The sequence below is a fragment of the Williamsia sp. Y844 genome (assembly GCF_056786475.1).
Genome location: NZ_JBXCJB010000005.1, coordinates 170742 through 228412, shown reverse-complemented (window position 1 = coordinate 228412; position 57671 = coordinate 170742). Strand labels below are relative to the sequence as shown.

The window sequence follows — 57671 nt, the reverse complement described above, 5'->3', positions numbered from 1 at the left end:
TCACTTTTATGACTCAAATTTGGCGGCCAAGTGGACGTCCATTTCCTCAAACTCCCTGACGGCTGGTAAGTAGTCTGTTTGTTCTTGATCCAGGGAGTGCCCACCCCGGCGTGATGACGCCGCCCCTTGCTTGCTCGCCATCGTCATCCGCAAGCCCGAAATACCACGGGTGGGCGACAGAGCGACCGAACAGAACCATGGATCGGCGCATACTCCGGAATATAGGCGGCGCAGAAGCCGCTCAGCTGCTGCCGTGAGCGACAACCCATGCTGTCCGTACGAGTTTGGCAAACACCCAGCTGGCGCTCGGGCCAAATCGGGTTTGTGCGGTATAGGCGTTTACCCATACACAGCTTCTGTAACGAGCAGAACTTTGATCGCTATATCTGAGTAACGCTGCTGGCGGTCCAGGTGAATCCGTTTGAACCGAACCAATCTCGTTAGCACCCGAAAGGTTTCTCGTGTCTGACCAACCCAATATGCCCACCGACTGGAGTCGGCCAGGATCGTCTCCGTACCCGCAGCCGCCGCGAGCGAAGCGGTGGCCGTGGATCGCGGTTAGCGCGGCCTCGCTAGTGGCTCTGATCGGCATCTTCGCTGTCGCTGGCGCGACTGAGGAAGACGACTCAAAGACTGCGGCGGTGACGTCGACGTCGTCTGTCGCGCCGACAACTTCAACGACACAGTCGACGACGTCAGAGGCTCCGGCGCCAGCGGCGAAGCCTGTCGTCCAGGTCTCAACGGCCGAGGCCGCGAACGCTGCGCTTGCGAAGCTGAACACTCTCGCGGTGAAGGGCCGGGCGCCAAAGACCGGCTACGACCGGGCCATGTTCGGTACAGCGTGGACGGACGCTGTCACTGTTGAGAATGGACGCAACGGCTGCGACACGCGCAACGACATCCTCCGGCGGGACCTGGTGAACATCGTCGTGAAGCCGGGATCGAACGGTTGTCGGGTTGAATCGGGCACGTTGAACGATCCGTACACCGGCAAGACCATTGCGTTCGCCCGCGGGGAAGACACTTCGACCGCGGTCCAGATCGACCATGTCGTCGCGTTGTCGAACGCGTGGCAGACCGGTGCCCAGCAATTGACGCCGGACAAGCGCACGGACTTTGCGAACGATCCGCGCAACCTGCAAGCGACTGACGGCCCGACAAATCAACAAAAAGGAGACGGTGATGCAGCAACTTGGCTGCCGCCCAACAAGTCTTACCGCTGCACCTACGTCTCGCGCCAGGTGGATGTGAAGTCGCTTTACGGATTGTGGGTGACGCAACCGGAGAAGGACGCCATCACCCGCATCCTGGGCGAATGCGGCGCCACGGTCGCACCGGTGACCACTCCAGCCGCCGCTGAGACCCGCACCCAGACACCGGTACCCGCACCAACCACGACGACAACCCCGTACGTGCCACCAGCGCCGGCCTACACGCCGCCGCCCGAGCCGGTCTACACGCCGCCGCCGGTCGTGGATGCGCCTTCCGGAGGTGCATACGCAAACTGCAGTGCTGCAAAAGCCGCCGGCGCGGCTCCCGTCTATCGCGGCGACCCGGGTTACGGCAGTCACCTCGACCGCGACGGCGACGGGGTTGGGTGCGAATCCTAGGAACCAGGCCACGACAACACCCTCGGATCTCGATGCGAGGGTGTTGTCGTACGGAATGAGTTCTTTGGTGCTCGGGGATGGCGGTGAACGTGACGCGAGGCATAGTTTTTCCTATGGGCGGGGGGTCGATCAGTGCCGCGGGCTGCTCACGCCGAGGATCGGCCACGTCCTGGGCCGGGCACACGGGTACCAGGTCGCGTTGACGGCTGCGCGTCGAGCGCCTCTCGACAAGGGCGTCAACCCTTTCCAAGCCGCCAAGAAGCTGATCGACCTGCGCAACGCGCTCGTCCACTTCAAGCCGGAATGGCAAATGGATGACGAAGAACACGCGATGCGCAAGAGCTTAAAAGGACAGTTCACGGAGTCACGGATTTACTCGGAGCCAGTTGCGCCTTGGTACCCGCGCATGTGCCTGTCAGCTGGATGCGCAGAATGGGCGCACAACTCGGCCGTGGCCTTCGTTGACGACTGGTGGAGTCGGATGGGACTGACGCGGAACTTCCACGAGGATCTGAAGGGAATGCCGCAGCCCTGAGACGAAGACCCCGACCACCGTTGGACGAGGTGTTCGTCGTTGCGGGGCAGGTGATCAGCGGATCAATCTCATCACCTGGCGCATGACGCCGCCAGGGTCCGGCGCCGCGCTGTGGACGGTGATTTCGTGGTAGCTGGGGTGATTTATCGGCAGCTTTCGCAGTGGGGCCTCCCGCAACCGCACGACGCTGATTCCGTCGGCGAGCAGGTCGAGAGACTTCTCGGCATCCAGTTCAACCTTGTCGGCGTGCCAGTACGATCCGTCGTACTCGATGGCGATCCGTCTTCCATCGTCGAGCGTGACCAGGATGTCGACGGTCCAGGACGCACGCCGGGCGAAGGCGTCGCCGCGGACCCGCACGCCGGAGGCCGCGTCGCCGAAGACGGCCCGAGCAGCTTCCAGGTGCTCCAGCTCGATGCGCGACTTGCCGGCCGTCCGACACTCGGGACAGCCCGCACCGTTGACCAGCGAGGCGGGCACAGCGGTCCAGCGATGGTTCGGGTCGGCGTCGCAGACCCAGTCGATGAGGCGATCGGTGTCGGTAGGCCTGACATGCCACGGTGTTAGCGGGTTTTCGGGCGCCCATCCGGCGGCGATCTCTGGATAGTGCCAGGCGAGGCTGTCTAGCACCGTGTCGCATTCCGGGCAACGGCGGCGCGTGTACTTGTCACGCTCGCGGGGAGTCTGCTGCCATTGGTGACCGCAGACCGGGTCCTGCCACCACGCCATTCGGCGTGAGTCGGGGCTGGCTTGCAGTGCGGTCCACGTCCCGTTGCGGTCGGGATGCCATTGTGAGGCGATCTCGGGGCTGAGCCGCGACTGCCCGTTGGTGGCGTTGGCCGAACGGGTCTCGTTAGCCCGGCAGGACGGGCAACCATTCTCAAGCCATGTCAGCGGTGACAGCCTTGGGTGATGGCCCTGCTTGCACCGGAATCGGTAAATCGGGATCGAGCCGCTGGGAACGACCTGAGCAAACCTGGGGTGCATCTCGTCAGCCCAGGCTTCGCGCAATTCCGGCACCTCCGCGACTGACTTTCCTCGGAGCGACACCAGTCGATCGTTGTACTCGCGCTGACGGCGCTCAGTGCACGGTGGACAAGAGGGCTGTCGGGTCATGTCACGGATAACAGCGGTGAAGCGGTGCTCGCATTGCGGGCATCGCCAGCCCGCCGACTTCGGCGAACGGAGTTTGGCCGTCTCCCAAAGGATTTCATCGTTGGCGTTGTGATCCCACCAAGACAGCGCCTCATTGTCGGAGGTGCGTAGGAGGTTGGCGGCGGGTGCCTTGGCCGGCGCACTCTGTCGTTTTGGGTTTCGCCGACAAGTGCAGCCCCAGCCCATGTCGCCAACCCGTTCGGCACTGACCTTGCCGCAGTCTCGGCAGCGGGTCCGGTGGGGGTCGTCTGGGAGCGACGGCATGGTGAGCGGCCCGAGATATTCGAGGTGGTTGGCCTCGGCTTTGGCCCGTACTTTGTCGAGGTCGACAGGAACCACGCCCTCACCTGACATCGAGCGGGCCCACTGTGCCCACTGGCGCCAGTGACAGGCCTGACAGACTGGCTCATCGGACTTCGCAGGGAGCTTGTCGAGCACATATTGCAGGCGCAGGTGCTGTTCGCAGCCGCAGCTCAGGCAGCGCATCAGCGTCCACGAGTCCCGCTTCACCACGGCTTCGAGCGGTTCGAGGCCGGCGGTGCGCAGGATCTCGGCGATGTGCGTTTGACACCAAGCCGGTCGGCTCCTGGACCGAAACGCTGCCGGGGTCGCACAACCGTCGACGGCGCAGAGGGTCGGCGTAGTCATGCTGACTCCGCGGTAGCGGTAGTGCCGTAACCGGCCATCAGATACCGATAGGCGAGCTCCCTGCTGATCGCGTTGTGCTGGGCGATCTCAACGACACCGGCGTCGCCGGCGTTCACGATGCTAAGCGCATAGCCCTGTACGAGAGTCACTTTCGGTTGACATCCGCACCTGGCTTGGTTGGCAGGTGAGGTCATTGGCCGTCTCCTGCACCGACTGCAACAAGCACCCGGTGGACGGTGCCCACGGATACCCCGACGCCCGCTGCGATCTCGCGGATCGACTCGTCACGCTCACGCCGGGCGAGGATGGCCGCACGCTTGTCGTCGTCGATCACGGACGGCCGACCGCCGACCTTGCCGCGTCTGCGGGCGGCTTCGAGGCCATTGCGGGTCTTGCGCACGATATCGCGTCGACGATCCTCAGCCAGGGCGAGAGCCAGGTCCAGGATCAGCGATCGTTCGGTGTGCTCGCCGGCTGCGATGCCGTCAAGCACCTTGACTCCGATACCGCGCTCAAACAAGTCATTGAGAACCACCAAACCTTCGAGGAGGTTGCGACCGAGCCGGTCGACCTCTTGGACTGCAAGCAGGTCGTCGGGGCGAAGATAATCCAGGGCGGCCTTGAGCCCGGGCCTCTCGGCAACGGCGAGCTTGCCCGAGACCTTCTCCTCAAAAACTCTGACGCAGATCTTGTCGAGAGCATCGTGCTGACGCTGAGTTTCCTGCTTGTCCGAGCTGACGCGGACCAGTCCAACGAGCGCCACCGGATTCTCCGTTCAGTAAACGTGTTCACATTCTGTGATGGAGCGTACCTATAAACGAACGGCTTATTGAACATCTGGGGGCGAATCTCGGGGTCGTGTCGGGCGGCGTTCAGTCTGTTCGACCAACGACCGTTTGTTGAACGGTGCGTTCGAACCTGCCGGGCCAACGCGGCTGAGAGGGAAGACCCCGCCGGCGCACACAAGACGTGTGTACTGGACGGTGCACCTCGCGGGGTGTGATGGGATGAGCCCGACATCGGATGGGGATGCACATGTACACGTTTCACGGTTGCTCGGGCGGATTCGCGGTGCGCTCGACATGGCTGGCAGGCCTGGTATCTGGGAGTGACTATTGGGATCTGGCCACAAAAATCCAGCGGTGTTGCGAACTACCGGCCGCAGGATTCCCAGATGAAGAGCCATACACAGCCGCGGTGTTGGGGCTGCTGCGTAGCATCGGCATCCAGCACCTGCGGGGACCGGGCGGGATCGGCACGGGATACAAGGTTGCGTTCTACCCAAGGGTGACTTCGAAGACCTCCGAGGAACCGCAGACCGGCGCGGATGTCGCGATCGTCATCGAGATCCGCACCCCCCATCTGTCAACTAAGACGGGTCACCTCGTGCAGGTCAAGTTGATCAAGGATGGCAGGTTCACAGTCAAGCGCTCTCAAATCGACAATCTGCGAGAACGCGACGCGACAAGCACTCACTGGCTCATCCACGACAGTGCCGCAGACCCGCTGGATCGGACGATATCGGTACTGCCTACTGATTTCGCGCATGCGCGGCTTGGTGCAGGAAACGCGACGGTGGGGCTTTCTAAGCAGGAGATTTGCACGCAAGCGCAACCATTTGGTGCCTACCTCGTGGCTGATTTGCTTGGCCTCTGGTTGGGTGCGCCGAGTGTTCTGGGCGAGGCGCTCGTTCCTGGTTTACAGCCGGCCTTCGTTTTGGGAGTTGTCGCCACAACGGGAAGCGTGGACCCGACGGAGCCGGAGTGGCTGCTCGAATCAGGTCGGCCATTGACCTTCCCGCCACAGTGAGGAGCCTCAGCGCCCAAGAGTTCCTGGCGTACGTGGATAACGAATCGAAACCCTCCCCTGGCCAAGCGGTTTCTATGGCCGTCGGCGGGTTGCTCGACAGTACAAACGTTGATCGCTCCCCAGAGAAGCGGAGGACGCGGTGAGCGCACCGTACGTTTCGATCAAGCGACTAGTCGACAACTCGCTCGCCGCCATGCTTGCGGCAGTCGAGGTCTACAACAAGCCGCAGATGACCTATCGCGATGAGGTCACCGTCACGCTCATAGTCAACGCTTGGGAGCTAGCCCTCAAAGCGACTCTGCGGCAGCAAAGACAGTCGATTTTCTACCCCAAAAAGCCAGGCCAGCGATACCTGTCGGTCTCGATCGACGACGCGCTCAGGCGCGTAAACGCGGGGAGCCTATGGCCGGACGGCGTCGATGGCGTTGCGACTACCGTGAACATCAAGGCCATTACGGAATACCGGGATCGGGCAATCCACCTATACAACGCTCAGGGGCTCGGAGCGGTGATCCACCCGTTCTTGCAGCAGAACGTGCTTAACTACCGTGACTTCGTGCTGGCTAAGTTCAAGAAAGATCTCGCCGATTCGATGACGTGGCAGTTGCTGCCGCTCGGCGCAACCGCTCCCGCCGATTCAGTGCAGTTCATGAGGGCCGACAAAAGTTCGACGATGGTCGCCGAAGTCGAGGACTTCATCAACGAGTTACGCGGGCTGATGGACGACGCCGAGGCCGAGGGTGCCGACATGGGTCGGTTGGCGGTCGTCTATGACATTCACCTGCACTCACAGAAGAAGATGACAAGCGCTGATCTCGTGGTCGCGGTCTCGACGACGGCAGACGGGCAGATCGCCATCCAGAAGACCGATCCGAACCTGACTCATCCTTTCAGCGCCACGGAACTGATAGAGCGCGTGAACAAGAAGCGCTCGGGGCGGAAGTTGAATAGCTACGACCTTCAGACGGTCTGTTGGAAAGAGTCGCTGCGCGACAACAAGAAACATGCGTGGAAACACAGCAACGCGACCACACATGTCTGGTCTGGAGCCGCGGTCGCCTACCTCGGCTCAATTACTGACGAGCGTTACCAGGAGCTTCGAGACGAGTACCGTACCCACCAGCGAAATATGCGGGCGCAGGCCAATTAGTCGCGGTCGCCTAGTGCACCAACGGCGGCTCAATTGAGCTGAGCGACAGAAGCACCCGTAGCGGACGTCCGTTCGGGCGGGTCTTAATTGACAGTCCGACCTGTACTACGGCTTGATTTGCGGCGTCACCATCCATGTATCAGTGATAGACCGGCTTGCAGACGCGAGATATGGTCTACGTCGACCACCGACCCATCAGCGTTCGACCTCGACCTTGAGCGCTTACGATGCCGGACTGGCCGGGGCTTTCAGCAGTTCACTCGGAGCCCCACACAACCTCTGTCGCGAGGTATTCGCGAATCACCGCCCGAACGACGGTTGCCGAATCGAAGTGGCTGACCAGGTACCGGTAGACGCCGCGTTGCACTTCCACCCATCCATCGACAAGATCGGCAGACGTCACTGCGCGAAACATCCCCCGACTGCCCACCTCTGGCAGCAATCGCCCGCCAGCGGGGTCGCTCGCACCAGCACTGTCGAAGGGTCGCTGCTCGGCTTCGGTCATCGCGGAAACAGCGTCGAACCGCACCGAATCGGGAGCCCGGAAAATGGGTAGACCACTCTCGAACAAGACGTGGCCTCTGGCATTTTTGACAATAACCCTCTTGACCCTGTCGCTTTCTGGCTTCCACCACACCGTCTGCTGGCCGCCCTCGAACTTCAGAATCCGCTGATCAGCAATGCGACGAGCGAGCTTCGGACTATTGCGCAGCAGCTCGGCGACCCGCGGGTCTGACTGATCGGATGGGCGCGCGCTGCCGCTGAGCACGCATCCGATCAAGCCGACCACATACCGTTCGTCCTTGCTGAAGCCTTCGTTGCATTCCCCGCAGATCGGCACCGCCGGCAAATGAGGAGGGTATGGAGGTGCGAGGAGCCCGCGGGTCGGCACGTGGTCCCGGGTGCGGGAGCGCTCGAAGAGTTCGGAGCAGTGCAGGCACAAGGTTTTATGCCTGGCATCGGAATAGTCGACAATGTCTTCCATACGACAGACATTATGTCGCCGGTCTGGCCTGCGACGTGTGGGCAGAACTGGTGCGACTCATCCAGAGCTGGCAGTGCTCCGCGACGCTGGTCCGGCCATCGTCGGGATGCAACGCTGACGCTGGGCAGCTGCGGTGCCGACGACTTGCTGCGTCAGCCCCAACGGTCGGTCTCGACGAAGCACCAGCCGAGCTGGCCGAGGTCGTAGTTGCCGTTCGATTCGGGGCGCAGCTTCTCGCCAGTGATGACCGCAGTTGTCTCGATGAAGTGGGGGTCTCCCCCCTCAGCGGCGCCAATCACCGACTTTGAGCACGTCGCGAGTGACGACCGGGGTGGCCCATCCGTTCCACGGTCGGCCGTAGCGGACGACCGCCCACACGTGCTCGGGATCGAAGCCGTCGATGGTGAATGTACTTGGCATGGTGGAAGATTACCTTTCGGCTATGACACTCCGGCGGGTCTAGCACTGTCGTGAACCCGCCGACTCGATTCGCGCGAGGCGGGCCACCTACCTACCCCACCGACGAGTCGGGATGGTCCTCAAACTGCAGCATGAATTGTCGTTGACGCCACTTGTTCTCGGCTGGGTCCCCAACATGCGCCCAGGCATCCATAAGACCTTCTTGTTCAAACGTCGCGGAAAACTCGCCATTAAAATCGAAGTCAGCGGACCGCGTGCGGCTGTGACCGGAGTCCTCGTCGTCCTCGTCGATATAGGCGGAAAAATAGCCCTCTAGCTCCCCTTCGAATGTCACAGCGCCGTCGTCATAGCGAAGCTCGTGCACGTAAAGGCCGAGAGGATTCGAGCTCGGCGGTTCGTCGATACTGGAATACGAAAACGGACGACGCGATCGCCGCAGCCGTTCACTCACCTGCTCATCGATCGTGTCAGCAACGTATCTGCGCAAGTCGTCAAGCGCGAACCTGATCGACAAGTCAAGAACATCTTCGAGGATCACCCGTGCCCGCCGCGATTGAGCGTCGAACTCGACAATCGAGACCTCCTCGGGAAGGTGGACCTTGTGGCCCCGGATCTCGACAGGCTCTCGGCGGACTGTGAAATCTTCCGAGTAGGGAGCGCCGAGGATATTCGGGAACTTGTCCCTGAAGACAGGGAGGATCAGTGACCCGAATGCCCCCACCGAATCTGCGACATCATCGCTGTTCAGATCGGCGGCTGTGACGGCAAGTAGCGCCCTCACCACAGTCACGTCTTTGCGGAACCTACCGACGCTCCGCGCGACCTTGGGCGCGTGGTCAGCCGCCGCTTTGAGCATCGCATCGATGCGAGGGGCGCCGTTGAACTCACCGTTGCCCTTCTCCTGATTGCAGGGGCCACAGATCGGCGCGAGGTTGGTGACGGCATCAACGTCGAAGTCTGGATCCGGTCCCCCCATCGGGTTGCGCGGCCTAAGGTGGTCGATCTGGAGGTCGCGGAAGGTCTTCGGCTTTCGACACCAGTAGCACTTGTTGCCCCATGCTTCCGTGAGCCCAAGCAATAGGAGCCGATTGTCGTCGCGGGAAGTTTGCGAGTACCTCAGGTCCACGGTGGTCATAAATCATTGAGATTAGTCGTTGGCGGCACACGTCGAACGACCGCATTCATCACCGCACGCTCAAACCTCTACTGTCAAAGCGTGACTCTGAAGAAGGACGTGGCGGATATCGTGGCAGACATCGCCGCGCTCAACAAGTCCATCGACGCGCTGAAAGATCGCACTCTCCGACCCGAACTGCGAGACACCCTTCGGGAGGCGAGCTTAGGTCACCTACGACCACGGTGATCAGTAATCGCACACAGAGGGCCCCTACGTCGAAATACGAATTGCGGGTCACTGGCTGACCCGTTGTCAACGCCAGGCCCACTCGACCCGGCCGAAATCGCGTGACACCTTCTCGTTCCGCGGCTGTTTGCCCTTGCCCACACGTTGAATCGCTGGCGTCACAACGGCACGGATGATGCGGCGACGACCCGGCAGGTCGAGCCCGGTCCAAGCCTCGCGGATCACACCACCGGTCACCGCCTCCTTGACGATGGGGGTCTGCTCAGGGTGCGGGAGGATCTCGTCAAGCATCGGCCCACGTGGGCCCTGCTTATACGTCCGGGTATAGCCATAGAGGTTCTTGCCATGCGGCTTGCCGGCTGCGGCAGAGGCACGGACAACGCGCTGGATCCTCTCGGCCGTCTTGGCGGCCTCGTACTCCGCATCGACAGCGTCTTCGAGCATCGAACGGCGATCACGCGCGTTCATCGGGTCATAGAGACGACCGTGAGTTGTGACCCAGATGCGTACGCGACGCTCAGCGCAAAGATCCACGAGATCCACCCACTCCCCGACCCGCCGAGAGCCACGGGACGACTCCCATAGAGCGAGCACGTCGGCGCCGAACGCGTCGGCATCGAGGTCAGCTATTAGGCGGACGAAGTCCTCACGTTCGCGCTTCGCATACCGCGAAGCACTGCGATCCGTGTCCCGGTACGGCGGCGCAGAATGAAGCACCCAACCTTGCTCCTCGATTGCACGAACGTTCTCATCATGCTGCTGATCAGGACTTTTTCCCTTGCCAGAGCTGTCTTTGGAGACGCGGAGGTATTCACGGACGACGTACACGAGAGCACCCATCGCATCCACGGTCGACTTCGCGGCGAAGGTATCGCCGAGCTTGTCCACGACCTCGGGACGGAAGGTTGTCGTTGTCGTCGATGCCGACAGGAACAAAAGCCATGGTCAGGCTCGAATCAGAAATGTGCCGGGACGGCTCGGGTTTTCGGTCAGGATTCCGCCGCTGATGATGACGTGCCAGGGCGGGAAGGATCCTCAATGAGAGAGCCGCTGCTACCGGCTTCGATCTCGACGTTGGCTGTGGCCGGATCGACCGGGACGCCGTTCACAGACCGCACATAAGAAGTCTTACCTGCCGCTCTCCAGAACTACATCGCTCAGCTGGCTACGCGCGACTCTTCCTACTGAAGCACCTTGTGCTTCGTACGCTCGCTCTTCGGATTCCAGCGAGTGAGGGAGAACGGAACCTGGTAGCCGTACATCGCATGGCTGTGAGCCGTCAGGCACCTTCGGAAAGTCTGGTGCACGATCGTCCGGCGTGTCAGCCGTAATGTCGGGAGTGGACTGTGCAAGTTCGGCCTGCTCCCGACAAACTTCAAGTTGTGACAAAGCCCGCTGCGCATCACCCTCAGCTGCCGATGCCTCGGCAACGGCCGTGACTGCAGCTAGTAGCTGGCGCATAAGCACCGTGTACGCGACAACCGGTTTCATGTGATTACTGGCAGTCATCAGCAGAAGTGCCACCCCGGGCCCCACTCTCCCCGCGCGTTTCGGCACCGTTCGGTGCGACTGGATGCCAGCCCCACGAGCAAGTAAATCGGCAGCGTACGCAAGTGGACCAGGCACCGGCTCGACCCTGGCCGACCACACGGCGAACACGCCAGCACCCTGGCCAGCGGCACGGGCCCACTCTGCGCGGTCGTCGAGCGGAATCGACTTGAGGTAGGTCGTCCACCGGCAAAGGTCTCGTTCCGCCTCCGCCAACAATTCTGGCGAAGCAGTACGGCTGACTGGTCCGCGCATCGGCTGCCGCTCGCGCTTTGCACGACGCCACTCCGCAACTGCGGTGAGAGCGTCCACCGGGCTGTCTGGCCACTCTGATCGCAGTCGCGGCAAGGTCAAGTCCTTCGACAGCTGGCCACCACCGAACCAAACCGGGCGGGCAGCAAAATCGCGCTTACCGTCGGATGTTCGGGGCGCGAGCGCAACTGAGTACCCGGTCACCACGTCCTCCGCACCCGCGGCGAACCGGGGCCGGATCAGCATTCCTTCGGTGCGCACGCGTCGAACGAAGTCAGCCTCGTGGACCGCAGCCGACGCGCACGCACGCACGTTGCGCGCGAGGGTCATACGGGCCGGTTCGCCGCCTTTGCCTGCGGCCTTGTGGCGTTCGGCACGCGAGTAGCCACGACTTGTGATGCCGGCGGCTCGGCCTTCAGTCACCACAAGGCCGTACTTGCGCTCCAACGTCTGGGCTACCCGTTGGCTCTTCTTCCAGTCATCCCACAGCGCAACCTTGGTTCCGTCTTCACGCACACATGTCGCCGCGATGTGGATGTGGTCATTGCCGTTAGCGCTCAGTCCATGTCGCACTGCCACCCACCGCGCCGGCGACAGACCATCTTCTGCGAAACCCATCTCGCGCATGAAGTCGCCGGCAATGTCGGACCACTTATCGTCAGTGATCTGACCTTCTTCGGCTTTCAGCGCCAACGAACAGTGCCAAACGTTGCCGTCCCGCAGACCCTCCGCGCGCCACTTGCCGTCGTCGCCCATCGTCCGCTTCGGAACCATCACCTTCGTGCCGTAAACCCGACGCGATTGATCAAGTTGACGTGCCACGTCCCGCACAGCGTCCATCGACAACGTGGCGTCGTCATGCCACGCCATGATTGCCGGATCGCCGCCCACAAGGTGAGGATCGGTGTGCTCGTTGGCCTTCCCCGGGCCGACAAGGTACTTCATCAGTCCAGTCATCTTCGCGCCCCGCGTAACGTTCGGCATCACCGCGCTTCGAACCCGTCCAATGTCCGTTCCAAACGGTAAGCAGCCCGACGCACCGCAGCCAGCGCAGCGTCGGTGTCCGGTTGGATCTCGCGAGTTGAGTTGGTCGCCTTCGCGATCTGATTTATGTTGTTCGCCAACGATGCCAGCATTCGATACGACGCGAACATTGAGGCTGCGAGATCGGCACGCTGCGTGGATGTCTCACCGCGAGGAGCCAATGCCGCCTCGACCAGCAACCGCGGAATCGTCACCCGTGCCGCAGACGCACGCGCCGCCAGCATGGACTCCTCGCCTGGCGACACCATCACCTTGTGTGGGATCGAACGACCGCCGGCCACATTTTTACGCCGAAACCTCCTACGCGAAGGCAGCTTCGACGGGGCTTGGACTCCCTCTGACATCGCTACCTCCCTTCGGCCCAGCGCAGCGACTCCAGTAACTGGAGACTAGCACCGCGGTGCGACAGATTCCGGAGCGAAGCGCTCGGGATCTCGACTTAGGGAACCTAAGTCTATAGCTTGCTCCGCCCGAGGCAGGAATTCGACGAAGCACGCTGTGAGCAAGGCGAACTCACCTTTCTCGAACAGACTCATCGAATCGGAGTTCACCCGGGCGTAGGCGCCAGACGGCAACCACGATTCGAAACCGGCTGTACCGCAGATCAAATCATTTCCGAGTGGACCAAATGGACGAATAAGACATCAACCGACACCCTCATCCAAGACTCGAAACCGACTGCAGGAAAACACAACAACACGCCGTGAGCGAACGTCCACGAATCTACTCAGCTCGATACCGTGGGTCCATGAATCTATCCGTTCCCGCATCTGAGATTGAAACACGCATCCGCGACGAGGCAGAGCGCAAGATCGCCGCAGTTCATACCTTGAAGAAAATCCACAACGAGATCATCGAAGAACGCGAGGCCTTTCTGACTCGTGACTCTGAACGTCGCCGACAGCTGGGCGAGGCACTCGTCCAGGCCAAGAAGGCCGACTTCTCCGACTCTGAACTCAACGACTGGCGAGTGGACCCGGTCGGATCCAGCAGGAAACCGAGGGCGCGCCGCGCACAATCCAAGTCGCGGGGCAAGGGTCCCGTCAACGACAGGCCAGCAGAAACATCCGACACAACGCCAGCAACGGCACCCGAAAGATCAGCACCGAACAGACCAGCGAGTGTGACCGCATAGGTTCGGCGGCGCGCATCTAGGGTTCTGGTCCTCGACGAACACCGCCCGCAGTCTGGGACCACCAACTCGCAAGCCTGGTCTATTCAGAAACCCATCGGCGTCTGCCGCCACGCGACGCCCGTCTCGCGAACCTCAATTACGGCGTCAATGAGCGCACCTACTTCCACCTGACCGCTGGCGTCTGTTCCAGCAGCAGCGAGCAATAGCGGGATGTCGTCGACGCTGATGATCACAAACGGGCACGAACTCGGGAACTCGCGGGTGAGCACCGTCAGCGCGACAAGTGCTGCGTCAGCGGCGGAACGATGGGCGTCGCCGTACGTGGGGTTAGCTCCGGCATCAAGGATGCCTTCATCGGGATGCGTGACGACGTGGGCGGTGACGCTCCAGCAGATCATGACGTACTCCTTGTCGGGTAGCGAGTGTTTCGCACCGACAACGATGCCGCGCGGCCCCCAGGCTGCGCGGCAATCACCTATCCCCAGACCCGTTCCTGTGGACAACGTCCGGGTCTGAGGATAACCGGGTCAGTCGCGCTGCTTCTCGGAGGTCGGTCCGCGCATCAGCCAACCGGTGCCGGTGATCCGGTAGCTGTGCTGCGCTCGCGGCCGCCAGCTCGGTACGGCCGAGTTGCGTGAGAACTCTTCGCCGTCGTCGAAGGTCGCAACGGCCAACTTATGCGCCTTCTTCATCGCCGCAACCATGGTCTCGATGGCTGTCGTATCCATCAGTGCGAACGTGAGCGGCGCGATTGTCAGGCGCACGTAGGGCGATACCCTTTGCGTGGCTGGGTGTGTGAACTGATCGCGTGCTGCCGCGCCCATCGGTACCCGTGTCCACATCATTGTGGTCTGGACCTCGACGTTGGACTCTGCCATGACTCCGGGCAACCTGTGCAGCTTGCTCATGCCCATCCGAGCCTGTCGGGCGATCGCGAACAATCCGAGTACGAGCTGCACCTGTTCGCAGCTGGTGAATTGCATCGTCACACCGGGGAACTCCACTTGCAGCATGGCCACGCGGGTCTCGGGCGCCACCACTTTGATGCGGTTGCTCTGCTCACCGCACGCGGTGATGTTGACGTTTGTGACGACACCATTTGTCCGCAGTGGGAGCGGTGTCGCGGTGTGATCGGGACGGCTCCCCGCAATCCGGCGTTGTTCCTTCGAAAACTCGCGCGCTTTGCCTGTGCTCATCGTGACCCTCCCGGCATCAGTGCGGCAGACCCGCTGTCCGCCAATTTTTTCGCCCTTCTGGCGAGGGAGATTTGGGCCGGCTAGGAGGACAGAGCACAAGATTCGAGCGGAAAGTTTTTCTGGGAGGCGCAGCCGAGTGTGGGCTGAAAAAGTATCCGAGCCCAGCGGGCCGGAGCGCAGCGGAGTCGGGTCTTGTGCGGCGGACGACGCCGGCCAGGATCGGAAGGCCAGAAGGGCAAAGAAGACCGGCGCCGGCCGAAGGCCGGTCACAGTGCGCCGGAGGCGCTCCGACTAGGAGACCACAACACGGACAATCGTTGTCGGCCGCGCACTATTCGCGCAGCCTACGAGGGGCGCAAGCCCCGTCGAACGCTCCTGCAAGACCACGAACCAGACCTCCAATACAGTCGACGCCGCGACTACGGTGCGTTAGAACGCAAGGACAATCTCGAGCCGTCTTCGATTTGATCAGGTCGCGCTGGAAGCAGCTGGTGTGAGGACGAGATCTCTGGTTACCGCTCCCATATCTGACTGTCAGCAGCGACTGGGCATCGCTCGCTACCGCTAGGCTTCACTGATGCGTAGCCCGAACGAACGGGACTGGGGTGGCCTTGGCCGGACCCAAGCCGAAAAACAACGTCAAGACGATGCAAAGTCCTGGTTCTACGGCACACTCATCGTCCTGACGCCCATCGGGTTGATCGGCACCGTTCTAGTTGAGTTGCTCGGCCTGCGCACAGCGCTAGTTGGGTGCGGTGTGGTCCTGTCGTTACTTGTCTTGCTGTGGGCTCTTGCGCCCAAATGGTTGTCCGCACGCGACGGGTCTAGGGCTCGAGCCGCCGACGCTGCTGAACAGCAACGGATCCAAGCGATCGATGTATCGGATACAAAGCGGAGGCGTCTGGCTGCTCGCCGGGAGATCGCAACGCTCGAACAAGAGCTAATAGAGCAGGACCGGGCTCTCCGCTTCTACCTCAATCTCGGAACCGCTAGCCTTTCCGACTCGGCGCGCGCAGAGTCCGCTGAACTCGTGAATAGAATTCTGGCATGCAAAGCCAGAGTTCGTGGCTATGACCAAGACATCGCGCTTAGAGAAGGTCTTGGGTAGAACGCTCGCCTCGTGAAGTGCGTCGACACTTCCAGTATCGCCCTTAGCAATTAGGGCGAATCACCTGGTACGAAAACGCTCCAATACGCCAGGGCATATGACGGACCTGGCCATGTCCAACAGGCTCAGTTTCGCACTAGCGAACGCCTGGGCGTTGCGCGACACATCGCCGAACAATGAGTCTGTCGTTTCCCGCGGAATCACCGGACAGCTGGGCAGCGCTGAGTTCCGAACCCATTTCCAGGTAATGCACGGAGGCATCGATCGGATACTTCCCTAACCTCTGCCGCTTCGCCGCGGAAGCGGATTTCCCTCAGAATGCCGGTCGCTGACGACCTTCCACAGTGATTCAGATTCAGGGCCAAGCGTCGCTCACCCGTCATGCATCTGTCTCGGAGCAGGTAATCTGTCTACCGTGATCGGAGCAGTTGTATTCGACGTAGGCGAGTGCCTTGTCGACGAAACACGCGAGTACGGAACATGGGCCGACTGGCTCGGGGTCCCCCGGCATACCTTCGTGTCCGTGTTTGGAGCGACCATCGCGTCAGGCAGGGACTACCGCGAGACGTTTCAGGTCTTTCAGCCCGGATTCGACCTCGCCACCGCCCGCCAAGAGCGTGCGGACGCCGGCAAGCCAGAGTGGTTCGGTGAAGACGACCTCTACAGCGATGTACGTCCCGCACTGAGCAAGCTTCGCGAGATCGGCGTGTGGGTCGGTATCGCCGGCAACCAAACCGTCCGCGCCGGCGCGATCCTTCGCGACCTCAACCTGCCCACCGATTTCATTGCGACATCGGATGATTGGGGCGTTCAGAAGCCCGACGTGGCCTTTTTTGAGCGCCTCATCGAAGAAGCACCAGTTCCAGCCGATCAGATCCTCTATGTCGGCGACCGCATCGACAACGACATCACACCCGCCAAGAAAGCCGGCCTCAAGACCGCCTACATCCAGCGCGGCCCCTGGGGCTGGATCCTCCGCGACAAACCTGAAGTCGCCAAACTCTCAGACTGGCGGATCGACAGCCTCAATGAGCTGCCCGGCATCGTCGCAGCCGAGAACGCTGAATCGAACTAGCCCACAAGGGAGTTGACGGTGGTGTGCCAGTCGTAGAGACGCTCATCGAGTTTGCGGACTGCCGGCAACGACTCCCACTCACGCAGCGATTGCCGAACTGCTTTGACCCGTTCCATCGCTGTCGCGTACCAGTTCTGCCCAAGCTGATCCAGCGCCAACGACAGGTACTCGCATGCCTTCTCGGGTGACTTCTCGATGACCGAGGCAGCGGCGAGGTCGGCCAAGATGATCGAGCGCTGTTTGACTGCTTCATCAGGCAGGTCCTGGAGCACGCCCTCGAGGGTTTCGCGGGCGTCACGGCCCTGGCCGGCGACCATCAGTGTGTTCCCCTTGAAGCCGGCGAGCCGAGCTTCGGAAAACCAGTCGAACCACACCGGCGACGGGCGATCGTCGGTTTCGGCTAACTGCTGCTCAGCATGACGGATGAGTGCGAGGGCGCGGCGGGTGTCCCCGAACCTGGTCTCAACCTCAGCTTCGACCGCGTCGAGCCAAGCGATCATCATCGAGTTCGCGGCACCCCGCCGCGCGAACGCGCGCGCAGCACGAATACGGTCGCGCGCCTCTTCGGCCCGCGCACTGTCACCCGAGAACGCTGGCGCGAACGACATGTGCGCCAGCGCCGCGGCGCCTAACAACGAATCGTCCGACTCGTGCGCCGCCTGCAGCGCGAGCACAAAACTACGTTGTGCCGCCACTGGCTTCTGGAGGTCGAAGAACTCCAGGCGACCCGCGAGCAAACTTGATTCCGAAACCGCAGACGCGAGAATCAGTTTCGCGGATGCGGCGACTTGGTCGACCAGGTCCGCGCCCAAGAGTGCGTGCTCGGCGACTGCCCGATGGATGCGCACGGCGGGCAAGGACCAATAAAGCCGCCGATGAGCGACGGTCACCGCCATGTAGTCGGCAGCCACTGAGGCCGGCAATAAAGGTCCGGACTGGCCAATCCTCGGATGTCCTGCTCCCCCGCTCGACTCAGTCCGTCGTTGTGGCGTGTAGCCAGCATCAGATTCGCCCGACCAAGGCGGAGTGAAGCCAAGTTCGGTGATCGGGCGCTGAAATACAGCTTCCAAGGCCGCAGCATGGTCGGGATGTGGCCACGGCGGCGTCGCCGACTCCCAGCGCCGAACAGTGCGCGCAGTGACCGAGATACGCAGACCGGCATCGCGAGCTGCGTTCGTCACCGCTTCAGCGAGAGCGGCCTGCGACCGCAGGCCAAGACTCTGGCGGGCCGCGCGGAGGCGTGCATTACCGGGCGTTGTCATGCCTCGATGCTAGGCGCTTAGCGGACGTGTGTCACGGGAGCGTTGGATCATTATGTCCTCCTAATGTCCCCTCTTACGTCCTTTTATGTGCGATGAAATTGCCTGATGATTCGTACGAGAGCGACAAGTAGACCGAGTAGCCCAACGCGTGCCCGACGGATGACTCCCACCACCCGAAGTCACATATCGACGGACAACAAGTACCTGAACCACGTGCAGGACGGGACAAGACATGAGGAAGCAGCAGGCCACCAACGGCATAACACCAGGCGAATGGGGCCTTCCGATTGCCAACAATGATGCCAACGACCTAGATCAGCACTTCGAACAGACTGCTCGCGACGGTGCCGCCGGAACCTTCGGCCCCTCACCAGCCAGCCCACTCCCCTTGCTCGACGCGCTCGCGCAGGAAGCGCGGCTCCACTCCAAACTGCACCAACGGCTCGCCGACTGGGCCGGCCAGCTGACATCAGATCCCACACTGCGCGATACCCACTACCGCGATGTCGACGACGCGCTGAATCATGCGTGCGCTGTCGAGCGTGCTGAGGCGGCAGCGACGGCCTTCAGCGTTGTCGCCCATCACGCCGAAGCTCTGTCCGACACCCTCCAGCTGGCGCAGGACTACATCGCCAGCCTCTATCACGATGGCACCGAGCGCCGCCCTGGTCGCCAGAACCGAAGCGCATGAACACCACTGGTGCAGGTCCGCCCTTGCGGGCGGCAACCTACTGCGCCATCGGCACCACCGTCGCCATCGCCAGCGGCGCATTCGTCCTCTCGTCTGCTGCGCTCGAGGACCTCGCAGTTCAGGCCGGCCAACTTCACGACCTCGCGTGGATCTGGCCAGTCATCATCGACGGCGCCATCCTCCAATCCACGATCAGTGTCGTGGCGCTCGCGCCACGCACTGGCGCACAGTCCGCCCGTCGATTCTTCTGGTCGGTGTTGACGGTCGCTGCGTCGGTGTCCGTGGCTGGAAACGCCTTGCACGCAGCGGTATCCACCGCCCGAACCCTGGCGCCATTGATCGGCGCCGCGGTCGCCACCGTCGCGCCAGTGAGTCTTCTCGCAGCGACACACGGATTGTCGCTCCTGGTCGGCACCCCCAGCCCTGCACCACACGACGGCGCCATCGAAACCACCGCGCCAGTGAAACTGGCGCGCGCCGACGACGATCCGGAGACCGGCGACAAACCCAGCATCCCGCAAACCTCACCAGCACCAACTGCGGAGGCCGAAGACAACGGTGTCCCGACAGGCCCCGGTGCACCGACCCTCGCAGTCACGCTCAAAGACGCCGGCTGGTCCAACCGGCGCATCGGCCTCCGCCTCGGCGTGCACCACAAAACCGTCGGCCGCATGCTCGCCAAAGCAGCCACACCGACCACCACCGACCTCGCGACCACCCAACTTCGCGAACTCCCCACCGACCAGCCCACCACCGAAGGACACAGCCATGCGCAACACCGATAGCGACCGAGACATGCTCACCGCCAACGAAGTCCGCGACCTCACCGGCATCCCGGTCTCGACCCTGCACGACTGGGCAGCCAAACGCGAACGCGGTATTGACGCACCCGGACCACATCACCTGCGCCTGAGCGACCGCCACCGCAGATGGACCCGCATCGACGTACTCGAGTGGCTCGAATCCACTCGCGTGTGATCGACCGCCATGAGCTGGAAAGCCGTCGACTGGGCCACCGACGCCCACGTGGGTTCCCCAGTCCTCAAACTGATCCTGATCCTTCTGGCCAACAAAGCCGACGAACACTTCTCCTGCTACCCCTCAATCCGAACCTTGATGGCCGAATCAGGCGCCGGCAGAAGCACAGTCCTGCGCGCGCTCAACACCCTCGAAACCGACGGCTACCTCACCCGCCGCGCCCAGTTCCACACCTCCGGAGCCCAACGATCAAGCCGCTACTACCTCAACCACCCCGACGCCCCACAGGTCGATTCCGACCCCGGTCCCGAATTGGCACTCCCCCGTCCCGAAGTGAGACAGGGCCCGTCCCGCAGGCAGACCGGGGGCGTATCGGAACGACACCCCACGAGAGACCCAGAGCAGGACCCCTTGAACCCACCAACAGAACCCCCATCCGAACCGCACGCACTCGAAGACGCCGACCGAGTCTTCGATGCCCTCCCAGCACCGTGGACGGTCGGACGTGCGGACCGCCGAAGGCTCTCACCCGCAGTCTTCGCCGCTCTCGCCAACGGATGGAGCACCAGGGTGCTGGTCGAGCACCTGTCACGAAATCCGAACGGTGTGCGCTACCCCGTCCAGGTGCTCGCCGCACGTCTCGCCGATCTTGCTGGGCCACCGAGTGATCGGCGCATTGCCGGTCAGCTGCTTCTGCCCTGGTGTGGGGAATGTGAAGACGATCGGTCACGCACCATTACGGTTCAGCAGCAAGATGGCTCGGAAGCGGCGGCCTTCTGCCCGAAATGCAGTCCGCAAGCCCGACGATCCCAGAACCACCGGCCTGAACGCAGCGATTCCTCCGAATCCGGTCTCGATGGTGCATTGGCGATCGGCACCGAGCCGACGTGCGGTACCGCGGACCGAAAAGAAGGGTAGCCAATGACTTCCGAAAATAGGACAGTCAGCGAAGACTGCCGAACCGCAGCAGTCGACCGTGTCCGTTTCCTCCTCAGGACCGAGAGAATCTCCCGCTGGACAGCCATCATCACCGCTGCGCGACACCTCGGCATCCAACCCAACTCGCTACGGATCTGGTGCAATCAGAGCGGTTTGCCTGCTCCCGATCGTGCAGTGGCAGCGCGAATGGCTCACGGCCATTTGCACGAAGGACCCAGATAGGAGCGGCGCGATGAATCCAACCCACCAGCGATGCAATAGTTTAGCCGACACCGACAGCTACTACTACGCGAATGTCTACGATCGTCGTAGCCAACGGTAATACCATCCACGGATGCATCGGCGAATGGGACGTAGAGCCTTTGGAGTTTCGGCCAGCCTGTTTGTGCAGCCCCTTGCTTCACCTCGGCGTTATCAGCGCTCGATACAACGTCGATGCCATTGTCGCACCAAGACTAGTTTCTTTCGCATCCAGAAAAGCCCAGCTCAGGATCCTTTAGGGCGGCGTTTGCTCCCCTGCCTCAGGCGTCGTTATGTCCAGAGCCCGACTTACCTCTCTCTAGACCATCAGATCAGAGAAGGCCAGCGCTGCGGTATGACGCTGGCAGCTAGTTCGGGGACTCTTCGAGGTTCGGTGCAGACTCTTGATCGTCTACTTCCATCTCCCACCGCACCATGTCCAGCGCCGCAGCGATGGCCCGAAGCGCGACCTCAGGAAGCTCCTTCATGAAGAAGTAGACGTACGGAGCGCATGATCGGTTCCCTCAACTTTCGAGGATTTGCCAAGTGAAGACCACGCCGACCAGTAGTGCCGCGTACGCCGCGACGAACAGCCAGCCTTCTTTGCTGATCGTCCTGCCACTTGACCTGCGCCTAGTCATTTGGACGCAAAATCTTGGCAGCCCCGTCACCGCTTGAACCTCATATCGGCGGACACCCTCACGTGACGGTCGTCGGTGAAGAGCCCGATCCCCACCTGGTCTGCGTAGTCCACGGCTTGCTTGCTGTACCCACTAGCACTGGAGAAGAGTAGATTCTTCCTTCTGTCGGTACCTCGACTCTCGTCCAACTGTCGAACCGCAAGCCGGCCTTCGACTCCCCCCGCGCCACTTGCCCCTGAGCAAGGGCGTGCCGAGACGTCACGTCGCTCCCACCGCCAGCGCTACCTGTTGTCGCAACCGCATCGGGGAAGCCCTGCAATTTCATCTTCGCAGCGGCATTCAGTTCGGCAACTTGGGGGACGGTAACAATAAAATCTATCCAAATCTCGTCAAGCACGTCGCCGCAGCTCAGCCACGAGTTTTGATACCGTCCCGGTCATGAGTGCGCTCTCCGACTTCCTGACCACAGACGCAGCGCCTTGGTGGTCATCCGGCGTTATTGGCATCGCGGGTGCGCTGCTAGGTGCTGGCCTGAACAACAAGAGTGCCGCCAAGCGCGAAGCGGCTCAGGCGAAGAGCAGGACGGACGAGGCGATTGCGCAGAACGACCTTGAAGATAGACGACGGTGGGAGCATGAGGTCCGGTCGCAGATTGTAGAGATCGACCGCGCGGTGACGCGAATCGCTAACGGTATCGAATACATACCGAGTCATCCTGACACTCCGACCCCGGAGTCTTCCACTCTATTGAACGAAGCGGTGTCAGTCATATCGCTCGCAGGCAGCCAGTTACGGATTATTGCTCCTGCGGCCATCGTTCAAGCGGCAGAAGACGTGTTTAAGGACAGTATTCGCGTGCGGTTCGAGCCATCACGTATCAAGAGAAACGAGCGGATCGAGAGGGTCCAAGAACTGAACGAAGACCTCGTCAAGATAGTTCGAAGGGAGCTAAGAATCCCTGACAACGCTCCCGGTCCAACACCGCCAGATCAGGCCTAGGCTCCCCGCTTGTTGACCGCAGCCTTGCCGATGTCCATAGCCTTCTCGAGTAGCGGGATCAGCTCGGTGGGAACGACGCTGACGTTGCCGGTGTCCTTCACTTCAAGATCGACATTTGAGAACAACCGTCTACCGAGTATTGACCGAATTTCCGATTTCTGCTCGTCATCCATCTTCTCGATGTAGGCGTCAATTGTAGCTACCTGGATCGCGAGAAGTTTCATATGGCGGGCCAGCTCTCTGTGCTGGGCAGCTATCCGTCCGCAGTATGCAGCCAGCGCGAAAACTGGTAAGGAAATCGCAACCTTGAGCAGGACTCCAACCCAGCTGGACACATTCGATATATTAATATCGTACGTAAAAATCAGGATCGGCGCTAAGATACCAGCCGCCACGAATCCAAACACCCCACCCGTCCATGACTTAGCGAGGGTCGATTCATCCTCGGAAAATCGAGTTAGGGTCTGCCTTTGACGCTCATCAGCAGTCTCCCCACTTGCCTTCCGAAGATTCGCCAAGCTCTCTTTAGCAGCGCTCTCGTAGTCTTCAATTCTCTCCGCTAGGCGTTCACTAATAAGGTCATTAAGAACCGGACTTGGGATCAATTCAGGGGAAGACTTATCCTGGCGAAGAGTAGCGATCTCATCAACTATAGAGGGATAGAAAGCGGACCTGAACTCCGCCAAATATTTATCTAGCTCAAATAGGTCGTTAGACAGCTCACTAAGCAGCGGCCTTCCCGTGACTTTACTTCGCGCGCTTGAAACCTGTGTCAACAAGTCGGTACGAGCGTGTTCAGGTAGCAGGACGCCGAGTTCGACATTTCGGAAATATTGCTTTCCGTCTTCAACTTTGACGATGTCGATCGGAGCCGTGAATTCGTCCTCAAAAGTACGAATACTTTTGGCGATCATTCGCACCTGACCGGTGACAATGCCGTCCGCCCCAGCAGCAGTTTTTAACCTAGCCTCTACATCGTCCGCAAGCTGGTCAAGGGCCTCTTTACATCCCTCAAACGACAACTGTGCGTCTCGCAAGTCCTGAAGATCCTCCGATCTAACGGCACGGCGGAGGGGAGTTGAATCTGGATCGTCGGGCACGTAGACGTATCTACGTTCGCCCGCCCCGGAAGATGTCATGGCGTGATCTTACGCAGGTGCGATCGTAGTCACCGTGCCACTCGAACCCTTGAACTTCAGTGCGCCGGCTGGAACGAAGTGGTAGCCCCCGGCAGTCGGTTTGTCAGTTGGCGCAGAGACATTGTCGACCTTGATGAACTCGGCACCAGTTTCGTTACCAGAAATGCATGCGTACTTGTTCACGATCGAAGGGCTAGTACTGAGCCCGACATCTTCGAAGTAGACGTTGCTCCCAGATTGTTGGCGGCATAGTGATCCTGGCAGGTCCCCGATAGTCGGACCACGTGGATCTAGAGCCACGGGTCAATGATCTAGTCGATCTCGCACTCCACCGGATGGTGGGTGTGGGTGCATTGGGCAGCGTACTCCGCCGGCGTCATGTAGCCCAGCGATGAGTGCCGGTGTCGGTGGTTATGGTCGTCTTTGAAGTCCTCGATCACCACCCGGGCCTCGAGCAGGTTGGTCCAGTGATTGCGGTTCAGGCATTCCTTCCGTAACCGGTTGTTGAATGATTGATGTGCCCGTTGTTCCAGGGCGTGCCGGGCGGGATGTAGGAGATGCCTACTTTCTTGTCGCAGAACTGTTGCAGTGCATGGGAAATGAACTCCGGGCCGTTGTCCATCCGCAGCACCTGCGGCGGCCCGCCCCACATGGCGAACGCTTTGCCGAGCTCGGTCACCAGCCGATCGCTGGTGATCGAGCGCTCCACAATGTTCAGCACCGATAGCCGGGTGTGCTCGTCGATCATCGAGGCGATCTTGATCGCCTTACCGTCGATGGTGGAATCGAACTGAAAGTCCATTGCCCACACCACCTTCGGCGCGTCAGCATCAACGAACGGGACCGAAGACTGTCCGGCCCGTTTACGTGGATGGTGAATCCGGACCTGCAGTCCCTCTTCCTTCCACAGCCGGTGAACCTTCTTCTTATTCACATCGCGGTGCTCGTCGTACCGCAACGCCGCCCAGGCCCGCCGGAACCCGTGAACTGGGTGTTTGGTGGCGTAGGTGCGCAACCAATCCCGTAGCTCAGCATCGGGGTCAGCTGGTGTTTGAGCAATCGGAGTGCGCTGGTAGGTGGAACGTGCCAGCCCAACAGCCCTGCACGCCAGACGTATTGACATGTCCATCGTGGTGACGAGCATGTCCACGGCGCGGCGTTTGGCGGCCGGGCTCAGAATTTTCCCCGAGCCACCTCTCGCAGGGCATCTTTTTCGAGCTCGGCATCGGCGAGCAGCCGTTTGAGTTTGCTGTTCTGCTCCCGCAGCTCTTTGAGTTCCTTGGCGGCGTCGGTGTCCATGCCGCCGTACTGGCGGCGCCAGTTGAACAATGTCGCCACCGACACTTCGTGTTCGGCAGCGACCTCCTCAGAGGTCTTGCCGGCCGCAGCCAACTCGTCTCCCTGACGCAGCTTGCGCACGATCTGCTCCGCCGAGTGTCGTTTCCGTCCAGCCATGATGTCTATCGTCCTTCCAGCCCCAGCTCGGGGCAACAAAGACTCTAAAACAACGCGGCCTCATCTACTGGGGACATGCCAGTGGCCTGTCGACGGTTGGGTCGACAGGTCCTTCGACAGGTACGTATAGGCCAGGAAATTCGGGCCAGGGCCTCAAGCCAGCAGGTTGATTCTATTGTTACTGGAAAACTATGAGCCATAACCAGGGATGTGCGCAGCCCCAATGCACAACCTTCAACTCAAAGCTGGCGGGGCAGTCCTAGCGGCCACTCCTACCGTGGAGAAGCCATCGACTCAGATCCCTGTTGCTCTGCAGCATCTTGCGCTGTCGATCGTGGTTTTACAATCTTTCTCAGGTGCGCAAGGCTCTTCAAACTGGCATTATGAACACGTTTTCGACCCGAGATTTTGAAGTAATACGAATGCGGATAACAAAAAACCATGTTCCACATCCATTTCCAGCTGAGGCCACTCGACTCGACCTCCCCATTGTCCGGGTCGAGGTCATGCGACTTCACCCACCCATTGCACGAATAGTTCTTTATCGCGAGCCCAAACCCTCTTCCCCCATCCCACTGAAGACCGGTGGGCATTGGACCACCGACGATATCGTGGGTGATCCACACATTGTGCCAATCTGTGAATAAAAAGAGCGCCCGGTGATTGATGCTCGGACTCGCACCAAACTCATCGACTTCCAAAAGATTCACAAACGACCCGACATCCGAGGGATTGATCGCCGACGACGAGATCAGCTCACCAGATTCAAACTGCTTTTCGAGATCCAGGTGCGAGGAAGCTAACAGGACCTCCGCATGCGCAAGCGGGCACGCCAGCGTCACCAAATCGGAGACGATCCAACGTTTGCCAATACCCTTGGTGCCGCCGGGCCTTTCAGATACATGGAAGGCCGTCTGCAGCTGCGTAAATCGATCGGCCGGTTGCCCTTCTAACGGTGATTCAGGATAGGGAATCTCGTTGTGGCACGCCCTCCAAGCCGAATGGACAGCGTCATAGGCGATCGCACTTCCCAGGCTGTGCCCGACAACTGTGATCCGGGAGTAACGATAACCAGGATTATCCTCGCCAGTGTCAACCTTCAACGTATGCAGCTCATCAATAAGGCGACGTGCCTGCATTCGGATACTGTCATTCTCGCGGACGTCGCTCGGATTCTTTGAAAAGTACCTTGCCGCATCACCGAGACTCAGCGCCAGCCTTCTAGTCACCCATCCGAATGTAACTACGATAATCGTGAGCGCGAACCCCGGGATGACCGACCACCAGTTCCAACCGAATGAAGCAGAAATCCAAATGATATCGATAACAAGCACCAGAGTCGCTAAGACGAAACATCGAGCCATTGCACGCAAACCACACCAACCCGAGATAGCCAGTACCAAGATCGCTAGAGCCCCAATCGCGCCAGCGACAATCCACAACGCAACAGGTCCCCAGTTCGCTCGTGGGCCAGCCCCGAGGATCTGCCACAGTCCCAAGGACGAAACAACACCTAGAAGCACAGTTAGTACGATCTGACTCATCAAGGGTGCGGCGACATTTGGACCGATCAACCTCTTAGTTGTCATGGTCTTCCTAGGCCGAAACAATATCGGCCTTGCCCAAGAAACGATCGATTCGAAGGTGGTATCTCGGTAGTGAGGAGCCCAGTAGACCTCGTACACATCAGTTTTCGGACGATTACTACCCCCACCCCATTCGATCGTGTAAGTTTGCTGGTCCGTATCGCGGATTGGCGCAGGATGCGCGTCCACAAAGTCATACTTAGTTGCAAGACCGGAACTATCCTCGAGATAGCCTGCCCGCTCATCCGCCGACCGCGGATCCTTGGCCTGCCGGTTCTGCGAATCAGAGGCGGCCCCGCTATCACCCGTGCTGGTTCGACCCTTTCCATCCATTACTGAGCCGAAGGTCGACCGTCCGGGCATTCCTACTCCAACGAAATCACGGAGGGTCTGGTTCCGGTGTTGCTCGCCGATGCCGTGAATCACAATGACCGCCTCGCGTACACCTCGTGCTGGAGGCTCAAGTTTCCTAGCGTCTTCCGACGAACTCTGCGGAGGACAATGCTGGTCGACATCTGTTGTCGATTGCTGTGTCATTGCTAGATTGTGCATGTCACACCGCGCCGCCAGAGGCGAAAACAGCGAATCCCGAATCTTAGCAGCGGTGATGGCAGGTCCCCGATAGATGAGGCCACTCGATTTCGGAATCTTTGTTGCCCTGAACTGGGCCCGGAAGAACGAAGACATCATGGCTGGACGAGAGCAGCCCGCGGTCGATGATGTCAACGCTTCCCGTAGCCATTCCGGCACCGACCCTTCGATATATTGTCTAAAATAGCGACCGCTCAAGACCTCGCCGGATAGTCAGAAGACCCAGCCGGTACGCAGTGGGTACGCAGTAGCACCGAAACCGTCCATACTGGTTCAACGGCACAAACACGAATACCGCTCCCCCACTGGATGACCGTAAACCCTCAACACCGCCAACAATCAGCAAACAACCACGACAGCAAGTTCAAAACCCGTATAGTGTCAGTTCGAGTCTGACCGGGGGCACTCATTTACGCAGGTCAGAGGCTATTTCTAGCCCAGTTTCAGGCCATCTAACTGGACGGGTTTTGTAGCGGGTATGCAGAGGGTATGCAGCAATTTCCGCTGCCGCGTCCATCACCTTGGCAACCTGGTCCAGATCATCGGGCATCAGATGCCCGTAACGGTCTAGAGTCATCGCCGCTGTCTTGTGACCCAGCAAGGTTTGCACGACCTTGACGTTGGCACCCGCGCTGATCGCGAGCGTCGCACACGTATGACGAAGCTGGTGCGGGGTGAGCCTGGGAAACCCCGCACAGGTCTGGACGCACCGCTTCACCGCAGCGTCAAAGGCCCACCGCAGCGCTCCGCTCGTCAACCAACCTGTCGCCGCGGTCGGCGGCCACACCAACGCACCCACCTCACGATCACCAATCGCAGCACCCAACGGTCCAAGTACTACCCGCGGCACGGGAACGGTACGCGCCGCATGACTCTTCGTCGTTCCCTCGAGGTAACCCTGCCCCGGTATGCACGTCGCAGATCTGTGCACCCGGATTCTCGCCCTGTCCAGGTCGACGTCACCGACACGCAAGGCGACCGCCTCACCGACCCTGAGCCCGCAGTACCCCAAGACCACGGCGCCTGGGGTTTTGACTCGCTCAAGCCATTTCACTGGCCAGGCCCTCCATCCGTCGCTGTAGCGCTGAATCCTAATCTGGTTGGGCCTTGGTGGTCGGATAGGTGTGGCGGGTTTGTCAGTCAATCCCGCTCCGGGAGTTGTTCGCCCTCCCCTGCCTGAATGGGGGTCTCGTCCCGAGGAGCCCGGGAGTTGGGGCCGAGCTTCCTGGACGAAGACCTGATGACTGCCGCGTCCAACCGTGGCTATGCGATCTCAGGACCGACGCGGTGATCGACTGGGGGTGGCTGGCGATTCTCGCCGAAGGGCCTTCGAAAATGGGCCCGTGTAACACCGTCCGTTGCGGTTGCTATACCTAGTTGGCGCTCTGAAACGTTCGGTGAAACGTGTTGGTAGCTCTGCAATCGCATCAGTTTCCCGAAAGGTCTTCATCCGTGTTTGAGCGTGTCTCCGTGCCCTCTTCGTCGTCACCGTCCAGGCCGCCTCGCCGGCCGTGGTCGATCGCAGCTGTTACCGCAGCCGTCTTGGTCGCGGCTGGTCTGGTCGCGTGTAGCCCTGCGGATGAGGAGAAGCCGGCCAAGGTTGCCGAGACCTCCACGGTTGCTGAGACCTCCACGGTGGCCACGACAACGGTTGCAGCAGAAATGCCCCTACCGACTGCTTCCCCGGTCGTGACGGTGTCGGCAGCGCCGGCAGCGAATGCCGCGTCGGCCACGCTGAACACTCTTGCGGTCAAGGGCCGCGCCCCGAAAACTGGCTATGACCGGGCCTTGTTCGGTTCGGCGTGGACCGATGACGTGACCGTGGAGGGCGGTAGAAATGGTTGCGATACCCGCAACGATATTTTGCGTCGGGATCTGACGAACATCGTGTTCAAGGCCGGTTCGAACGGATGCGCTGTGCAGACCGGCACCTTGGCCGATCCGTATACCGCAACCACCATCAACTTCGTGCGCGGCCAGGACACCTCGAGCGCAGTACAGATCGATCATGTGGTGGCGCTCTCGGATGCCTGGCAGAAGGGCGCCCAGCAGCTCTCCCCTGCTCAGCGAGTCGATTTCGCGAACGATCCCCGCAATTTGCAGGCCGCTGATGGGCCTGCGAATCAGCAAAAGGGTGATGGCGACGCGGCGACCTGGTTGCCGCCGAACAAGGCGTACCGCTGCACCTATGTTTCTCGGCAGGTCGAGGTCAAGGCGGCCTACGGTCTGTGGGTCACTCAGGCCGAAAAGGACGCTATCGCTGGCATTCTCGCTGATTGCGGGGCCACGCCACCAGTTCAGACGCGCACCTCGACGGCAACACCACTGCCTCAAACCCAGACCACTCCCCCCGCCGCCCCGGTGGCACCTGTTCCGGTCGAAACCGCGGCTCCGGTCGTGAATACACCGTCGGTGTCGTACGCGAACTGTGCTGCGGTCCGGGCGGCTGGGGCTGCACCGATCTACGCTGGCCAACCCGGGTACAGCAGCAAACTCGACCGCGACGGCGACGGGGTCGGCTGCGAAAGCTGATTCACCTGCCTGCCAACGACCAGCCAGCCACGCCCTGAACGCTCAGCCGCGGCACGGTCTTAGCATCGGTAGTCCACAGCTTCATCCCAATACGGTTGGCGGCCAGCCGAAAGAAGGCGGATGGTCAAGTACTGTCCCACTCTCACAAGCGTTTCCGATCCCGGCCGCAGGCCGGATTACTGTGTCGCCGTAGGCGGTTCCGTTGAGGTACTCGCGCAGCGGGCAAGCAGTGAAGGCCTGTCGAACGACCATCTCGAATCGCTCAGAGATCCATATAATCTCCGACATCCGCGTAAGACGCTATGTCTCGTTGGTGGTCCGCGTGCTGGTCAAGAACGTCGAGCGCGCCCGACAACATGTCGAGCATCTCGCTGAGCGCTTCGTGAAGCGAAGGAAAGTCCACACGATCGTCGCTGTTTGGCAGGCCGTCGTTGTACCGGAACGATTCTCCATTTGGATCAAGTTGGGCGAGACGTGCCAGCGTTCGACGGGCCGACTTCGGTGTCTTCTCGAGTTTGAGAGCTTCAAGATGCATATCGAGTTCGTCGACGAGTGGCACAAGTCTGTGTCCGAGGCTGGACTTGAGCCGTTGCTTTACTGCATTCGGGGCCAATGAGGGGTCTCGATCCTCTGCCCGCCGTAGTCGTGCCGATTCAGTGATCGCGGTCTTCAGGAGAAGTTCGGTTGCATGGCGGTGTAGATACAGCCACGGCATGAAGATCGTGTCATCGAATGGTTGGCCGGTGAACGAGGCAGCGAGCCGGTCAGCCGCCTCGCGGAAGTACATCGCATACTCGGAGAGCCCGGCCGTCCCTTGACGCATGATGAGGTTCCGGTACTTGTCTGCCGGGAAGTCATCGAAGATGTTCGCGCTCAACGGGCGACTTCAGACGCAGAATGACTAGCGCGGTTTGCGTACGCCACCGTTACCCTGAGGCGGTTTCTGGGAGGGCTGCTGGGCTGGCTTCTGCTGTTGCCGTGGGCGGGGTTGGTTGCCGCCATGTTTTTCGATTTTGGGTTCTCGAGCAGCTTGGATGGTCGGCCGATAGCCTCCACCGAGCAGCCCATCATTTTGTCCGGGGTTCTCGGTTGTCACTTGACTGGCTCACGACTCTGAGGTTTGGCCACGCCTGCGGTCCCGGTCGGCGCCTTTGCTGAAATTTTCAAAGTCTCCACAGTGGTGGGGAACTCCCCGCCTGGCCGATAGCCGCCTGAGCGGGGCGCGATCCACCGGTAACGTCGGGGTTTGCTTGCCGCTGCCAGTGCGGACAATTTTCGGTCTTTGCCTGTCACTTGGGTCAATTTTCGCACTTTAGCCATGGTCGAAGCCTCCTTCTAACCATTATTACCGGTCTCGGCACCCTGCGTACCGGTCTCCTGCTGTTCTTGCACGTCCTCGTCCGATTCCTCAGGTGGTGGGACGATCTGAATGAGGTCAGCGTCTTCGCAGGGAATCCACATGCCGGTGGGTCCAGGTAGCCGTTGCAGGAACTGTCCGTCGGTGTCGAGCGACCAGGCAATGTCGATAAACAGGTCTCGGGGCTCCGGGTAGGCGGTGAAGAAGGCCTCTGCAGTCACTTGTCCACCCAGCCAGGTGCCATCGGCCGTGAGGACTCTGATGAAGCTGCCCGGCTGGATCTGTGATGAGGTTGCAAAGTCCCAGGCAGTCGGGATTGGATTGTAGCCACTTTGATTGCTGAACAAGGTAGTTCGCCAGGTCAACTGATCCCCCTCCGCCCTGCGGAAGATCGTCTCCCAGAATGTTGTGCCGTTAATGCTCTTCCTTGTTGCATAGCTGGCCGTGAGGTGGCCGGCCACCGCAGGGATCACAAAGACAAGAAGCGCGCCGCCTAAACCGATCATTCGTGGGTCATCGAGCCCGTGGGCGGGTGTGGTGAGACGTTCGGTAAGTGCTGTGCCAAAGCAGATTAGGTATATCAGCAGGAAGCCCACAGACACTGCGAGCGCGCGTATCAACCGCACGCTGAGCTCTCGGTCCTCGGGCGAAGGGCCGATACGGTGCCGTCGCACCCCCTGATAGACGAACCCGGGAACAAGGACTGCAACTAACGTGAGAGCTTGTTGCCACCCACTAACAAGCATCTACAGGCCTCCCATTATCGAGACCGCCAGATGCGGGCACGACGCTCTGCTGTTCGTTGCGTGTGCTCGTCAGCCACTCAGTGAGCATGTACATGAACAGACACAATCTAGCCTGCCATTCATTCCGCGCCGCGTACCTGGGAGGTTCCACTCGAACATCAGAGGCGCCGCTTGCCAGCTGGAACGATCCGGCGGCCGGACCAGCTAGCCTTCGAACTCCGCGCCGGTGACCCTACTGGGCACCTCCGTCAACCGACTTGGAACCGGCAGAGCGCTTCGGCTACGGCGGCCACGGGCTGCCCAGGATGATGACGGCGAGTGCCACGCCGACTAGCCCGCCGCCGATAGCGTGAGCCCTGGTGTGTTGCCGCCCGGCGTGTACGCGGGCCGATGCTTCCCGAGCATCCCTGCTCCACCGGCCCGCAGTGCGGTACTATCGAACGCGTGTTCGACATCCAAGGCGAGGCGTCGACCGTTCGCCGGTTCACTCCCCCGCGCCGGGTGATCGTTGACATGATCGCGGCGACAGGCTGGATGACGGTTGCTACGGGCTGAGTGAGGAAAGGTGCAGGGGCGGCGGCGGGTCCCGGCGCGGGCGTTGGCGTGGTGATGATCGCCAGCAACTCAGTTCGCATGCCAAGAGTATGCGTGTAGGAACGACGTCTTATGAATTGACTTATCGCAGTTCGTCGCTGTGGTCGGCGTCGAGGTAGCCCGCGTCTTGCAAAGCGGCCTCGAGGACTTTGCGGTATGGCTGTGCGGTGACGGCAGCAATGCCGTCGAGGGTTGTGCGGGCTGGCAGGCCGCGCACACCGTGGGTGCGCCACAGGTTCAGGTTCTGGCGTGAGACGCCGATACGGCGGGCCAGCTCGGCGTCGCTGACGCCGTAGGCGTGTTTGTGGGTGTCGATGAGATCGACGAGGTAAGTCGTTGCCACACATCGAGTATCGGGGTAGCGTCCCACTTGCGTCAAGTGGGGCTAGGCCATACCGTCAAGTATAACTTGACATCCTCTATCTTATCGGCGTAATCGATGGTGGTACAAAGCATTTAGTCACCAGTTACGAAACAGAACTATCCCGCGGGTGGGCGTGTCGCCCAATTGGCGGACTGTCGGATCCCCACTTCATCGCTACGCTATGCGGATGGGACTGTGGGACGAAGCACAGCAAGCGGCCGCCGCCGAGCGCGCCCAGGTAACAGATGCCCAGCGCATGCAGGCCGAGCAGCAACAAGCCCAGTTTGAAACCAACACGCAAGCAGTTGCCGACTTCATCGACGGCATGAACCGGCTGGGGATACGACCACGCTGGCATCATTTCTTCAAAAAAGGCGGTTACGAACGCTATAAGAAGACGAGGAAAAGGGTTCAGGGGTGGCGTCTCGATCGTCCTCGCGCGGAAACGTCCGGCCAACACTCCGAATATGTCATCGCCATCGACGGCAACGTTTACCACATGAGGCGCTTCACGGGACGCGAGGACCTTGACTGTCTCGATCTCCACCAGAGCCATGGATATCTAGGCGACGGCAGCTACGGTTCGGGAATAGACCACGCAGCCAGAGCGGGATTAAAGTCCGCGATCCAAGGACTCTAACGAGCAGATTCACCACGTGTGGTCTTTACGAACTTCACCGCAGCCAGCCCCGGAGATCCCTCCCATCCCCATCCTGAACAGACCTCACGCTTCTGAACCGGGCAGCTACCAGACACCGACGAAGCGCGCAGACAAAAAGTGAACACCTGCCGACATAGCCGGTGGCTGGACGCAGCTGAGTTGCGCCGGGCCCACCCGCTCTCGAGGCATTCAACTCCGCGGTGCCAGCGCCCGACCGACCGGCGGGGAGTTTCCTCGCAAGAGGACTTCGGTTTGGACCAGCAGCACTGTCCGCTGCGGATGCTATACCTAGTTGGCAACTGTGACGTTCGGTGAAACATGTTGGTAGTTCGGTAATCTCGTTAGACTCCTGAAAGGTCTTAATTCGTGTCTGAGCGTGCTGTCGCGGTCTCCCCGTCTTCGTCAGTGAAACCACCTCGCCGACCGTGGGCGATCGCAGGTGTTACCGCCATGTTCGTGATCGCGGCTGGTCTGGTCGCGTGCAGCCCCGCGGCCGAGGACAAGCCGACCAAGGTCGCCGATACCTCCATCGTGGCCCCAACAACTACGGTTGCAGCAGAAACATCGTCGCCGACAGCTGCACCTGCGCCCGCGCCCGCGCCCGCGGCGAGACCAGCACCGGCCGCGAATGCCGCGTTGACCACGCTGAACACTCTCGCGGTCAAGGGCCGTGCCCCGAAAACCGGATACGAGCGGGAACTGTTCGGTTCGGCGTGGACCGATGATGTGACCGTGGAGGGCGGCCACAATGGCTGCGATACCCGCAACGATATTTTGCGTCGGGATCTGACGGACATCGTATTCAAGGCGGGGTCGAACGGCTGCGCGGTGCAGACCGGCACGCTGGCCGATCCGTACACCGGAACCACCATCAACTTCGTGCGCGGCCAGGACACCTCGAGAGCGGTGCAGATCGATCATGTGGTGGCCCTCTCGGATGCCTGGCAGAAGGGTGCCCAGCAGCTCCTCCCTGCTCAGCGAGTCGATTTCGCGAACGATCCCCGCAACCTGCAGGCAGCTGATGGGCCTGCGAATCAGCAAAAGGGTGATGGCGATGCGGCGACCTGGTTGCCGCCGAACAAGGCGTACCGCTGCACGTATGTTTCTCGGCAGGTCGATGTGAAGGCCGCTTACGGCTTGTGGGTAACCCAGGCCGAAAAAGACGCTATAGCTGGCATTCTCGCCGACTGCGGGGCCACACCCATCGCGCCAACAACACCAGCCCAGACGCGCACCTCAACAGCGACCCCACTGCCCCAAACCCAGACCACTGCGCCCGCCGCCCCGGCGGCACCTGTTCCCGCCGACACCGCGCCTCCGGTCGTGGATGCACCGTCGGTGTCGTACGCGAACTGTGCCGCAGTCCGTGCGGCCGGGGCTGCACCGATCTACGCCGGCCAACCGGGTTACAGCAGCAAGCTCGACCGCGACGGCGACGGAGTCGGCTGCGAAAGCTGATTCAGCCGCCCTGACCAACGATCAGCCAGCCACACCCTGAACTCGCAGCCTTGGCACGGTCTTGGTCTCGGTAGTCCAGGACTTGATCCCAACACTGGGCGATGTCAGGAAGTTCTTGCACCTAGATAAGACGTCGGCACATGTTTGGTTGGTTCCTCTGAATCCGCCCTGTTCCGAAAACGATCGAATATCTTTAGTCATCCCGATGCCGTTGAGTTACGGAACATTTCATGCCGTGGGCAAATCACTTGGGGCGCGCAGGAGCTCAACCGTCGAGCCGCCGCCGCAGGCATGCGGCTTACGAGATGTCGATACAAGGTAGCTCGACCTATCCCGAGTACGGCTGCGATCTCGCTCTTGGGCGTACCGTCTTCGATCATTCGGCGGATCTGGCGGGCCTTGGCGGCATCGATACGCTTGGGTTGTCCACCGATTCGACCTCGTGCTCGTGCGGCCGCGAGGCCGTCAACAGTCCGCTCTTGGATGAGTGCCCGCTCGAATTGTGCTAGCGCACCGAAGATTTGGAAGATCAGCATTCCACCTGGCGAAGAGGTATCGATCGTCTCGGTCAGTGATTTGAACACCACCCCTAGCGCTTGAAGCCCCTCAACCGTTTCGATCAGATGTGTCAACGACCGTCAGCGCGATGTCGCCCTGGCCGCTAAGGCAAGCTCAAGTGCCTGATCGACATCCTCTACACCTGTTGATTCGACCACCATATTAAGCAACTCGGCTGGTCTCAGCACACGTTTTTCTGGAAAGCCGATGTATAACGGCGTGGGCCGATTGACACGGAAGGGCGCGTGGTAGACAGCCTTATTTAGTCGAGAGAACCCTGCACGAACGAGGCCGGTGGTGAGCTCCCGAAGGTTCCTGGAATACAGCTCGTCGTGCTCCGACTTGCGGGCCGCGTCCACTGCGGCCCAGATTCGCGACTCCACGAATTCAGCCTCGTCGCGCACCTCAGGGTCGGGGTGACCGTGACTGAGAATGCGGAGCTGCGGAAGCATCGTCTCCAGCCACTCGGCATCAACCTCCTCCGCGGTCGCTTTAGACGGTCGGCCCTCCACCTCGCCGGGGCTAAATCCGAAACTAGCCAGCAGATACACCCGCCGCGAGTACCACAGCTCCACAGTCGCAACAGTCGCAACAGTCTCGCGGTGGAGAGACCTTATGAACCCGCGGTATTCCGCATTGAGAACCTCTTTGTCAGTCAGCATGTTGTGAGCTTAAATCCAGTGCGCTACTAGCCAGGACTGCGCCGCCCACCTGCGCCTGGTCGGTCAGTCTGGCCGCCGGGCTTGGTTGAAACGATGCGCTTGTCTGTCAGCTTCAGAAGACGACCGCATTTTTCAGAAGAAGACTGCACGTTCAGCGGAAGCATCATCACGGAGTCATTCCCGGTCTGACGGCAGCGCCATCGAATTCGGGGTAAGTCCCTCGGAGTGGTGGGGTTTGGAAACGGCTGGCACCTGCGGAAACGTGTGTCGCTGACCTGATCAGGGTGGGCCATCGCGTAGTGATCAATGAGTTACCGCCACAGTGACTCAGAGAAAGCGATCTACGCGATGGCCCACGACCATTCTGCCTTGCTCGCCCAGCTCGATGCACTCACCAGTGCCGATTCGGCCTCTGTTTTTGCCGAACTGATCCGCGCCGGCCTACAAGCGCTGATCGAGGCCGAAGCCACCGAGAAGATCGGCGCCGCCCGCTACCAGCGCACCGAAGGCCGCAACACCCAGCGCAACGGGCACCGACCAAAGACCGTGTCCACTACCAGCGGTGATGTGGAGGTCCAGATTCCGAAACTACGGTCAGGATCCTTCTTCCCGTCGCTGCTCGAGCGCCGGCGGCGGATCGACAAAGCCCTACATGCGGTGATCATGGAGGCCTACGTCCACGGCGTCTCGACCCGTAACGTCGACGATCTGGTCGCCGCCCTCGGTGTGGACTCCGGGATCTCCAAATCGGAGGTTTCGAGGATCTGCGGGCAACTCGATGGTGAGATCGCCCGGTTCCGTGAACGCACGTTGACGCACACCACTTTTCCCTACATTTTCCTCGACGCCACCTTCTGCAAAGTCCGGGTCGGCGCCCACGTGGTCTCGCACGCGATGGTCGTGGCGACCGGGGTCTCGATCGACGGCACCCGCGAAGTCTTGGGTACCGCCGTCGGCGACAGCGAATCGTTCGAGTTCTGGCGCGAGTTCCTCACCGGCCTCAAAGCCCGCGGGCTGGCTGGGGTGCATCTGGTCATCTCCGATGCCCACGCCGGTTTGAAAGCAGCTGTCGTACAACAATTCACTGGTGCAGCGTGGCAGCGATGCCGAGTCCATTTCATGCGCAACCTGCACGGCAAAGTCGCCGCGAAACAGATCCCGCCAGTCATGGCGGCGGTGAAAACAATCTTCGCGCACACCGAACCCGACGCCATCCATGCCCAGTGGGACCAGGTCGCCGACACCCTCAAACCCTCGTTCCCGAAAGTCTCGGAGATGATGCGTGAGGCCAAAGCCGACGTGCTGGCGTTCACCGCGTTCCCCAAAGCGCACTGGCAGAAGATCTGGTCGAACAACCCGATCGAACGGCTCAATAAGGAGATCAAGCGCCGCGCCGATGTCGTGGAGATTTTCCCCAACCCGGCCGCGTTCCTACGCCTGGCAACCGCCGTGGTCATCGAAGCCCACGACGAGTGGCAGGTCACCCGACGCTACGTCTCTGATGTCAGCATGGACGAACTCAGAAAGGTCATCGCCGACAAGGAACGCGCTGCAGCGACCGCCACCACGACTGAATCTCTGGTGAAGCAACACCAAATCACCTAGCATTCATCATGACTCGTTGACCACGCGCTAACGCTCAACCTGATCCGAAGTCCACCACGCCAAGGGGCACTATCCGAATTCGCGGATTGATCGGGTGTTCCTATCGAAGCCGCCGTGTCTATCAATCGAAGGTTTCTGGAGCACCGATCCGTGAGACAGGGGAGTGGGCTCGGGCCGCGCGACCGCAGACGGGCCGTCGCCAACTGGCAGGATTGCGGCATGGCTCTGACTATTGACACCTCTCGTGCGCTGCGGACGCCGGATCAGCTGCTAGCGCTCGTGCGTGCGGTGTACGAGGCTGCGCCTGAGGATGAAAGCCGATGCATCGAATGGAAGTCGGCGTACGACGATTTGACCAGTGCATCGGCGTCTTTCGCTATTGGGCGGGCGATTCTCGGTTTGGCCAATCGTGCTGTTGCTGTGGCCGGATCGTCCTTCGAGGGCGTCGGTTACGTTCTAGTCGGGGTCGAACCTGGTGCTGTGTCCGGACAAAAAGTGCCGGACAGTGCCGAGCTCTTCAACGCTGTGCAGCGTTATACCGGACATGGCCGGCCGTATTGGGATGCGCGCCCTGTGAAGCTCGACGGTGAGACCGTTTTGGTAATCGTAGTGGAGCCCCCTCACGATGGGGACCGTATCTGGTTGCTGCAGAAGGGGTATCAGGCCCTCAAGGATAAGTTGGTTCCCGAGGGGACAGTTTTTGTTCGGCAGGTCGGAGTAACCGAGCGGGCCTCGCGTATCGAGCTGGAGATGCTGCAGGATCGACTGCTCAGCGGTTCCGAAGCAGAGGCGGCGGCCCTACGGGAGGCCACTCAGCAGAGTGAGCTCAGGGAGCTGATCGCGAATCTTGTGCACGCAGGCAGGCGGTGGACAGATACGGCACGAAGCGTTCTCATAATGAGCGCTAGCTCATTGTGGACCACGAATGCTATGGCTGAGTGGATCGATACCGACAGTGGGCGACAGCTGATAGCGGACGCAGAGCTGGTGAAACGCAGCGTGCGCAAACTTCGGCTCAGCACCGACAATCAGTTGTTGGTAGGGCCTGCGATGAAAGCGCAGCAGTGTTTCGAGGACGGGAAGATCTTCGATCCGGTGTACCGCGGTGGTCCGAGCCAGGACGACGATCGCTCGGTCTCGTACCAGTCGATCAACGCAATGAGTGCCGCTCTTGCGACCCTTGAGGACAACGCCATCGACTTGCTTGCCCGCATCGGGAGCTGACTACGCCTCGATCGAGCCGCCGCATCTTCGAACCCCGGCAAATGAAACAGGGGTCTACGCCCATGCGGCGGCGTAGACCCGTCCCATAAACGATCGTTTTCGGCGCATCGACCATTCGGAACAGCCGTGCTGGGTCGATCCGTGTTCCATTACTCATGTCACAAATCACGAGCCCAAACTATGGATGCCGTTGAGTTACGGAACATTTCATGCCGTGGGCAAGCCACTAAGGGCGCGCGCCGGGCCTCAACCACCGAAGCCGCCAGCGCAGGCAGCCGGCTTACGAGGTTGCGAGATGTCGATACAAGGTCGCCCGACCAATCCCGAGTACTTCTGCAATCTCGCTCTTGGGCGTACCGTCTTCGATCATTCGGCGGATCTGGCGGGCTTTGGCGGCGTCGATACGCTTGGGTTGTCCCCCGATTCGGCCTCGTGCTCGTGCGGCGGCAAGGCCGGCGACAGTCCTCTCCTGGATGAGCGCCCGCTCGAATTGTGCTAGCGCACCAAAGCTTTGGAAGATCAACATTCCACCCGGCGAAGAAGTATCGATCGTCTCCGTCAGCGATTTGAACACCACCCCTCGCGCTTGAAGACCCTCAACCGTCTCGATCAGATGCGTCAACGACCGCCCCAACCGATCGAGTCGCCATACAACGAGCGTGTCGCCGTCTCGTAGGTGTCCAAGCAAGTCGAGCAGCTCCGGACGGTCGTTCTTCGCTCCGCTCGCGACTTCTTCCCACACTCGATCGCACCCAGCCTTCGCCAGAGCGTCTCTCTGCAAATCCAGCACCTGATCGGTGCCACTTACCCTCAGGTACCCAAATACGGCGCTCACAAGGGATGACTGTCTCAGAAACGTCAGACACGCTCCAGTGGGCAGCACAGAGGGTGAGACGGGTTTCTGAGACACGTCACGGTTCGATAACAGTAGTGATCGAATCAGCTCCCCTACCCGCCTCGAGCGGGGAACACCACCGGCGGCGGCTTCCGGCGCTCAACTTCCGATCGGTCGTCGCCGTGTCTCATCGGGTGGTGCCTCAGAAACGGACGAATCTGAGGCACTGTGATCGGGTGCAGAGGAATGTCTTGCAGCGAAACTCAGGAGAGTGCGATGCGCGTACATCATTGACAAGACGCGAAAATGAGCTGGACCCAGCAGTACGGTCGCATCGTGCACATATCTCTCTCCGACGCCGTAAATCGCTTCAAGCGTGAGCCGGGCGCTCCAGGCAACGCCTACGACTGGTATCGGCGATGTGCTGCCCGCGACGGAACCGTCCGGCTAGGCAATCACCGCATCGCCGCAATCAAGCGGGGACGGCGATGGACGGTCGATGAGACCGATGTGGAGTACGCATTTATCAAGCACCGTGAGCAACGAGCCCACGTAGACCAGATGACATCTGACTACGACTCGCGGATCCTCCATCCAGACACGGTGAAAACCGTCGATGGTGGGTACTCGGTGAAAGGCGGCTTTCACTTCCGTTGGAACGACATGGACCGTGCTCGCCAGCGAAGTGATGGCTTCTGGCGCTGCAACACGTGCTGGGCCCCTGCCGCGACCGAGCACAACGCCGAGGAATGCCCCCGATGCCGTGACTGGAGCTCGTGTGGCAATGACTGCACCCTCAGCCAGATCTACTGCCCCACCTGCGGCGGGTCCGAGGCGATGTAGCATCTGCCGCTCGGCCAGCAGGACTTGTCGCGGTTGGATTCCGAGCGTCGACGAGGGCTGGCTGCAGATTTCCCCAGGGCCTTCACCGTGTCTCACCTGCCACTGTCTCGGCAACGAACGATTGAGAGACAACCCGAAACAGCGCATAACTATCCTGAGCCGATCAACCGCTGTCCCGTCCGTCTCCCCGATTCGGGATCCTTCACCGGATGGGACTAGCGGGACCGTGTGCAGCTCAGTTCGTTTCGGTCATGGGTCGGCTTTCGGGACGTGCCGATACGGGTTCCCGTTGCGGCACCCGGACCGCCCCGGACAGATTCACTAGTAGACCAGCTAGTCGTCCGTGCGTTCGTAGAGCGCGATCGCCTCGTCCAGGTGCCCCGCCGTCTCGTAGGTGCCGGCGAGGTTGCTGCGGGTGGACGGTAACACTGTCCGGTGCGGTTGCTATATCTAGTTAGCGCTCTGAAACGTTCGGTCAAACGTGTTGGTAGCTGTGCAATCTCGTTAGTTTCCCGAAAGATCTTCATTCGTGTCTGAGCGTGTCTCAGTGTTGTCCTCATCCTCACCGTCCAGGCCCCCTCGCCGGCCGTGGTCGATCGCAGGCGTCGCCGCCCTGTTCGTGGTGACGGCGGGTCTGGTCGCGTGTAGCCCTGCGGATGAGGAAAAGCCCGGCCAAGGTCGCCGAGACCTCCACCGTGGCCACGGCGACGGTTGCAGCAGAGGCTTCTCTGCCGACGGCCTCTCCGGTCGTGACGGTGTCGTCGACGCCGGCGGCGAATGCCGCGTTGGCCGCGCTGAACACTCTCGCGGTCAAGGCCGTGCCCCCACCAAGCGCAGCAGATGTACAAAGAGTCCCAGCTCGCCCGAGACTAGATAAGCGAAAGGCCCCGAGTTCCTGGTCGTCACGTAGACGAACCGGAAGCTCGGGGCCTTTCGTGTGCCCGGGCGTCACAAGTTGGCTTTCTCGACCCTGACGTTGTTCTGGGCCTCCTGGCAGTGCTGCAGATCAGCCAGGAGCGCTTCACCCTTCACGCACAGCGGCCAATACCGAACCGAAGGGTCGGGGTCATCGCGGGCCTCGACAACCTGCGCGTAAACCTCGGCCAACTCCTGCTCAGCCTGCTTTACCCGACTGTCATACAACTTCGACAGACCAGCAATCTCAGACCGGCGGGTGCGCTGCTCGGGAGACATCCCGATCAGAGAGTACAAACTCACCAAATCTCCTCTCGTCCAACTTCATACAGTCTACGCTCGCGGTGTCACGCCCAAGTCGTCGGCAGCATCGATGAGCGCACCACCGGGCGGCCACAACGGCTACCAATCTGGCGATGTGGGCATCGGTCAAAGCCACCTTCGCGGCTGCCCGATCACACACCCCATCGTAAGTTCATAGCGGCACCGTGCCGCGCCTCACAAGCTGCCGCTGCAGCCACTTCATACAGTTCGTCGCACATCGTCGAGGTGGCGCTTGGCAAGCCCAAGCTCGAGTACTTCATTCTGTGAATCACCCCGGCGAGTCCGGAGACTTTCTAGTTTGAGAACTCCGCGATCGGCTGAGTTCTGTGTTCACCGTAGTGGAGCGCTTCGAGTTCGGCCGGAGGGATATCCCCGCAGTACTCGTACAACCTGCGGTGGTTGAACCAGTCCACCCACTCCAACGTGGCGATTTCCACGTGCTCGACGGTTCGCCAGGGGGCCCCTGCGGCTTGATCAATTCAGTCTTGTAGAGGCCGTTGATCGTCTCGGCGAGGGCATTGTCGTAGCTATCGCCAGCGGCGCATTCGTCCTCTCGTTCGCCGCGCTCGAGGATCTCGCCGTGCAGGCCGGCCAACCTCAAGAACTCGCATGGATCTGGCCCGTCATCGTGGACGGCGCCATCCTCCAATCCACGATCAGCGTTGTAGCGCTCGCGCCACGCACTGGCGCACAGTCCGCCCGCCGATTCTTTTGGTCGGTGTTGACGATCGCTGCGTCGGTGTCCGTGGCCGGAAACGCCCTGCACGCAGCGGTATCCACCGCCCGGACACTGGCGCCACTGATCGGCACCGCAGTCGCCACCGTTGCGCCAGTGAGTCTGCTTGCAGCGACACACGGACTGTCACTTCTGGCCAGTACCCACGCTGCACCACATGACGGCGCCAAAGAAGCCACCGCACCAATGAAACTGACGCGCGCCGACAGTGATCCAGAGACCGGTGACAAAGCCAGCGCCATGCAAACCTCACCAGCGCCAACTGTGGCGACCAACAACGACGATGTCCCAACGGGCCCTGTCGCGCCGGACCTCGCAGTGACGCTCAAAGACGCCGGCTGGTCCAACCGGCGCATCGGTCTCCACCTCGGCGTGCACCACAAAACCGTCGGTCGCATGCTCGCCAAAGCAGCCACACCGACGAAAGCCAACCTCACGACCACCCAGCTTCGCGAACTCCCCACCGACAAGCCCACCAACGAAGGAAACAGCCATGCGCAACACCGATAGCGACCGAGACATGCTCACCGCCAACGAGGTCCGCGACCTCACCGGCATCCCGGTCTCGACCCTCCACGACTGGGCCGCCAAACGCGAACGAGGCATCAACGCCCCCGGACCGCACCACCTGCGCCTGAGCGACCGCCACCGCCGATGGACCCGCGTCGACGTCCTCGAGTGGCTCGAATCCACTCGCGTGTGACCCACCGCCATGAGCTGGAAAGCCGTCGACTGGGCCACCGGCGCCCACGTGGGTTCCCCAGTCCTCAAACTGATCCTGATCCTCCTGGCCAACAAAGCCGACGAACACTTCTCCTGCTACCCGTCCATCAGAACCTTGATGGCCGAATCAGGCGCCGGCAGAAGCACAGTCCTCCGCGCCCTGAACACCCTCGAAACCGACGGCTACCTCACCCGCCGCGCCCAGTTCCACACCTCAGGAGCCCAACGATCAAGCCGCTACTACCTCAACCACCCCGACGCCCCACAAGCCGATTCCGACCCCGGTCCCGAAATGACACTCCCCCGTCCCGAGGTGGGACGGCCCCCGTTCCGCAGACAGACCGGGGGCGTGTCAGAACGACACCCCCCGAGAGACCCAGAGCAGGACCCCTTGAACCCACCAACAGAACCCCCATCCGAACCACGACCCCTCGACGACGCGGACCGAGTCTTCGACGCACTCCCCGCACCGTGGACGGTCGGACGAGCCGACCGCCGACGACTCTCACCGGCCATCTTCGCCGCGCTCGCCAGCGGATGGACCATCAAAGCGCTGGTCGAGCACCTGGCACGAAACCCCAACGGCGTGCGCTACCCCGTGCAGGTGCTCGCCGCACGTCTCGCGGATCTTGCTGGGCCGCCGAGTGATCGGCACATCGTTGGCCAACCGCTGCTGCCCTGGTGTGGCGAATGCGAGGACGACCGCTCACGGACAATCATGGTTCAACAGACCGACGGGTCGGAAGCGGCAGCCTTCTGTCCCAAATGCAGTCCGCAAGCCGCCGGACGATCGCGAAACCAACGGCCTGAACGCGTCGATTCCTCCGTAACCGGCCTCAATACTGCCGTGACGATCGACGTCGAGCCGACGAGCGATCTCCCGGCATTGAAAAAGCCAGTGGGCCAATGACTTCTGAAAATCGAACAGTCACCGAAGCAGTCCGAACCGCAGGTGTCAACCGTGTCCGTTTCCACCTCAGGACCGAGAGCACCTCCCGGTGGACGGCCATTATCACCGCCTCGCGACACCTCGGAATCCATCCCAACACACTGCGGATCTGGTGCAATCAGAACGGTTTGTCTGCTCCCGATCGTGCAGGGTCAGCGCGAATGGCTAACGGCCATTTGCAAGAAGGCCCTAGAAGGGAATGTCGCGATGGATCCGGCCCACCAGCGTTGCAATAGTTCCGCCCGCACCGACAGGTTCTATACGTCGAAGTGTCTGCGACAGTAGTCACAGAAGGTGACGACACCATCCACGAATGCATCGGCGAAATGGGCCCTACCTATCGTCGACGGATGCGATCATCGCGGGTTGCTGTGCCTTTGGACGCCGTGTGCGAGACATGCTCCGAGAGCCACACATGATTCCGTACTGCACCCAACCGGGTGCTGACCACGGGCACGAGGGACCTAGGCTACTTGAAGTGATGCCATGCTTCCCAGACACCCGAGATCAGCAACCAGATACACAGCGCCGCCACAACGTAGAGCGGCCATAACGCCCCGACCGCAATGCCAACGATCCCCATGGCAATCATGACGGCATAGACTAAGACCGAGATCCAACTGAACCACAGTTGATGTTTGCCGAAATCACCCGCGGGTGTCTGGGATCGGGTAACCAAGGCGTGTTTGTCTGAAGTGAACCCTCCAGACATATCCGATGACGAACAGACCCATCGTTGCCACGACGATCGACCCAATCTGCCAAGAGTGAATCACCCCAGGTTTTGTGCCGCCTCCAATGTGGGGGCTGCTCGATGATGGGGACTGCACCCACATCAGTTGACGCGGCGGGTGCGTTCCATCGCTGCAGGCGTGACAGTGAAGCGTGCATGTTGTGGCGCCTGCCCGCGTTCGGGTACGCAAGTTGACCCCGTCCGGATCGGTCGTGAATTGGAGTAGTCGACTACTCCAGCACTAGACAATGTTCCCAGCGACAATTACTTCAACACTAAATTGGGAGCGCGACGGACTGTGGGGTTGGCGTTGATGAGTGTCCGTGCCCGCAAGTCTTCACGAACCTCATCCGAGCGTCTTGGGCCGTAGTGGGCGGCAGTTAGTGGTTGAACGCAACAACATGCGGTGGTGATCCGTTTGGAACGGAAATCATGCAGGGTGAACGCCACCGGAAAGCTAATCGACTTACTCGTCGAGAAGGTTGAACGCCACATGTAGATCGTCGTGTCGAGTATCGATGAGCAAGGAGTCACATTGGCGGACAAGCACTGCCGAACAGAAGTTGTTGCAAATAGCCACCAGGGCGTGATCCTGCAACTACGTGCGCAGCTCACGCTGATTGTCGAGACCAGCCCTGACGCGCTGATCACAGCAATCCGCAGGGCTGCAAACCGATTCGCTGCCTGACGGCGACTACTTCGACAAGGAGAAGAGATGCCCAACAACTCGGCTGATGTGAACTGGGACGAGTCGGAGTGGAAGGAGATCAACGACGCCGTTGTGATGGAAGTCGGAAAGGTCAGGGTTGCTCAGAAAGTATTCCCTACCACGGTTTTCGACACGAACCCAACGGAGATTCCCAACGACGTAATCAAGTTCAGCGAGAACGGCTTCAGCATCGAGGAAGGCCAGACGAAGCCGTTTGTTGAGATCTTTCAGGAATTTGCGCTGACTGCCGCGCAGGTCTCGAAGGAGCCCCAAATCAAGACCGCCAAGACACTGGCCCGCATGGCGGCGAAGGCCATCGCCTTGGCGGAGGATACGATTCTGTTTCAAGGTGACGACGGCGCTCTGCCGGGAGGCGTGAAGGCCACCGGGAAAACATCGGCGGCCAAGGGACTGCTGGGCGCGGCGGATCCGACAAAAATGGACGACGGCGCGAGTGATACGAGTGACGCTGACGCAAGCAAGGTTAGCGTCCCGATCCTCGTGGAACAGAGACGGGATCAGCCGCCCATTTGGGGCGAGAATCTCTTCTCGGCCGTCGCTTCAGGCATCAGTAAGTTAAGCGCAAACAAGGCGCAGGCGCCGAAGTACGCCCTATTTCTGCCGATCGACGCCTACGCGGACACGTTCGTGCCGCCCAGCGACGCAAGCCTGGTCACCACAGGAGAGCGAATCCGCCCGCTGGTCGAAGGAGGCTTCTACGGAACGGGAACCCTGCCAGCGGCGGTTCTCAATGATGCGGCAGCAAACGGGAAGGCGGGGCTGGGCTTACTGGTTGCGCTGGGGGGTGATCCGACCACACTTTACGTCGGCCGCGAGGCACAGGCGGAATTTGTCAGAAAGGATGGTGCGAATTACTTCCTCCGTGTCGTTGAGCGCGTGCAATTCGTTGCTCGCGATCCGCGCGCATTCGTATTGCTGAAATTGAGCCCGACGCCTCCTCCTGCGCAACAGAAGAAGCCGTAAGCAGCCGCCTTGGCGGTATCGGGTTGCAACTATAGAGCGGGGGTGCCAGGGTGGCCGGTCCAAAGCTGACTGTCGGTGACTTCGGCGACGAAGTTGCCCGCCTTCACGAGAGCCTCACCCGGAGTGGATTTGAGGTGCCTGCGACGGAAGTCGAACGACGATTCTTTGGTCCAGCCACCCGGGCGGCGGTCGCCGAGTGCCAGAGTTGCAACCAGGTGGAGGTCACGGGCCACCTAGATGAAGCCACCGCGACCGTCCTCTCCGCTAGCGCCTTGGGCGGCGCAGCTGCGTCCGTCGTGCAGGGACTCGATAGAGCCGGAAGAGTCGTGCAGCACGCAGTCACTGGCCAAGTGACGAAGGAGAACCAGACGCCGCTCGCCCGCGGCGCGCCACTATTCAGACAAGACGAGCACATTGGCCCGCTTCGCGACGTGGACGTCTTCGACGACGCCCCCCCCGCAGGCACTTACCTGGTTCGCGGGCATGTCGAATACGCCAACGGACAGCTTGCAGCAGGCGTACGAGTACGCGTCTTTGACCGCGAGCTCGGCGACACGCGCACACCGCTGGACGGGGACGATCGGCCACGCCCTACTGGCCACGACGGCACCTTCCCCGAAGTCCGCTACACCCAGCGCCATGTTCTGCCGCTCGAAGGCGTCGCCTCACCAAACGCTGACCTCGTCTTCGAAGTCGAATCCGATCGCGGCGACGTCCTCGAGATCATGGCACTCTATCGACGCATATACACCGGCGGTGCCGAAGCAGAACAGCTCGTCGAAGATCCCGCGCTCGGGATTCCGGCCAACCGCGTCGAGTCCGTTCGCATTGTCGTCCAAACTCCCGACCGCGACGGTCGGAGTGAATACGCGACCCTGATGGGCGCACTGGCACAGCTCCGCCCACCGGGCGGGACCCCCGACCAACTCGACGAAGAACGCCATCGTGACATCTCATTCGCCGCGCGCGAAACGGGACACCCGAAGGAACTGATCGACACCCTCGCGCAGTCCTGGCGACTGGCACACAGTGCAGACGGTGAACCTGCGGCATTGGCGGAAACGTTCTATGGGCTGCTGCGCGATGGGCCCCCCACCACGGTGCCGCCACTGACTGCCGAGCTGGCCGCACTTCAGCAACACAATCCGATGACGCAGCCAAAACTTGAGGAATCGTTGGCGCTCCACATCATCGACGGCGATCTCACGGCCCACCACAGGCGGCTGCAAAGCCTCTGGACTGCCGCCGCGACGCAGCCGGGTCGCGGCGGCCGCGCCACCGAAGCCGACGTGCTCGCAGTCGCAGGCTGCTCGGCCGAGGAACGCGGGGACCTGCTTCATCTGTACGCGACCCACTCCGGAACCACCGCGGAATTCTGGGCCGCAGTTCCCGAACGGCTCGGCTGGTCAACCCGACAGGTCGCCCGCGCCCAATCAGCGCTTCAGATCGCCGACCTCACCTCCTACCACCTGCCGTTGCTTACCGCTCTGCATGACAGCGGCTACGCCGACATACGCGAGCTTGCCCGCCTCGACCCCGACGAGTGGACAGCGCTAGTCGCACGATCCGGCCCGCACCCTGACGCCGTCTACGACGACGCCGAACCAGACGAACACAAACAGCGCTCGCAACAGATCGCGAACACGGTCGACAGCATCCTGGGCCAACTCGAGGTGGCCCAACCCACCCTGGTCATGGCCCGCACCATCAGAACAACCAACGACCGCGACCTTCGCGCCGCCGCGGACCTACTCGCACGCTTCTTCGACACCGAGACGACTCACCCGGATCCGGCCCAAGACTTCGACTTCCGGTTCACCCCGGTGGCCAGATATCTGGACGAGCACGGTGACCGAATCCACGCGGGACTCGATGACGCACAACGCGAACTGCTCGATAAGCAGCTGCGGCGGCTGCAACGCACCTTCCAGCTCAGCACATCGTCCGGGCAGGCGGCGATGCTACTCGAGAATGGTCTCGACGCCGCCAGCCGTATCGCCGAACATTCGCTCGACCATTTCCTCGCCGAATACGGACCCCGGATTGGCGGCGAGGAAGCAGCCCGCATCGCTTACTCGCGGGCCGCGGAAATCAACGGCTCCATGCAGTACATACTGTCCGCGGCCTCGCAGGAACTCGACATTCCCGGAACGATGACGACGCGGTCGGCCCACCAAGCCAAGGAGAAGGAAGGACCGCCGCTGCGCGACATCATCCCGATGGAGTCGCTGTTCAGCAACCTGGACCTGTGCTGCTGCGACGGTTGCCGCTCCTTCTATAGTCCGGCGGCGTATTTCGTGGACCTACTCCACATGCTCGACAAAACCATTCCCAGTGCCGCCAATCCCGTTGAAGTACTGTTCGATCGTCGACCCGATCTGGCGCAAATCGAACTCACCTGCGACAACACCAACACTCTGATTCCCTACGTCGATCTGGTCAACGAAATACTGGAAAGCTATGTCGCCAACCGATTTCCGGTCGCGTTCAACACCCCTCCGCTGCCACCCGACCACATGCCCGCGACTCCGTCCGTCGAGGAACTCGCGGTCAATCCGATCCACCTGACAGCCGACTCGGCAACGTTCGCCGAACAGGCCACAGCCGCGCTCCAGGTAGCAGGGTTTCCACTCGCACTTCCGGTGAACACGCCGCTCGAAACTGCCCGCGCCTATCTCGAGCACCTCGGAACAAGCCGCGCCGAGATCATGGCGGTCGTCGAAAACCGCGACGGCCTGATTCCCCTCATGGCGAAAGCAACTGAGATCCTGCGCCTTTCGCCAGAGGAATTCGAGCTGCTGACCGGGTCTCTGATGGATGGCAGTTCATCGATGCTCCTATCGTCGGACTCGGAGTTCTTCGGCTTGTCGGAGAAAAATACCGCAGCCGACAATCCTGCCACCCTGTTCAACCATGTCAGACCGGAGCTCGTCAGGAACGACGCCAACCCAGATCGACGCGACCCATCCATCAGAGCGGTCCAGAATCTACTGTTCCTACTCGGCGCGTCACCCGCACCCAAGGTCCATGGCATCTTCGATAGTGTCACCGAAGTCGCCGTCAACCAAGCCCGAAAAGTATGGGGGCTGCCCGAGGACGGAAAGGTCGACGACGCTTTCTGGGGTGCCCTCGAGGCTGACGGAATGCCCTCGCTGTCAGTCCTTCTCGGTCATGTCCCATTCTTCTTGGAACGCAGCGGACTGAGCTACGACGAACTAGTTGCGATCGTGCGAACCCGCTTTCTCAATCCGCAACTCCAAGCTACCGACGGCCCCGAGTACTTCGCTCGATCCGGTGTTCCCGACGCAGAAGTGCGGGCCTGGATCCGTGCCGGATTCCCGCCTCTGCCCGCATCAATGAGCAAGGCCCTGGCCAACGCTGGACGAGATGTCGACGAGTTCACCACCTGGGTGCAGAACCACCTGAAGGTGGTGGTCCTCAGCGCTCCCGTCGACTCGCCCTGCGACCTTGATCGCACAACATTGATGCACTTGGACGGCACCCTGCTATCGATTCAGGAGGTCATCCGGCTGTTCGGATTCATCCGTCTCCGGCGTTCTTTGGGGTGGGCGCTCGCCGACCTCGACGTCGCGCTCGACCCCTCACACTTCAGCCCAAACTTGAATTTCGAGGCGATGGTGCTCCTGGCGAACCTCACCCAACTCCGTGACGCGACGCGCCTGTCCATCCCCGAGTTGGTCGCCTGCTGGCTCCCCATTCCCTCGCTTGGTGAGAAATCACTCTACGACCGGCTGTTCCGCAACCGTGCTGCCGAACTCGTGAACCCAGCACTCGAGCTGGATAACGAACGCACCGAACTCGCCGTCGTCACCAGTGGTACGCCGCTCACGCTGTCGGAACACGTGGCGACGCTTCTCGCCGCGTTCCGCATCACCGCCGAGGACCTCACCCACCTCCGCAAGGAACTCGACCTGGATGACCCCACAGGCGTCGCCGGCCGACTGTCACTTCACATCCTGTCGGTTATCTACCGCCACGCGATCCTCGCCCGCGGACTGCATCTCGCCATCCCTGACTTCACCACACTGCTACACCTCACCGGTATCAATCCATTTGTGCAGCCGACGGCGATGGTGCCCGGTCCCATGCTCCGCCTCACCGATGTGGCCGCTAGGATCAAACGCCGAGGTGTCAAACCTGCAGTGCTCGACTATCTGTTGCGCCACCCGGACCCCCCGAACAGCGCAGCGCCGAGCCGAGACGTGCTTGCTCGGAAGCTGGCCGACCTGATCAGCGGTTTGGACACGATCGAACGCGAGACAACGATTGCAGCGGATCCGACGGGCGATCGGTTGGCTGGCCAGCTGACCGGCCTGCTCGGCACCGAGGACGCGACGGCAGTCGCGCGGATGATCTACGGTGCCGACGCCTATGACGCACCCCTTGCCGGGCTGCCCACCGGCGCAACATTCTCGGCGGTCGTTGCCGCCAAGGTCCGCTACGACGCCGCGAAGAAACAGCTTCGCTTCACAGGGGCGATGACCGACACCGAACATGCATCGCTGCTCGGCGCCACCGGGATTCCCGCCGGCGTCCAGCCGGCCTTCATCGCCGCCGTTGAGCTGCTTTACCAACAGCCCCGCGCGTTCATCGCCCGAGCTCTGAAACCGATCCTCCCACCCGCCGATGGTGTGGCACTGCTGCTCACAACGTCATCGTTGACCGACAAGGGCGAACAAGATGTCGTCGCGGTACAGACGAAGTCGGCCGACATTCTGCGCCGCGTGAGGAACCTTCTCAGCCGTAGCCTCGTCAAGCAGACGGTCAGCATTGCTACCGGGCTGGACGCCGAAGTTGTCAGCCTGTTACTCGACACCCCGACCATCATGAAATCTCTGGCGGGCAAGGAAACCGCACTCGACGACTACCTCGACGTCGCCGGTGATGGCCTGACCGCGAGCTACTTTGCCTCCGCCGACGTGACCGGACCTCCGGTTCTTGTCCGCACCGATCCACAGGTGGTATTCCGGTGGGACGGGGCGACCGCGCCCGGCGCAGCCGTGCCGGCCGATGACTTCAGCGCACGATGGACCGGCTACGTCCGCGTTCCGGTGTCGGGCGATATCACCTTCGACGTACTCGTCGATGACGGAGTGAAGCTGGTTGTCGACGGCGAGATCCTTCTCGACGAATGGCGCGACCAGCCGGCCACACCATTCGCGGCGGCCATCCGCATCGAGGGCGGCCGATTCGTCCCGGTTCGGATGGACTACTACGACCGCACAGGCGAGGCGGTGATCGAACTCGGTTGGCGCGGTCCGTCATTGACGCCTGCAGCGATACCAATGTCGGCGCTTTACACCGATGCCCGCCTCGCGACGTTGTTGGAGCGCATCGAACGGTTGCACAAGGTGGGACAGTTCCTTGCACCGTTCCGCCTTTCGGCCACCGAGATCCGCATGCTCGCAGGCCAGGGCCTTCTCGACCTGGATTCGATTGCCATGTCAGCTTCACCAACAGACGCCGCGGCGCAAGTACTGTTCGCGAACTGGCTGACGCTCGATAGCTATGTCGCTCTGCGTGATTCGTTGGACACCTCCACCTGGTCGCTCGTCGATGTGCTTACAGAGCCGACTCTGGAAGAGGCGGCCGAGCGGTTCGAGGCGATGGCGGGCTGGCCACCGCAGACGGTGACCAGCATCCTCGAGGTAATGACCGTCGCACAATTCGATGTCGCAGAGGGTATCTGGAGCACGTCGTCCCCCGACCTCGCGCAAGCGGCGACCTGGCAGAAGGTCGCCGCCGTCGGAAGGCTTGCCCGGCAGACCGGAGCCGCGCCGGCACAATTGGCCTCGTGGGCGTGCTCGCATGAATTCGATCAGACACCCACTGGTCCCGAAACCGTCTGGTTCAGCTGGACGGCGACCGACCGAACCGGCGGCAGCCGGGTAAAGCAGAGTCAGCAACTCGCGCAGGCCAGCAAGGATATCGTCCGGGCAAAGTACAACGAGGACGACTGGGAGGCCAATGCCAAACCGCTCAATGACACCCTCCGAGATCGACGCCGGGCCGCTCTCGTCAGCTATATCCTCGCGATGCCCGAAATCATGGAGATTCGAGTGCGGACCTCGAACCAACTGTTCGAGTATTTCCTCATCGATGTCGAGATGACTTCGTGCATGCAAACATCCCGCATCAAGCAGGGCGTCTCGTCGGTGCAACTGTTCATTCAGCGCTGCCTGATGAACTTGGAGACCCAGGTAAAACCGAAGGTCATCGATCGCAAACGCTGGGAGTGGATGCAGGTCTACCGCGTGTGGGAAGCCAATCGAAAGGTGTTCCTGTATCCGGAGAACTGGATCGTCCCCGAACTACGAGACGATAAGAGCCCCTTCTTCAAGGAATTTGAATCCGAGCTTCTGCAAGCTGAACTGACTGACGAGAACGTGGAAGCTGCAGTCGTGCGATATGTGGAGAAACTGCACACTGTGTCCGGTTTGATCGTCTGCAACATGTTGACCGACGCGCGGTCCCAGGCTCTCCATGTATTCGCCCGCACGCCGAATCCGCCCTACGAATACTATTACCGTCGCCTCGAGCGACGAGGCGCCTCGACCCTGACCGACGGGGTGTGGACGCCGTGGGAGCAGGTTCCTGTCGACGTCGGCACGGTGGGCAGCGACGCCCACACAGGCGTGCATCTGCTTCCCCTGCTGTGGAACCGGCGGCTTTACCTGTTCTGGTTACTGTTCGAGGAACAAGCCGCGCCCGAATCGCGTAACCCGACCGACCCTCAAGGGCAGCCACTGCTCGACGACCACGAGGCCATAGTCGATTGGGCCATCACCCTCGCGTGGTCCGAATACAAAAACGGTCGCTGGTCGCCGAAACACACCAGCACCGCCGCATTGACGTCCGAGTCTCTCGTTGAGCCCATACACAAGGAGCAGCCTGGTTTCTTCGACGAGTTTAAAACTGGCACCGGTTTCTCATGGATACAGGAATCCGTGGAGACCCGCGGCGTCCTGACCGCGACGGCGGAGCCGTTCACGCACTATATCGATGCACAGTTCAACAAAGACCGGTTGACCATCGGTGTCTATCGCCAATTCCACCCCCAATGGAAGGAACGGAAGCGAGAAATTAAAAGGCGCACCGTCACGGTCGACGATGAGCGCGGCTTGAGCAGCGAAACCGAAGTGTTGTCCCAGCAGGATTCCTTCGATGAGAAGGAGGGGGCTTCGGGCGAATTCTCGCATGACAAGATAGGTGCCTTCACCTTTGCTGGTTGCGGCACTCAGGTCGACGCCGACGCGGCCTCCGCGGACGTTGGCACCAATCTAAGAATGCCGGTAGACGCGAAGAACTCATTCATGGCGTTCCGACGCGTCGTGGCGGGAAACCAGACCGTGGATCTGCGGGTCGATGCCGGCGAACAAACCCTCCTCCGCTCAACCCCCTCCTTTGAAGTAGTCGACGCCGGCGCAGAACCGGGATTCAACGCGCACGAAATCTTCTGCTACCAAGACCGCCGACGCGCGTACCTGGTCGAGTGGCAGCAAAGGATCTCCGTGTTCGACATCAAATCGAGGACGTACTACGTAGCCCCCGATAAGAACGCCACGATCGGCCAGAAACAATACGAAATTGCCACGGTCGCTCGAAATGCTTCCGGTGTGCAGTTAGTTGACAAGGAAGGCCCGGGGCCGTGGGCCGCTGCCGCAGCGGATAAGTTTATCTTCGGGCGCCAGAAATCAGCCGCCGTGTTTAAACCATCGAAGGGCGGTGCGTCGAGTAAGGCCATCGCGTCGACCGCCGGGCCGATTCAAATGATCGACATCGATCCGCGCTACACGTTCGTGACCAATTGGCACCCCTTCACTTGCGCTTTCCGCGCCGCGATCGACAGTGGCGGTGTATCGAAGGTGTTGACCGTCCCCTCACAGGTATTGTCGAACGACGAGAAACTCACGAAATTCGAGAGCGAGTACGACCCGAACCCGTTCAGCGTTCTCGACCCGTATCCAACCGAGATCGTCGACTTCGGCCGCAGTGCCGCTTACTCGATATATAATTGGGAACTCTTCTTCCACGTTCCGATGCGGGTGGCAGCCAGCCTGAGCCGCGAGGGACGGCACGACGATGCACTGCGGTGGATTCGATACGTCTATGACGCGACGGCGGGTGACGGTGTAGACCCAAAGACAGTATGGGGGTTCCTACCGTTCCGTACGGCGGACGTGACACCGATCGCCGAGATGGTGGCGTCGCTGAGCTACACGGGGTCGGATCCAGCCGAGTTGAAAAAGAAACAGCGCATCGCCGCGTCCGTGCGCGAGTGGATGGAAAAACCCTTCCGCCCGCACCTGATTGCGCGCAATCGACACGTCGCCTACATGAAGTCGGTGTTCATGGCGTCACTCGACGCCCAAATCGCCCGGGCCGACAAGCTTTACCGGCGCGACACCGTGGAATCCATCAACGAGGCAACCCAAATCTATGTCACAGTTGGCAATCAGTTGGGCCCCCGGCCGCAGCACATCCCCGCCCCGGGCCAGCCGCGAGCCGAGACCTACGCATCCCTGCGGAAACGGCTCGACTTGTTGTCGAACACCTTCGTCGATCTGGAGACCACCCTGCCGTTCAGCTATCTTGGGTCACTCAACCCCGGGTCGACGGCGCCGCTTGCGACAATGCCGCAGGCCTTCTACTTTTGCATTCCACCGAACGAACGACTGTCGGCCTACTGGGACATCGTCGAGGACCGGTTGTTCAAGATCCGGCACTGCATGAACCTCGACGGCGTCGTCCGGAGCTTGTCACTGTGGGACCAACCCATCGACCCCGCCCTCTTCGTTCAGGCGGTCGCGCAGGGCCTCGACATCGGCAGCGTCCTCAACGACCTGTACGCCCCGCTCCCGCGCTACCGATTCTCATTCATGATCGAGCGCGCAATGCGACTCTGTTCCGAGCTGCGATCCTTCGGCTCACTAATGCTGTCCATCCTGGAAAAGCGAGACAACGCAGCGCTGGAATCCCTGCGCGCGGAGCAGGAAACTCGCTTGCTGAACCAGATGCGCAGCGTCCAACAGCAGCACATCGACGAAGCGGAAGAAACCTATCGCGTGCTGGAGAACACGTCGAAAGGCGCGCAGGAACGCATCGACTACTACACCAAACTGCTCGACCAGGGATTGATCCCGTCGGAGAGTAGTCAGATCAGCGAACTGGACCTCGGGAACTCGTTCCAAGAGGACGCGGCCCTGATAGAAATTGCGGCACAAGAGGCGAATATCATTCCCTCCTTCAGCATTGGCTGGAGTAGCCCTCCGGCGTCCAAATCAGGAGGAATGAGCTTTGGAGGCCCCAACCTGGGTGCTGCTCTGAGCGCCTTCGCTCGCAACTATAGCTACGTTGCTGGGTCACACCAATACAAGTCCAGCCGTGCGACGATCAGCGCCGGACACGAACGGCGAGAACAGGACTGGCGCTTCCAACGCGACCTTGCGACGCGTGAGAAGACCCAGATCGATCGGCAGGCAACAGCTGCCCGCATTCGCAAAGCGATCGCCGCCGCCGAACTGCAAAACCACGAAACACGCCTTGAGCATGCCCGTGCGATCGAGGAACATCTGCGCTCCAAGGTCACCAACAAAGACCTGTTCGACTGGGCCAAAGGCGAAGTCAGCAGCCTCTACTACCAGTGCTACCGGCTTGCCTACGACGCAGCGAAATCCGCTGAGCGATGCTTCCAATACCAGTTCGGCACTGACGGGACAGGGTTCGTCCGTTTCGGCGCCTGGGAAAGCACCCGCGAGGGCCTGACGGCAGGCGAACGACTATATATACAGCTTCAACAGATGGAGCAGGCATCCCTCGAACGCAACGAACGCGAATTCGAGATCACCAAGCACATCGCGTTGAGCCAAGTGGCGCCGATGGCGATCATCGACCTCAAGGAAAGTGGCTCGGCAGAATTTGCGCTGCCCGAATGGCTGTTCGACCTCGACTTCGCGGGTCACTACCGCCGCCTCATCAAGAACGTCAGCGTATCGATCCCGTGCGTCGTCGGACCCTTTACCGGCATTGGCGCGACCCTAACGCTTTTGGGCAGTGAGGTCCGACCTACCAGCCAAGTGGTTGGCAGCTACCCAGACGACGCCAACTACCGCATCGATCACCGTGCTGTCGAAGCCATCGCCACCAGCACCGCCCAATCCGACAGCGGCTTGTTCGAACTCAACTTCCGCGACGAACGGTACCTCCCGTTCGAAGGCGCCGGCGCTATATCAAAGTGGCGCATCGAGCTTCCCTCGAAGCACAAGCAATTCGACTACGACACCATTACAGATGTGATCTTGCATATGAGATACACCGCCCGCCGCGACCAGCGACTAGCTGCTCGTGCACGTGATGCACTCGACGTTCTACTCGATGCCGTCGCCGAAGAACCGGCACCGATGCACCGGCTGTTCAGCCTGCGCCACGAGTTTCCAAACGAGTGGCACAAATTAGTGACCGGCACAGAACACACCGAAACGTTCGTCATCGACAAGTCGCGGTTTCCGCTCCTCGTGCGGCCCGGCACCGTAACAATCACTGGGACGCACTATGCAGTTGTCGTAAATGACCCAGTTGCGGCGA

The 57671-nt window shown here is 61.0% G+C and carries 49 protein-coding genes and 2 pseudogenes (1 of these 51 only partly in view); 23 read left to right on the top strand and 28 right to left on the bottom strand.

Features of this window, described 5'->3' with window-relative positions:
• The first annotated feature begins 479 nt into the window (after positions 1-479).
• Complete coding sequence (locus AC1TQG_RS26245) at positions 480-1610, top strand: GmrSD restriction endonuclease domain-containing protein (protein WP_482141940.1); 1131 nt, start codon at positions 480-482, stop codon at positions 1608-1610.
• Between the two features lie 55 nt (positions 1611-1665).
• Positions 1666-2145 carry a hypothetical protein gene (locus AC1TQG_RS26240; protein ID WP_482141833.1) on the top strand — a complete coding sequence of 160 codons (480 nt, stop codon included), beginning with the start codon at positions 1666-1668 and terminating at the stop codon, positions 2143-2145.
• A gap of 54 nt (positions 2146-2199) precedes the next feature.
• Here the strand turns inward: AC1TQG_RS26240 and AC1TQG_RS26235 are convergent, their stop codons facing one another.
• From AC1TQG_RS26235 to AC1TQG_RS26225, 3 genes are read right to left on the bottom strand one after another with little or no spacing between them, the layout of a single operon-like run.
• Positions 2200-3948 (bottom strand): zinc-ribbon domain-containing protein, encoded by a 1749-nt coding sequence (locus AC1TQG_RS26235; protein ID WP_482141831.1) that lies wholly within the window; start codon positions 3946-3948, stop codon positions 2200-2202.
• Positions 3945-4097 carry a hypothetical protein gene (locus tag AC1TQG_RS26230; RefSeq protein WP_482141829.1) on the bottom strand — a complete coding sequence of 51 codons (153 nt, stop codon included), beginning with the start codon at positions 4095-4097 and terminating at the stop codon, positions 3945-3947. Before AC1TQG_RS26230 ends, AC1TQG_RS26235 begins: the two co-directional genes overlap by 4 nt.
• Positions 4098-4138: 41 nt before the next feature.
• Entirely contained in the window at positions 4139-4711 is a 573-nt protein-coding gene (locus tag AC1TQG_RS26225) for a recombinase family protein (protein ID WP_482141827.1), read from the bottom strand.
• A gap of 272 nt (positions 4712-4983) precedes the next feature.
• Between AC1TQG_RS26225 and AC1TQG_RS26220 the strand changes: the two genes are divergently transcribed.
• Both AC1TQG_RS26220 and AC1TQG_RS26215 read left to right on the top strand, forming a co-directional pair.
• Positions 4984-5757, top strand: coding sequence for a hypothetical protein (locus AC1TQG_RS26220; protein ID WP_482141826.1), 774 nt, complete (start codon positions 4984-4986; stop codon positions 5755-5757).
• A gap of 139 nt (positions 5758-5896) precedes the next feature.
• Positions 5897-6907: a DUF3644 domain-containing protein gene (locus AC1TQG_RS26215; protein WP_482141824.1), complete on the top strand. Its 1011-nt coding sequence runs from the start codon at positions 5897-5899 to the stop codon at positions 6905-6907.
• Positions 6908-7163: 256 nt separating this feature from the next.
• Here the strand turns inward: AC1TQG_RS26215 and AC1TQG_RS26210 are convergent, their stop codons facing one another.
• The 4 genes from AC1TQG_RS26210 to AC1TQG_RS26195 all read right to left on the bottom strand — a co-directional run bounded on the left by AC1TQG_RS26210 (position 7164) and on the right by AC1TQG_RS26195 (position 9447).
• The gene (locus tag AC1TQG_RS26210; RefSeq protein ID WP_482141823.1) at positions 7164-7892 is read right to left on the bottom strand and encodes a hypothetical protein; all 729 of its coding nucleotides are present in this window, start codon (positions 7890-7892) and stop codon (positions 7164-7166) included.
• A 152-nt stretch (positions 7893-8044) separates the two neighbouring features.
• Entirely contained in the window at positions 8045-8191 is a 147-nt protein-coding gene (locus AC1TQG_RS26205) for a hypothetical protein (protein ID WP_482141822.1), read from the bottom strand.
• Positions 8175-8312: a hypothetical protein gene (locus tag AC1TQG_RS26200; protein WP_482141821.1), complete on the bottom strand. Its 138-nt coding sequence runs from the start codon at positions 8310-8312 to the stop codon at positions 8175-8177. Before AC1TQG_RS26200 ends, AC1TQG_RS26205 begins: the two co-directional genes overlap by 17 nt.
• Before the next feature lie 91 nt (positions 8313-8403).
• Positions 8404-9447, bottom strand: a complete 1044-nt coding sequence (locus AC1TQG_RS26195) for an HNH endonuclease (RefSeq protein ID WP_482141819.1) — start codon at positions 9445-9447, stop codon at positions 8404-8406.
• A gap of 81 nt (positions 9448-9528) precedes the next feature.
• On the opposite strand from AC1TQG_RS26195, the gene AC1TQG_RS26190 reads away from it, so the two are divergent.
• Positions 9529-9675, top strand: a complete 147-nt coding sequence (locus AC1TQG_RS26190; RefSeq protein ID WP_482141818.1) for a hypothetical protein — start codon at positions 9529-9531, stop codon at positions 9673-9675.
• A 66-nt stretch (positions 9676-9741) separates the two neighbouring features.
• On the opposite strand, the gene AC1TQG_RS26185 is transcribed toward AC1TQG_RS26190, so the two are convergent.
• The 5 genes from AC1TQG_RS26185 to AC1TQG_RS26165 all read right to left on the bottom strand — a co-directional run bounded on the left by AC1TQG_RS26185 (position 9742) and on the right by AC1TQG_RS26165 (position 14850).
• Entirely contained in the window at positions 9742-10563 is an 822-nt protein-coding gene (locus tag AC1TQG_RS26185) for a recombinase family protein (RefSeq protein WP_482141817.1), read from the bottom strand.
• Between the two features lie 240 nt (positions 10564-10803).
• Positions 10804-12420 (bottom strand): relaxase/mobilization nuclease domain-containing protein, encoded by a 1617-nt coding sequence (locus AC1TQG_RS26180; protein ID WP_482141816.1) that lies wholly within the window; start codon positions 12418-12420, stop codon positions 10804-10806.
• Positions 12421-12458: 38 nt separating this feature from the next.
• Positions 12459-12863 (bottom strand): MobC domain-containing protein, encoded by a 405-nt coding sequence (locus tag AC1TQG_RS26175; protein ID WP_482141814.1) that lies wholly within the window; start codon positions 12861-12863, stop codon positions 12459-12461.
• A gap of 874 nt (positions 12864-13737) precedes the next feature.
• Positions 13738-14052: a hypothetical protein gene (locus AC1TQG_RS26170; protein WP_482141813.1), complete on the bottom strand. Its 315-nt coding sequence runs from the start codon at positions 14050-14052 to the stop codon at positions 13738-13740.
• Between the two features lie 129 nt (positions 14053-14181).
• Complete coding sequence (locus AC1TQG_RS26165) at positions 14182-14850, bottom strand: hypothetical protein (RefSeq protein ID WP_482141811.1); 669 nt, start codon at positions 14848-14850, stop codon at positions 14182-14184.
• A gap of 1523 nt (positions 14851-16373) precedes the next feature.
• Here AC1TQG_RS26165 and AC1TQG_RS26160 point away from each other — a divergent pair.
• On the top strand, positions 16374-17033 hold the full coding sequence (locus tag AC1TQG_RS26160) for an HAD family hydrolase (protein WP_482141809.1): 660 nt from the start codon (positions 16374-16376) through the stop codon (positions 17031-17033).
• Here AC1TQG_RS26160 and AC1TQG_RS26155 read toward each other — a convergent pair.
• On the bottom strand, positions 17030-18295 hold the full coding sequence (locus AC1TQG_RS26155; RefSeq protein ID WP_482141807.1) for a helix-turn-helix domain-containing protein: 1266 nt from the start codon (positions 18293-18295) through the stop codon (positions 17030-17032). The two genes, AC1TQG_RS26160 and AC1TQG_RS26155, sit on opposite strands and share 4 nt — an antisense overlap.
• Before the next feature lie 232 nt (positions 18296-18527).
• On the opposite strand from AC1TQG_RS26155, the gene AC1TQG_RS26150 reads away from it, so the two are divergent.
• The 5 genes from AC1TQG_RS26150 to AC1TQG_RS26130 all read left to right on the top strand — a co-directional run bounded on the left by AC1TQG_RS26150 (position 18528) and on the right by AC1TQG_RS26130 (position 22783).
• A complete protein-coding gene (locus AC1TQG_RS26150; RefSeq protein WP_482141805.1) occupies positions 18528-18986 on the top strand; it encodes a hypothetical protein in 459 nt (152 codons plus the stop codon).
• On the top strand, positions 18983-19771 hold the full coding sequence (locus AC1TQG_RS26145; RefSeq protein ID WP_482141803.1) for a DUF2637 domain-containing protein: 789 nt from the start codon (positions 18983-18985) through the stop codon (positions 19769-19771). The genes AC1TQG_RS26150 and AC1TQG_RS26145 overlap by 4 nt, the downstream gene beginning before the upstream one ends.
• Positions 19755-19964 (top strand): helix-turn-helix transcriptional regulator, encoded by a 210-nt coding sequence (locus tag AC1TQG_RS26140; protein WP_482141801.1) that lies wholly within the window; start codon positions 19755-19757, stop codon positions 19962-19964. The genes AC1TQG_RS26145 and AC1TQG_RS26140 overlap by 17 nt, the downstream gene beginning before the upstream one ends.
• Positions 19965-19973: 9 nt before the next feature.
• Positions 19974-20882, top strand: a complete 909-nt coding sequence (locus AC1TQG_RS26135; RefSeq protein WP_482141799.1) for a helix-turn-helix domain-containing protein — start codon at positions 19974-19976, stop codon at positions 20880-20882.
• A gap of 1340 nt (positions 20883-22222) precedes the next feature.
• Positions 22223-22783 carry a hypothetical protein gene (locus AC1TQG_RS26130; protein WP_482141797.1) on the top strand — a complete coding sequence of 187 codons (561 nt, stop codon included), beginning with the start codon at positions 22223-22225 and terminating at the stop codon, positions 22781-22783.
• Here the strand turns inward: AC1TQG_RS26130 and AC1TQG_RS26125 are convergent.
• From AC1TQG_RS26125 to AC1TQG_RS26110, 4 genes and pseudogenes are all read right to left on the bottom strand, one after another.
• On the bottom strand, positions 22780-23922 hold the full coding sequence (locus tag AC1TQG_RS26125) for a hypothetical protein (protein ID WP_482141795.1): 1143 nt from the start codon (positions 23920-23922) through the stop codon (positions 22780-22782). The two genes, AC1TQG_RS26130 and AC1TQG_RS26125, sit on opposite strands and share 4 nt — an antisense overlap.
• Before the next feature lie 311 nt (positions 23923-24233).
• A pseudogene (locus tag AC1TQG_RS26120) lies at positions 24234-25377 on the bottom strand (IS3 family transposase).
• Positions 25378-25649: 272 nt separating this feature from the next.
• Positions 25650-27500, bottom strand: a complete 1851-nt coding sequence (locus tag AC1TQG_RS26115) for a hypothetical protein (RefSeq protein ID WP_482141793.1) — start codon at positions 27498-27500, stop codon at positions 25650-25652.
• Between the two features lie 460 nt (positions 27501-27960).
• A complete protein-coding gene (locus tag AC1TQG_RS26110) occupies positions 27961-28572 on the bottom strand; it encodes a site-specific integrase (RefSeq protein WP_482141939.1) in 612 nt (203 codons plus the stop codon).
• 452 nt (positions 28573-29024) lie between these two features.
• Between AC1TQG_RS26110 and AC1TQG_RS26105 the strand changes: the two genes are divergently transcribed.
• A complete protein-coding gene (locus AC1TQG_RS26105; protein ID WP_482141791.1) occupies positions 29025-30086 on the top strand; it encodes a GmrSD restriction endonuclease domain-containing protein in 1062 nt (353 codons plus the stop codon).
• A gap of 262 nt (positions 30087-30348) precedes the next feature.
• Here AC1TQG_RS26105 and AC1TQG_RS26100 read toward each other — a convergent pair whose 3' ends face one another.
• From AC1TQG_RS26100 to AC1TQG_RS26090, 3 genes are all read right to left on the bottom strand, one after another.
• On the bottom strand, positions 30349-30963 hold the full coding sequence (locus AC1TQG_RS26100) for a hypothetical protein (RefSeq protein WP_482141789.1): 615 nt from the start codon (positions 30961-30963) through the stop codon (positions 30349-30351).
• A gap of 458 nt (positions 30964-31421) precedes the next feature.
• Entirely contained in the window at positions 31422-32189 is a 768-nt protein-coding gene (locus AC1TQG_RS26095; RefSeq protein WP_482141787.1) for a DUF6338 family protein, read from the bottom strand.
• A 676-nt stretch (positions 32190-32865) separates the two neighbouring features.
• Complete coding sequence (locus tag AC1TQG_RS26090; protein ID WP_482141785.1) at positions 32866-33126, bottom strand: XRE family transcriptional regulator; 261 nt, start codon at positions 33124-33126, stop codon at positions 32866-32868.
• Positions 33127-33334: 208 nt separating this feature from the next.
• Here AC1TQG_RS26090 and AC1TQG_RS26085 point away from each other — a divergent pair, with 208 nt between their 5' ends.
• Together AC1TQG_RS26085 and AC1TQG_RS26080 are read left to right on the top strand one after the other, a co-directional pair.
• Positions 33335-33787 (top strand): hypothetical protein, encoded by a 453-nt coding sequence (locus tag AC1TQG_RS26085; RefSeq protein ID WP_482141783.1) that lies wholly within the window; start codon positions 33335-33337, stop codon positions 33785-33787.
• A 471-nt stretch (positions 33788-34258) separates the two neighbouring features.
• Positions 34259-35266, top strand: a complete 1008-nt coding sequence (locus tag AC1TQG_RS26080; RefSeq protein WP_482141781.1) for a GmrSD restriction endonuclease domain-containing protein — start codon at positions 34259-34261, stop codon at positions 35264-35266.
• Between the two features lie 197 nt (positions 35267-35463).
• Here the strand turns inward: AC1TQG_RS26080 and AC1TQG_RS26075 are convergent, their stop codons facing one another.
• Positions 35464-35850 carry a recombinase family protein gene (locus AC1TQG_RS26075; protein ID WP_482141938.1) on the bottom strand — a complete coding sequence of 129 codons (387 nt, stop codon included), beginning with the start codon at positions 35848-35850 and terminating at the stop codon, positions 35464-35466.
• 54 nt (positions 35851-35904) lie between these two features.
• On the bottom strand, positions 35905-36486 hold the full coding sequence (locus tag AC1TQG_RS26070; RefSeq protein ID WP_482141779.1) for a hypothetical protein: 582 nt from the start codon (positions 36484-36486) through the stop codon (positions 35905-35907).
• 348 nt (positions 36487-36834) lie between these two features.
• Here AC1TQG_RS26070 and AC1TQG_RS26065 point away from each other — a divergent pair, with 348 nt between their 5' ends.
• Together AC1TQG_RS26065 and AC1TQG_RS26060 are read left to right on the top strand one after the other, a co-directional pair.
• Positions 36835-38091, top strand: coding sequence for an IS256 family transposase (locus AC1TQG_RS26065; protein WP_482141937.1), 1257 nt, complete (start codon positions 36835-36837; stop codon positions 38089-38091).
• Positions 38092-38310: 219 nt separating this feature from the next.
• Positions 38311-39315: an RNA-binding domain-containing protein gene (locus AC1TQG_RS26060; protein WP_482141777.1), complete on the top strand. Its 1005-nt coding sequence runs from the start codon at positions 38311-38313 to the stop codon at positions 39313-39315.
• 280 nt (positions 39316-39595) lie between these two features.
• Here the strand turns inward: AC1TQG_RS26060 and AC1TQG_RS26055 are convergent, their stop codons facing one another.
• Positions 39596-40150 carry a recombinase family protein gene (locus AC1TQG_RS26055; RefSeq protein ID WP_482141775.1) on the bottom strand — a complete coding sequence of 185 codons (555 nt, stop codon included), beginning with the start codon at positions 40148-40150 and terminating at the stop codon, positions 39596-39598.
• A 336-nt stretch (positions 40151-40486) separates the two neighbouring features.
• Between AC1TQG_RS26055 and AC1TQG_RS26050 the strand changes: the two genes are divergently transcribed.
• Positions 40487-40993, top strand: a complete 507-nt coding sequence (locus AC1TQG_RS26050; protein WP_482141773.1) for a hypothetical protein — start codon at positions 40487-40489, stop codon at positions 40991-40993.
• Between the two features lie 562 nt (positions 40994-41555).
• Here the strand turns inward: AC1TQG_RS26050 and AC1TQG_RS26045 are convergent.
• The 3 genes and pseudogenes from AC1TQG_RS26045 to AC1TQG_RS26035 form a co-directional block, all read right to left on the bottom strand.
• Complete coding sequence (locus tag AC1TQG_RS26045; protein WP_482141771.1) at positions 41556-41807, bottom strand: hypothetical protein; 252 nt, start codon at positions 41805-41807, stop codon at positions 41556-41558.
• Positions 41808-41941: 134 nt separating this feature from the next.
• Positions 41942-42211, bottom strand: a complete 270-nt coding sequence (locus AC1TQG_RS26040; RefSeq protein ID WP_482141769.1) for a hypothetical protein — start codon at positions 42209-42211, stop codon at positions 41942-41944.
• 314 nt (positions 42212-42525) lie between these two features.
• A pseudogene (locus AC1TQG_RS26035) lies at positions 42526-42806 on the bottom strand (integrase core domain-containing protein); the annotation flags it as partial.
• On the opposite strand from AC1TQG_RS26035, the gene AC1TQG_RS26030 reads away from it, so the two are divergent.
• Genes AC1TQG_RS26030 through AC1TQG_RS26020 form a run of 3 tightly spaced genes read left to right on the top strand, consistent with a single transcriptional unit; the run spans position 42696 to position 44601 of the window.
• Positions 42696-43478 carry a DUF2637 domain-containing protein gene (locus tag AC1TQG_RS26030; RefSeq protein ID WP_482141936.1) on the top strand — a complete coding sequence of 261 codons (783 nt, stop codon included), beginning with the start codon at positions 42696-42698 and terminating at the stop codon, positions 43476-43478. The pseudogene AC1TQG_RS26035 and the gene AC1TQG_RS26030 sit on opposite strands and share 111 nt — an antisense overlap.
• Positions 43462-43671: a helix-turn-helix transcriptional regulator gene (locus tag AC1TQG_RS26025; protein ID WP_482141767.1), complete on the top strand. Its 210-nt coding sequence runs from the start codon at positions 43462-43464 to the stop codon at positions 43669-43671. The genes AC1TQG_RS26030 and AC1TQG_RS26025 overlap by 17 nt, the downstream gene beginning before the upstream one ends.
• 9 nt (positions 43672-43680) lie before the next feature.
• Positions 43681-44601, top strand: coding sequence for a helix-turn-helix domain-containing protein (locus AC1TQG_RS26020; protein WP_482141765.1), 921 nt, complete (start codon positions 43681-43683; stop codon positions 44599-44601).
• 508 nt (positions 44602-45109) lie between these two features.
• Here the strand turns inward: AC1TQG_RS26020 and AC1TQG_RS26015 are convergent.
• A complete protein-coding gene (locus tag AC1TQG_RS26015) occupies positions 45110-45232 on the bottom strand; it encodes a hypothetical protein (protein WP_482141763.1) in 123 nt (40 codons plus the stop codon).
• A gap of 676 nt (positions 45233-45908) precedes the next feature.
• Here AC1TQG_RS26015 and AC1TQG_RS26010 point away from each other — a divergent pair.
• Both AC1TQG_RS26010 and AC1TQG_RS26005 read left to right on the top strand, forming a co-directional pair.
• The gene (locus tag AC1TQG_RS26010) at positions 45909-46061 is read left to right on the top strand and encodes a hypothetical protein (RefSeq protein ID WP_482141761.1); all 153 of its coding nucleotides are present in this window, start codon (positions 45909-45911) and stop codon (positions 46059-46061) included.
• A gap of 27 nt (positions 46062-46088) precedes the next feature.
• Complete coding sequence (locus AC1TQG_RS26005; RefSeq protein WP_482141759.1) at positions 46089-47066, top strand: encapsulin; 978 nt, start codon at positions 46089-46091, stop codon at positions 47064-47066.
• Between the two features lie 29 nt (positions 47067-47095).
• On the opposite strand, the gene AC1TQG_RS26000 is transcribed toward AC1TQG_RS26005, so the two are convergent.
• The gene (locus AC1TQG_RS26000) at positions 47096-47299 is read right to left on the bottom strand and encodes a hypothetical protein (RefSeq protein WP_482141951.1); all 204 of its coding nucleotides are present in this window, start codon (positions 47297-47299) and stop codon (positions 47096-47098) included.
• Between AC1TQG_RS26000 and AC1TQG_RS25995 the strand changes: the two genes are divergently transcribed.
• Positions 47201-57671, top strand: partial view of a Tc toxin subunit A-related protein gene (locus tag AC1TQG_RS25995; protein ID WP_482141935.1) — the 5' portion only. Its footprint extends 233 nt past the window's final position; the window shows 10471 of its 10704 coding nt (coding positions 1-10471); its start codon is at positions 47201-47203; its stop codon lies beyond the right edge, outside the window. The genes AC1TQG_RS26000 and AC1TQG_RS25995 overlap by 99 nt on opposite strands.

Coding starts and splice junctions, on each gene's coding strand:
- AC1TQG_RS26140 (WP_482141801.1), top strand. CDS start 19,755: ATGCGCAACACCGATAGCGACCGAGACATGCTCACCGCCAACGAAGTC.
- AC1TQG_RS26015 (WP_482141763.1), bottom strand. CDS start 45,232: ATGATTGCCATGGGGATCGTTGGCATTGCGGTCGGGGCGTTATGGCCG.
- AC1TQG_RS26085 (WP_482141783.1), top strand. CDS start 33,335: ATGGGACTGTGGGACGAAGCACAGCAAGCGGCCGCCGCCGAGCGCGCC.
- AC1TQG_RS26210 (WP_482141823.1), bottom strand. CDS start 7,892: ATGGAAGACATTGTCGACTATTCCGATGCCAGGCATAAAACCTTGTGC.
- AC1TQG_RS26130 (WP_482141797.1), top strand. CDS start 22,223: ATGAGTGCGCTCTCCGACTTCCTGACCACAGACGCAGCGCCTTGGTGG.
- AC1TQG_RS26135 (WP_482141799.1), top strand. CDS start 19,974: ATGAGCTGGAAAGCCGTCGACTGGGCCACCGACGCCCACGTGGGTTCC.
- AC1TQG_RS26155 (WP_482141807.1), bottom strand. CDS start 18,295: ATGACAACGCCCGGTAATGCACGCCTCCGCGCGGCCCGCCAGAGTCTT.
- AC1TQG_RS26170 (WP_482141813.1), bottom strand. CDS start 14,052: ATGATCTGCTGGAGCGTCACCGCCCACGTCGTCACGCATCCCGATGAA.
- AC1TQG_RS26145 (WP_482141803.1), top strand. CDS start 18,983: ATGAACACCACTGGTGCAGGTCCGCCCTTGCGGGCGGCAACCTACTGC.
- AC1TQG_RS26095 (WP_482141787.1), bottom strand. CDS start 32,189: ATGCTTGTTAGTGGGTGGCAACAAGCTCTCACGTTAGTTGCAGTCCTT.
- AC1TQG_RS26220 (WP_482141826.1), top strand. CDS start 4,984: ATGTACACGTTTCACGGTTGCTCGGGCGGATTCGCGGTGCGCTCGACA.
- AC1TQG_RS26235 (WP_482141831.1), bottom strand. CDS start 3,948: ATGACTACGCCGACCCTCTGCGCCGTCGACGGTTGTGCGACCCCGGCA.
- AC1TQG_RS26165 (WP_482141811.1), bottom strand. CDS start 14,850: ATGAGCACAGGCAAAGCGCGCGAGTTTTCGAAGGAACAACGCCGGATT.
- AC1TQG_RS26020 (WP_482141765.1), top strand. CDS start 43,681: ATGAGCTGGAAAGCCGTCGACTGGGCCACCGGCGCCCACGTGGGTTCC.
- AC1TQG_RS26195 (WP_482141819.1), bottom strand. CDS start 9,447: ATGACCACCGTGGACCTGAGGTACTCGCAAACTTCCCGCGACGACAAT.
- AC1TQG_RS26115 (WP_482141793.1), bottom strand. CDS start 27,500: ATGACACAGCAATCGACAACAGATGTCGACCAGCATTGTCCTCCGCAG.
- AC1TQG_RS26060 (WP_482141777.1), top strand. CDS start 38,311: ATGGCTCTGACTATTGACACCTCTCGTGCGCTGCGGACGCCGGATCAG.
- AC1TQG_RS26025 (WP_482141767.1), top strand. CDS start 43,462: ATGCGCAACACCGATAGCGACCGAGACATGCTCACCGCCAACGAGGTC.
- AC1TQG_RS26150 (WP_482141805.1), top strand. CDS start 18,528: ATGAGGAAGCAGCAGGCCACCAACGGCATAACACCAGGCGAATGGGGC.
- AC1TQG_RS26080 (WP_482141781.1), top strand. CDS start 34,259: ATGTTCGTGATCGCGGCTGGTCTGGTCGCGTGCAGCCCCGCGGCCGAG.
- AC1TQG_RS26125 (WP_482141795.1), bottom strand. CDS start 23,922: ATGACATCTTCCGGGGCGGGCGAACGTAGATACGTCTACGTGCCCGAC.
- AC1TQG_RS26070 (WP_482141779.1), bottom strand. CDS start 36,486: ATGCTGACTGACAAAGAGGTTCTCAATGCGGAATACCGCGGGTTCATA.
- AC1TQG_RS26065 (WP_482141937.1), top strand. CDS start 36,835: ATGGCCCACGACCATTCTGCCTTGCTCGCCCAGCTCGATGCACTCACC.
- AC1TQG_RS26175 (WP_482141814.1), bottom strand. CDS start 12,863: ATGTCAGAGGGAGTCCAAGCCCCGTCGAAGCTGCCTTCGCGTAGGAGG.
- AC1TQG_RS26005 (WP_482141759.1), top strand. CDS start 46,089: ATGCCCAACAACTCGGCTGATGTGAACTGGGACGAGTCGGAGTGGAAG.
- AC1TQG_RS26180 (WP_482141816.1), bottom strand. CDS start 12,420: ATGAAGTACCTTGTCGGCCCGGGGAAGGCCAACGAGCACACCGATCCT.
- AC1TQG_RS26245 (WP_482141940.1), top strand. CDS start 480: ATGCCCACCGACTGGAGTCGGCCAGGATCGTCTCCGTACCCGCAGCCG.
- AC1TQG_RS26200 (WP_482141821.1), bottom strand. CDS start 8,312: ATGCCAAGTACATTCACCATCGACGGCTTCGATCCCGAGCACGTGTGG.
- AC1TQG_RS26240 (WP_482141833.1), top strand. CDS start 1,666: ATGAGTTCTTTGGTGCTCGGGGATGGCGGTGAACGTGACGCGAGGCAT.